This is a genomic window from Arthrobacter sp. Ha26 (assembly GCF_059091705.1).
Genome location: NZ_JBNHGX010000008.1, coordinates 111,333 through 168,437, shown reverse-complemented (window position 1 = coordinate 168,437; position 57,105 = coordinate 111,333). Strand labels below are relative to the sequence as shown.

55 protein-coding genes (2 of these 55 running past the window's edge) are annotated in these 57,105 nt (G+C 64.9%); 11 read left to right on the top strand and 44 right to left on the bottom strand.

The features are described from left to right. From AC5RVY_RS17655 to AC5RVY_RS17545, 23 genes are all read right to left on the bottom strand, one after another. Positions 1-83: the beginning of a triose-phosphate isomerase family protein gene (locus AC5RVY_RS17655; RefSeq protein ID WP_493955991.1), read on the bottom strand. The gene continues 775 nt to the left of window position 1, outside the view; only the first 83 of its 858 coding nucleotides appear in the window; the start codon lies at positions 81-83; its stop codon lies beyond the left edge, outside the window. Then, positions 76-1,437 (bottom strand): MFS transporter, encoded by a 1,362-nt coding sequence (locus AC5RVY_RS17650; RefSeq protein WP_493955990.1) that lies wholly within the window; start codon positions 1,435-1,437, stop codon positions 76-78. Before AC5RVY_RS17650 ends, AC5RVY_RS17655 begins: the two co-directional genes overlap by 8 nt. A 40-nt stretch (positions 1,438-1,477) precedes the next feature. Next, entirely contained in the window at positions 1,478-1,633 is a 156-nt protein-coding gene (locus AC5RVY_RS17645; RefSeq protein ID WP_493955989.1) for a hypothetical protein, read from the bottom strand. 11 nt (positions 1,634-1,644) lie between these two features. Beyond that, positions 1,645-2,412, bottom strand: a complete 768-nt coding sequence (locus AC5RVY_RS17640; RefSeq protein WP_493955988.1) for an SDR family NAD(P)-dependent oxidoreductase — start codon at positions 2,410-2,412, stop codon at positions 1,645-1,647. A gap of 27 nt (positions 2,413-2,439) precedes the next feature. After that, complete coding sequence (locus AC5RVY_RS17635) at positions 2,440-3,444, bottom strand: 3-hydroxyacyl-CoA dehydrogenase family protein (protein ID WP_493955987.1); 1,005 nt, start codon at positions 3,442-3,444, stop codon at positions 2,440-2,442. 2 nt (positions 3,445-3,446) lie between these two features. After that, complete coding sequence (locus AC5RVY_RS17630; RefSeq protein WP_493955986.1) at positions 3,447-3,941, bottom strand: ribose-5-phosphate isomerase; 495 nt, start codon at positions 3,939-3,941, stop codon at positions 3,447-3,449. Then, positions 3,938-5,704 (bottom strand): dihydroxyacetone kinase family protein, encoded by a 1,767-nt coding sequence (locus tag AC5RVY_RS17625; RefSeq protein ID WP_493955985.1) that lies wholly within the window; start codon positions 5,702-5,704, stop codon positions 3,938-3,940. The genes AC5RVY_RS17630 and AC5RVY_RS17625 overlap by 4 nt, the downstream gene beginning before the upstream one ends. A 58-nt stretch (positions 5,705-5,762) precedes the next feature. Continuing rightward, entirely contained in the window at positions 5,763-6,773 is a 1,011-nt protein-coding gene (locus AC5RVY_RS17620; RefSeq protein ID WP_493955984.1) for a sugar phosphate isomerase/epimerase family protein, read from the bottom strand. 137 nt (positions 6,774-6,910) lie between these two features. Continuing rightward, a complete protein-coding gene (locus AC5RVY_RS17615) occupies positions 6,911-7,648 on the bottom strand; it encodes a GntR family transcriptional regulator (RefSeq protein ID WP_493955983.1) in 738 nt (245 codons plus the stop codon). Between the two features lie 96 nt (positions 7,649-7,744). Next, complete coding sequence (gene nusB, locus AC5RVY_RS17610; RefSeq protein ID WP_142059321.1) at positions 7,745-8,155, bottom strand: transcription antitermination factor NusB; 411 nt, start codon at positions 8,153-8,155, stop codon at positions 7,745-7,747. Beyond that, positions 8,155-8,718, bottom strand: coding sequence for an elongation factor P (gene efp / locus AC5RVY_RS17605; protein ID WP_050054941.1), 564 nt, complete (start codon positions 8,716-8,718; stop codon positions 8,155-8,157). The genes nusB and efp overlap by 1 nt, the downstream gene beginning before the upstream one ends. A 169-nt stretch (positions 8,719-8,887) precedes the next feature. Next, positions 8,888-9,406: a tetratricopeptide repeat protein gene (locus AC5RVY_RS17600; protein WP_493955982.1), complete on the bottom strand. Its 519-nt coding sequence runs from the start codon at positions 9,404-9,406 to the stop codon at positions 8,888-8,890. After that, positions 9,406-10,497 carry a 3-dehydroquinate synthase gene (aroB, locus tag AC5RVY_RS17595; protein ID WP_493955981.1) on the bottom strand — a complete coding sequence of 364 codons (1,092 nt, stop codon included), beginning with the start codon at positions 10,495-10,497 and terminating at the stop codon, positions 9,406-9,408. Before aroB ends, AC5RVY_RS17600 begins: the two co-directional genes overlap by 1 nt. Beyond that, positions 10,494-11,033, bottom strand: a complete 540-nt coding sequence (locus AC5RVY_RS17590; protein ID WP_493955980.1) for a shikimate kinase — start codon at positions 11,031-11,033, stop codon at positions 10,494-10,496. Before AC5RVY_RS17590 ends, aroB begins: the two co-directional genes overlap by 4 nt. Positions 11,034-11,060: 27 nt before the next feature. Then, positions 11,061-12,260 (bottom strand): chorismate synthase, encoded by a 1,200-nt coding sequence (aroC, locus tag AC5RVY_RS17585; RefSeq protein WP_493955979.1) that lies wholly within the window; start codon positions 12,258-12,260, stop codon positions 11,061-11,063. Between the two features lie 26 nt (positions 12,261-12,286). After that, positions 12,287-13,147, bottom strand: a complete 861-nt coding sequence (locus AC5RVY_RS17580) for a shikimate dehydrogenase (protein WP_493955978.1) — start codon at positions 13,145-13,147, stop codon at positions 12,287-12,289. Next, entirely contained in the window at positions 13,144-14,802 is a 1,659-nt protein-coding gene (mltG, locus tag AC5RVY_RS17575) for an endolytic transglycosylase MltG (RefSeq protein WP_493955977.1), read from the bottom strand. Before mltG ends, AC5RVY_RS17580 begins: the two co-directional genes overlap by 4 nt. After that, on the bottom strand, positions 14,799-15,398 hold the full coding sequence (gene ruvX / locus AC5RVY_RS17570) for a Holliday junction resolvase RuvX (protein WP_493955976.1): 600 nt from the start codon (positions 15,396-15,398) through the stop codon (positions 14,799-14,801). Before ruvX ends, mltG begins: the two co-directional genes overlap by 4 nt. Before the next feature lie 7 nt (positions 15,399-15,405). Continuing rightward, a complete protein-coding gene (gene alaS / locus AC5RVY_RS17565; RefSeq protein ID WP_493955975.1) occupies positions 15,406-18,084 on the bottom strand; it encodes an alanine--tRNA ligase in 2,679 nt (892 codons plus the stop codon). A gap of 132 nt (positions 18,085-18,216) precedes the next feature. Further along, positions 18,217-18,459 (bottom strand): hypothetical protein, encoded by a 243-nt coding sequence (locus AC5RVY_RS17560; protein WP_493955974.1) that lies wholly within the window; start codon positions 18,457-18,459, stop codon positions 18,217-18,219. A gap of 17 nt (positions 18,460-18,476) precedes the next feature. Beyond that, positions 18,477-18,851, bottom strand: a complete 375-nt coding sequence (locus AC5RVY_RS17555; RefSeq protein WP_050054932.1) for a DUF948 domain-containing protein — start codon at positions 18,849-18,851, stop codon at positions 18,477-18,479. Between the two features lie 146 nt (positions 18,852-18,997). Next, the gene (rpsD, locus tag AC5RVY_RS17550) at positions 18,998-19,624 is read right to left on the bottom strand and encodes a 30S ribosomal protein S4 (RefSeq protein WP_493955973.1); all 627 of its coding nucleotides are present in this window, start codon (positions 19,622-19,624) and stop codon (positions 18,998-19,000) included. A 170-nt stretch (positions 19,625-19,794) separates the two neighbouring features. Beyond that, positions 19,795-21,210 carry a replication-associated recombination protein A gene (locus AC5RVY_RS17545; RefSeq protein ID WP_493955972.1) on the bottom strand — a complete coding sequence of 472 codons (1,416 nt, stop codon included), beginning with the start codon at positions 21,208-21,210 and terminating at the stop codon, positions 19,795-19,797. Between the two features lie 72 nt (positions 21,211-21,282). Between AC5RVY_RS17545 and AC5RVY_RS17540 the strand changes: the two genes are divergently transcribed. Then, positions 21,283-21,963 (top strand): acVLRF1 family peptidyl-tRNA hydrolase, encoded by a 681-nt coding sequence (locus AC5RVY_RS17540; protein ID WP_493955971.1) that lies wholly within the window; start codon positions 21,283-21,285, stop codon positions 21,961-21,963. Between the two features lie 7 nt (positions 21,964-21,970). On the opposite strand, the gene AC5RVY_RS17535 is transcribed toward AC5RVY_RS17540, so the two are convergent. Next, on the bottom strand, positions 21,971-22,756 hold the full coding sequence (locus tag AC5RVY_RS17535; protein WP_493955970.1) for a GNAT family N-acetyltransferase: 786 nt from the start codon (positions 22,754-22,756) through the stop codon (positions 21,971-21,973). A gap of 72 nt (positions 22,757-22,828) precedes the next feature. Beyond that, positions 22,829-24,607: an aspartate--tRNA ligase gene (gene aspS / locus AC5RVY_RS17530; RefSeq protein ID WP_493955969.1), complete on the bottom strand. Its 1,779-nt coding sequence runs from the start codon at positions 24,605-24,607 to the stop codon at positions 22,829-22,831. 109 nt (positions 24,608-24,716) lie between these two features. Here aspS and AC5RVY_RS17525 point away from each other — a divergent pair, with 109 nt between their 5' ends. Then, on the top strand, positions 24,717-25,955 hold the full coding sequence (locus AC5RVY_RS17525) for an APC family permease (RefSeq protein WP_493955968.1): 1,239 nt from the start codon (positions 24,717-24,719) through the stop codon (positions 25,953-25,955). A gap of 27 nt (positions 25,956-25,982) precedes the next feature. Here AC5RVY_RS17525 and hisS read toward each other — a convergent pair whose 3' ends face one another. Beyond that, a complete protein-coding gene (gene hisS, locus AC5RVY_RS17520) occupies positions 25,983-27,353 on the bottom strand; it encodes a histidine--tRNA ligase (protein WP_493955967.1) in 1,371 nt (456 codons plus the stop codon). Positions 27,354-27,580: 227 nt separating this feature from the next. Between hisS and AC5RVY_RS17515 the strand changes: the two genes are divergently transcribed. From AC5RVY_RS17515 to AC5RVY_RS17505, 3 genes are all read left to right on the top strand, one after another. Further along, positions 27,581-28,387 carry a peptidylprolyl isomerase gene (locus AC5RVY_RS17515; protein ID WP_493955966.1) on the top strand — a complete coding sequence of 269 codons (807 nt, stop codon included), beginning with the start codon at positions 27,581-27,583 and terminating at the stop codon, positions 28,385-28,387. 67 nt (positions 28,388-28,454) lie between these two features. Further along, positions 28,455-30,056 carry a DUF349 domain-containing protein gene (locus AC5RVY_RS17510; protein WP_493955965.1) on the top strand — a complete coding sequence of 534 codons (1,602 nt, stop codon included), beginning with the start codon at positions 28,455-28,457 and terminating at the stop codon, positions 30,054-30,056. 99 nt (positions 30,057-30,155) lie between these two features. After that, entirely contained in the window at positions 30,156-30,893 is a 738-nt protein-coding gene (locus AC5RVY_RS17505) for a type IV toxin-antitoxin system AbiEi family antitoxin (protein WP_493955964.1), read from the top strand. On the opposite strand, the gene AC5RVY_RS17500 is transcribed toward AC5RVY_RS17505, so the two are convergent. From AC5RVY_RS17500 to pdxT, 9 genes are all read right to left on the bottom strand, one after another. Continuing rightward, entirely contained in the window at positions 30,774-33,164 is a 2,391-nt protein-coding gene (locus AC5RVY_RS17500) for a RelA/SpoT family protein (RefSeq protein WP_493955963.1), read from the bottom strand. The genes AC5RVY_RS17505 and AC5RVY_RS17500 overlap by 120 nt on opposite strands. A 145-nt stretch (positions 33,165-33,309) precedes the next feature. Beyond that, positions 33,310-34,326: a protein translocase subunit SecF gene (gene secF, locus AC5RVY_RS17495; RefSeq protein ID WP_493955962.1), complete on the bottom strand. Its 1,017-nt coding sequence runs from the start codon at positions 34,324-34,326 to the stop codon at positions 33,310-33,312. Then, complete coding sequence (gene secD / locus AC5RVY_RS17490; RefSeq protein ID WP_493955961.1) at positions 34,326-36,086, bottom strand: protein translocase subunit SecD; 1,761 nt, start codon at positions 36,084-36,086, stop codon at positions 34,326-34,328. Before secD ends, secF begins: the two co-directional genes overlap by 1 nt. Positions 36,087-36,188: 102 nt before the next feature. Continuing rightward, positions 36,189-36,599, bottom strand: coding sequence for a preprotein translocase subunit YajC (gene yajC, locus AC5RVY_RS17485; protein WP_493955960.1), 411 nt, complete (start codon positions 36,597-36,599; stop codon positions 36,189-36,191). Between the two features lie 211 nt (positions 36,600-36,810). After that, entirely contained in the window at positions 36,811-37,899 is a 1,089-nt protein-coding gene (ruvB, locus tag AC5RVY_RS17480) for a Holliday junction branch migration DNA helicase RuvB (RefSeq protein WP_493955959.1), read from the bottom strand. Then, on the bottom strand, positions 37,892-38,536 hold the full coding sequence (ruvA, locus tag AC5RVY_RS17475; RefSeq protein WP_493955958.1) for a Holliday junction branch migration protein RuvA: 645 nt from the start codon (positions 38,534-38,536) through the stop codon (positions 37,892-37,894). Before ruvA ends, ruvB begins: the two co-directional genes overlap by 8 nt. A 99-nt stretch (positions 38,537-38,635) precedes the next feature. Further along, positions 38,636-39,214 (bottom strand): crossover junction endodeoxyribonuclease RuvC, encoded by a 579-nt coding sequence (ruvC, locus tag AC5RVY_RS17470; protein ID WP_493955957.1) that lies wholly within the window; start codon positions 39,212-39,214, stop codon positions 38,636-38,638. A gap of 9 nt (positions 39,215-39,223) precedes the next feature. Next, the gene (locus tag AC5RVY_RS17465) at positions 39,224-39,979 is read right to left on the bottom strand and encodes a YebC/PmpR family DNA-binding transcriptional regulator (protein ID WP_493955956.1); all 756 of its coding nucleotides are present in this window, start codon (positions 39,977-39,979) and stop codon (positions 39,224-39,226) included. A 3-nt stretch (positions 39,980-39,982) separates the two neighbouring features. Continuing rightward, complete coding sequence (pdxT, locus tag AC5RVY_RS17460) at positions 39,983-40,693, bottom strand: pyridoxal 5'-phosphate synthase glutaminase subunit PdxT (RefSeq protein ID WP_493955955.1); 711 nt, start codon at positions 40,691-40,693, stop codon at positions 39,983-39,985. A 90-nt stretch (positions 40,694-40,783) separates the two neighbouring features. Between pdxT and AC5RVY_RS17455 the strand changes: the two genes are divergently transcribed. Both AC5RVY_RS17455 and AC5RVY_RS17450 read left to right on the top strand, forming a co-directional pair. Continuing rightward, the gene (locus AC5RVY_RS17455) at positions 40,784-42,076 is read left to right on the top strand and encodes a MurT ligase domain-containing protein (protein WP_493955954.1); all 1,293 of its coding nucleotides are present in this window, start codon (positions 40,784-40,786) and stop codon (positions 42,074-42,076) included. After that, complete coding sequence (locus AC5RVY_RS17450; RefSeq protein ID WP_493955953.1) at positions 42,073-42,825, top strand: type 1 glutamine amidotransferase; 753 nt, start codon at positions 42,073-42,075, stop codon at positions 42,823-42,825. Before AC5RVY_RS17455 ends, AC5RVY_RS17450 begins: the two co-directional genes overlap by 4 nt. A gap of 52 nt (positions 42,826-42,877) precedes the next feature. Here AC5RVY_RS17450 and AC5RVY_RS17445 read toward each other — a convergent pair whose 3' ends face one another. Beyond that, positions 42,878-44,161 (bottom strand): CapA family protein, encoded by a 1,284-nt coding sequence (locus tag AC5RVY_RS17445; RefSeq protein ID WP_493955952.1) that lies wholly within the window; start codon positions 44,159-44,161, stop codon positions 42,878-42,880. Positions 44,162-44,246: 85 nt separating this feature from the next. On the opposite strand from AC5RVY_RS17445, the gene AC5RVY_RS17440 reads away from it, so the two are divergent. Next, entirely contained in the window at positions 44,247-46,259 is a 2,013-nt protein-coding gene (locus AC5RVY_RS17440) for a M3 family metallopeptidase (RefSeq protein ID WP_493955951.1), read from the top strand. A gap of 304 nt (positions 46,260-46,563) precedes the next feature. On the opposite strand, the gene pdxS is transcribed toward AC5RVY_RS17440, so the two are convergent. The 6 genes from pdxS to AC5RVY_RS17410 form a co-directional block, all read right to left on the bottom strand. Continuing rightward, the gene (gene pdxS / locus AC5RVY_RS17435; RefSeq protein WP_493955950.1) at positions 46,564-47,490 is read right to left on the bottom strand and encodes a pyridoxal 5'-phosphate synthase lyase subunit PdxS; all 927 of its coding nucleotides are present in this window, start codon (positions 47,488-47,490) and stop codon (positions 46,564-46,566) included. Positions 47,491-47,635: 145 nt separating this feature from the next. Continuing rightward, a complete protein-coding gene (gene pgsA, locus AC5RVY_RS17430) occupies positions 47,636-48,259 on the bottom strand; it encodes a phosphatidylinositol phosphate synthase (RefSeq protein WP_493955949.1) in 624 nt (207 codons plus the stop codon). After that, positions 48,249-48,836, bottom strand: a complete 588-nt coding sequence (locus AC5RVY_RS17425; protein ID WP_493955948.1) for an HIT family protein — start codon at positions 48,834-48,836, stop codon at positions 48,249-48,251. Before AC5RVY_RS17425 ends, pgsA begins: the two co-directional genes overlap by 11 nt. Positions 48,837-48,854: 18 nt before the next feature. After that, positions 48,855-50,864 carry a threonine--tRNA ligase gene (gene thrS, locus AC5RVY_RS17420; RefSeq protein WP_493955947.1) on the bottom strand — a complete coding sequence of 670 codons (2,010 nt, stop codon included), beginning with the start codon at positions 50,862-50,864 and terminating at the stop codon, positions 48,855-48,857. A gap of 116 nt (positions 50,865-50,980) precedes the next feature. Beyond that, positions 50,981-54,469, bottom strand: coding sequence for a DNA polymerase III subunit alpha (locus tag AC5RVY_RS17415; RefSeq protein WP_493955946.1), 3,489 nt, complete (start codon positions 54,467-54,469; stop codon positions 50,981-50,983). Next, positions 54,466-54,804 (bottom strand): DUF6504 family protein, encoded by a 339-nt coding sequence (locus AC5RVY_RS17410; protein WP_493955945.1) that lies wholly within the window; start codon positions 54,802-54,804, stop codon positions 54,466-54,468. Before AC5RVY_RS17410 ends, AC5RVY_RS17415 begins: the two co-directional genes overlap by 4 nt. 192 nt (positions 54,805-54,996) lie before the next feature. Between AC5RVY_RS17410 and AC5RVY_RS17405 the strand changes: the two genes are divergently transcribed. After that, on the top strand, positions 54,997-55,386 hold the full coding sequence (locus AC5RVY_RS17405; protein ID WP_493955944.1) for a hypothetical protein: 390 nt from the start codon (positions 54,997-54,999) through the stop codon (positions 55,384-55,386). An 18-nt stretch (positions 55,387-55,404) separates the two neighbouring features. On the opposite strand, the gene AC5RVY_RS17400 is transcribed toward AC5RVY_RS17405, so the two are convergent. Further along, positions 55,405-55,725: a chorismate mutase gene (locus tag AC5RVY_RS17400; protein ID WP_142037219.1), complete on the bottom strand. Its 321-nt coding sequence runs from the start codon at positions 55,723-55,725 to the stop codon at positions 55,405-55,407. 19 nt (positions 55,726-55,744) lie between these two features. On the opposite strand from AC5RVY_RS17400, the gene AC5RVY_RS17395 reads away from it, so the two are divergent. Beyond that, positions 55,745-56,167: a VOC family protein gene (locus AC5RVY_RS17395; protein ID WP_493955943.1), complete on the top strand. Its 423-nt coding sequence runs from the start codon at positions 55,745-55,747 to the stop codon at positions 56,165-56,167. A gap of 26 nt (positions 56,168-56,193) precedes the next feature. On the opposite strand, the gene AC5RVY_RS17390 is transcribed toward AC5RVY_RS17395, so the two are convergent. Continuing rightward, on the bottom strand, positions 56,194-56,955 hold the full coding sequence (locus tag AC5RVY_RS17390) for an SOS response-associated peptidase (protein WP_493955942.1): 762 nt from the start codon (positions 56,953-56,955) through the stop codon (positions 56,194-56,196). 119 nt (positions 56,956-57,074) lie between these two features. Here AC5RVY_RS17390 and AC5RVY_RS17385 point away from each other — a divergent pair, with 119 nt between their 5' ends. Continuing rightward, positions 57,075-57,105 carry the 5' end (the start) of a mycoredoxin gene (locus tag AC5RVY_RS17385; protein ID WP_493955941.1) on the top strand. It continues 227 nt past the right edge of the window, so only the first 31 of its 258 coding nucleotides appear in the window; it begins with the start codon at positions 57,075-57,077; the stop codon falls past the right edge of the window.

Sequence of the window (57,105 nt, the reverse complement as noted above, 5' to 3'; positions counted from 1 at the left end):
AACCCCAGATACATCTTGGTGCTTACCCCGATATATAGGGGGCCCGTGATCCCTGCTTGGTTTTCGGCGATGATGTCAGGCACGCTCACCGGTCTCGAGCAGGTCATCTGCCTTGTTGCGGAACCGCTTGGTGGCGTACATCATGACGGCGGCCGCGAACGGGAGCACGCCCAGGGCAAAGACCCCCGCGGAGCCAGTGGAGTCGGCCGCGATCCCGTTGACGCTGGTCCGCAGGATCGGCGCAACGAAGCCGCCGAGGTTTCCGAGGGAGTTGATCAGGCCGATGCCCGCGGCAGCCGCTGTCCCCGTCAGGAACGCCGTGGGGTAGGACCATGCGATGGGGCCGATGGAGAGGAAGCTGCAAACGGCCAAGGTAATGAAGATGATGCCCACAGCCGGGAGGTGGTTTGTGCCTGCCCAGGCGGAACCGAAGATGCACAGCCCGGTGGAGATAAACAGCCCGGTGCCCCAGACCCGGCGGCGGACCAGGGTGTTCGCGGCCTTGCCGATGAGGTAGCAGGCGAAGATGCCGAAGAACCACGGGATCGCTGCCATCAGGCCGACGGCGAGGCCCACCTTTTGGCCGGTCAGCTGGGATACCTGCTGCGGCAGGTAGAAGGTGACACCGTAAACGGCAATCTGCAGGCAGAAGTAGATGACAGTGAAGTACCAGACCTTGCCGTTCTTCATGGCCGCCAGTACGCCCCGCGGGCCGGTTTCTTCCTTGACGTTGTCCTCGAGGGCCATGACGTCCAGCAGCGCCTTCTTTTCGCCGGTGTCCAGGAACTTGGCATCCTGGGGGCTGTTGATCAGGAAGAAGTATGCGGCGATGCCTGCCAGGACCGCGAGCATGCCCTCGACGAAGAACATGACCTGCCAGCCCTGGACCCCGGGCACCTGGTCACCGATGTTGATCAGCCAGCCGGAAAGCGGCGCGCCCATCATCTGCGAGAACGGCTGTGCCAGGTAGAAGATGGCGAACATTTTCACCCGCACCTTGTTCGGGAACCAGGCAGCCAGGAACATGATGACGCCCGGGAACAGGCCGGCTTCGGTCACACCGAGGAGGAAGCGCAGGATGATGAAGGAGGCCTCGCCCTGCACGAATGCGAAGCACGCGGACACGATGCCCCAGGTGATGGTGATCCGCGCGAGCCATACTTTCGCCCCGAACCTGGTCAGGAGCAGGTTGCTGGGAATTTCGAACAGGGCGTAGCCGATGAAGAAGATCCCGGCCCCGAGGGCGAATGCTCCGGCGCTGATGCCCTTGTCCACGCCGAGCGCCGCTTCGGAAAAGCCCACGTTGGTGCGGTCAAGGAACGCCACGATATACAGGATGACCAGCATCGGCATGAGCCGGCGGGAGGCCTTGGAAATCGCCGACTTCAGGACTGGTGATTCCAGGAGCTCCCTGGTTGATGTTGCTGCTACGGACATCAAAACTCCTCTTTGAGTAAATGCGGGGGTGCTGGGGGTCCTAGCGGGAGACTGCAATCATCACGGCCCCTGCGATGCAGGCGAGAATGCCCACGGCAAGGTAGATGGTGCGCGCCCGGGTCCAGGCGCCAAGCCCGGTGGTTCGAACCGTTGATGTTGATGAAGGCCGTGCCGCGGCCTTGCCCTTCTGTGCCATTGCCGGCCTTCCTAGTGCATGTAGAGGCCGCCATCCACATTCAACGTCTGGCCGGAGATGTATCCGGCGTCTTCGCTGATGAGGAAGGCGATGGCTGCGGCGATGTCCCGCGTGGACCCGACGCGGTTGACCACCAGGTCCTTCGTCAGTTCGTCCTTTCGTTCCTGGCTGAGGGTGCCGCCCATGATGTCCGTGTCTATGGGGCCCGGGGAAATGGCGTTGACGGTGATGTCGTACTCCCCCAGTTCCCGGGCTGTCGAGCGGGTCAGTCCGATCACGCCGGCCTTTGCCACGGAGTAGGGCGTCTTGGAGTACGTTCCGCCGCCACGCTGGGCGGAAACGGAGGAGATGTTGACGATCCGGCCGATCCGGTTCTTCACCATCGATTCGGCCACGCGGCGGGTGGCGTAGTGGACACCGTTGAGGTTGATGTTCAGCACGCGGTCCCACTCAGCCGCGTCCAGGTCCAGATAGGGAACGGGGGAACTGACACCTGCAACGTTTGCCAGGGCCACGATCTGGGGCAGTTCCACCTCGATGGAGTCAATGGCGGAGCGGACGGATGCTTCGTCCGCCACGTTGGCGCCCACCCCATGGGCGCGGATGCCGTACTGGGAGGACAGTTCCTTGGCGGCCGCCTGGCACAGGGCGTCATCGAGGTCGATGACGCCGATGTTCCAGCCTTGGGCGGCGAGGTAATTGGCGGTTGCCCGGCCGATGCCACGCTCGGAGACCGCTCCGGTGATGACCACTGTTCGTTGTTCGGGAAAGCTGCTCATGGGTGCTCCTGGGAAAGACGGATGGGGTTAGCTGATGGGTGCGGGGCCGAGCTCATCGAGCAGCTTCTGCATCGCGACGTAGGCCTTGTTGCGGTAGGCGATCAGTTCGGGTGTGCGCTCAGCCGGGACATTGAGGAACCCGGCGCCGGTCTTGGTCCCGAGCTTCCCGGCCTCCACCAGGTCGCTGAGGATCTTGGGGGTGGCGAACCGCTCCGGGAAGTCGGTCTGCAAGGACTTGTAGCAGAAGTTGTATACGTCCAGCCCGGCCATGTCGGCGATCGCGAACGGTCCGAAGAACGGCAGCCGGAAGCCGAAGGTGGTCCGGACCAGGGTGTCAACGTCGTCCGCCGTCGCGATGCCCTGCTCCACCAGTTGGGCGGCTTCGTGGAACAGGGCGTACTGCAGCCGGTTGAGCACAAATCCGGTGACGTCCTTGACCACGGCGGTCTGCTTGCCGGCGGCGTGGACGAGTTCCCGGACAGCGCCCACGGTGCCGGCAGATGTACCGGCGTGGGGGATGATTTCGACGCCGGGGATGAAGGGGGACGGGTTGGAGAAGTGCACGCCCAGGAACCGCTCCGGGTTTGCCACCGGCCCGGACAGTTCGGCAATGGAGATGGTGGAGGTGTTGGAGCCGATGATGGCCTCCGGCCGGGCTGCGGTGCTGATCCGGGCCAGGGTCTGGTGCTTGATGGCGATGACTTCCGGGACGGCCTCCTCGATGAAGTCCGCGTCCGCCACGGCTTCCTCGATGTCCTTGGCGGCCCAGAGGTTCTGCTTAAGGATTTCGGTGGAACCTTCGGGGAACAGGCCGTCGGCCACGAACTGGTCCGATTCGGCCAGGAGGCGTTCGTAGTTGTTCTCCGCCACCTCGGCGGAGACGTCCGCGAGTGCAACACGTGCCCCGCCAAGGGCCAGGACCTGCGCGATTCCGCCGCCCATGTAGCCGGAGCCGACGACGGCGATCTTCCGGGTGCCGTCCGCAGGCGCCGTGTTGTCCGCGTTCGATGTGGTGCTTGCTTTTTCGGTCATGATCAGACTGCCTTTGTGTAATCGGGTTCGTAGGAGCAGATGGCATCCACCTTGGCGGCGGAGGCTGAGGACTCGTCGAAGCGGTAGTCGAGCCATTCGCCCACCAGCTTCTTGGCCAGTTCGAGGCCGATGACGCGCTGGCCCAGGGTGAGGACCTGGGCGTTGTTGCTGAGGACGGACCGCTCCACCGAATAGCCGTCATGTGCCGTTACCGCCCTGATACCGGGCACCTTGTTGGCTGCGATCGCAACGCCCAGGCCGGTGCCGCAGATCAGCAGGGCACGGTCCGCGCCGCCGTCGGCCACTTTGCGGGCGGCGTCCACAGCAACATGCGGGTACGCCGTGGTGTCGTTGGCAGCGACGCCCACGTCCACCACGGAAGCGACACGGGGGTCTGCCTCCAGCTGCGCCTTCAGCGCCTCCTTGTATTCGACGCCGGCTTCATCGTTTCCGATGACGATCCGCCATCCCGGTGATGCGCCTTGATGTGCGCTCATGCTTCTGCTCCGTTCCGGGCCGCCGAAGCGGCCAGCAGTGAATCGTCAGTCAGTTCGGAAGAGAAGTAATCGGAGATGCGGGCGGCAATCAGCCCGAAGGAAACCGCACCGGGGTCCGGATGGCCCAGGCTCTTTTCGGCCAGGGGCCGCGCCCTCCCCTTCAGCGGCCGCAGGCTTGCCGTGCGGGCGGCTGCCTCCTGCGCGGAAGCGGCCCCGACGGCCAGCGCGGCGGCGGCCGCGGCGCCATCAGCGGACGCGGCCAGGAATGCATCCCGGAAGGGAAGCAGGGCATCCACCATGGTCTTATCACCCGGTTCGGCCTTCCCAAGGCTGGTAACGGCGTCGGCGAAGGCTTTGACGGCGTCGGCTGCATCGTCATTGCCATAGGTTTCGTTGTTGCCGAGGGCGAGTCCGGCGGCGAGCACCGCTGATCCCCAGAGGGCTCCGGATGTTCCGCCGGCGCGTTCGCTCCACGCCTCGCCTGCCGCCATCAGCACGCGCTGCACGGATGCTCCCGCGGCCGCGGCTTCCCGGCCTGCTGACGCTGCCGCCTCCACACCGCGGCGCATGCCGATGCCGTGGTCGCCGTCGCCCGCGATCGCGTCCAGCCTGCCCAGCTCCTTCTCGTGTTCGACGACGGCGTCCCGGACCTCGGCGAGCACGTCGGCTGCCAGCCGGCCCAGGGCCGCTGCTGCCGCCGTCGTCTGTTCCCCGTCGCCGCCCGCGGCCTCTTCCTGTATGGCCAGCTCGCGCGGTGCCCGGGGAACCACGTTTCCCTTGCGGAAGGCGGGGGTGTCGGCGGGGGCTGCCCAGTAGCGCTCGAGTTCATCGTCCAGCCACAGCAGGGTCAGGGAGAGACCGGACATGTCGAGGCTGGTGACGAGCTCGCCGCATTCAGGTTCCACGACCGTCAGTCCGGCGTTGGCAAGCAGCTTTTCGATCTTTCCGAAGAGCAGGAACAGTTCGTCGTATTTGACTGTCCCCAGACCGTTGACGATTGCCACCACACGGTCCGCGGCGTCTTCGGGCTTGTCCTCGAGGAGCCTGGAGACCAGGAGTTGGGCAAGCTCGGAGGCCGTCGGCATGGGGTGTTCGGAGATGCCCGGTTCGCCGTGGATGCCCAATCCCAACGACATCTGGCCGGAAGGGACGTGGAACAGCGGTTCGCCGGCTCCCGGCAGCGTGCATCCGTCAAACGCCACGCCCAGGGAGCGGGTGCGGTGGTTCGTCCGGCGGGCGAGCTGCTCCACGGCGTCGAGATCCAGTCCCGCCTCGGCAGCGGCACCGGCAATTTTGAAGACCGTTAGGTCACCGGCAATGCCGCGGCGCTTTTCCAGCTGGTCCAGGGGCGCACTGGCGATGTCGTCCGTGACCAGGACGGTCCGTGTCTCGATGCCTTCAGCGTTGAGGCGGAGCTGCGCCTGGCCGAAGTGGAGTACGTCTCCGGCGTAGTTGCCGTAACTCAGCAGCACGCCGCCGCCCGCGTGCGCTGCCTTGGCCACCCGGTAGACCTGGCCCGCAGCCGGGGAGGCGAACATGTTGCCGCAGGCCGCTCCTGTGGCAAGACCGGGGCCCACCAGGCCGGCGAAGGCGGGGTAATGGCCGGACCCGCCACCCACCACCAGGGCCACCTGCCCCTTGGGCACTTCGGTGGAGCGGACAACGCCGCCGGCCACCCTGGCTACGTATCCGCGGTTCGCTGCTGCAAACCCGTCCAATGCCTCGTCGGCAAAGTCAGCGGGGTTGTCAAAAATTTGGGTCATGGTTTCCTCATTGAATCCTTGGTGTTTTCGCCGTGAGCAGGCCGTGGCGCCCGGCGGCTTAGGGTCGGACGCCGGCTAGTTCAGTGGCAGACGGCTGCTGCCGCCCCTGGGCCACCTGGCTCCTGCCGAGTGCGTATCCGCCTGTCTTGGGAAGAACGTGCCGCCGCAGGTATTCCTGGTTGCTGGCCGTCACACTGAGGCCGTCTCCGCCGTAGTGTTCCGTGCACAGGATGCCTTGGAAGCCGGCGGACAGGGCCAGTTTGAAGGCCTCGCGGTAGTTGATCAGGCCGCTTTCCATCGGAGCGGGCATGGTGACGTACATGTCCCGGGCCACGTCCTCGTCGCGGATGTAGTTCTTCATGTGCCAGTAGTTGGCGTAGGGCAGCGTCTTGGCCACCATCTCCCGCCAGTCCTCGATGGGCCGGTGGAGCCGGATCAGGTTGCCAAGATCGGGGTTTAGTCCAACGTTTGCCAGCCCGATGTCCTGCACCAGCCGCACTGAGGAATCCGCGGTGCCAAGGTACGTGTCCTCGTACATCTCCAGCGAGAGCAGGACGCCCGCTTCCGCCGCATGCCGGCCAAGCTCGCGAAGGCGGGAAACGGCGTTGTTCCATGCTTCCTTGTCCCCCGCGGGATCCTTGTGGCCTTCGACCGTCCAGAACCACAGCTGCTTCTGCTGCTCCGGCGTAATGGCTTGGTGCAACCCGAAGGACACAACCTCACAGCCCAGTTCCGCAGCGGCGTCGATGGTGCGGTGGCTGTACGCGAGATTGGCTTCCCAGTTGCCTTCCTCGATGATGCTGCGGCGGATTGCGGAGATCACGGGGATGCCGATTCCCACCTCTTCGGCGGCCTGCTTGAACTCGGCCAGCCGGTCCGTGGGCAAGTCGCCGGGACGTACCCAGCTGTCGGTGAGATCCGCGTTCGCAAAGCCCGCGTCCTTCACCTCAGCGAAGACGTCAGCCCAAACGGAGGGGTCCGCATCGTTGACGTGGGTTCCGGTGGCGTCGACTGACGGGAATTGCAGCAAGGCTGCGGTGATGGGCCAGGTATCTGCTGTGTAAGCCAAGAAAGGTGCTCATTTCCTAGATCGTCTTTCCTATAGGATTTACTATCGTGGAAATGTTGTCAAGATCACGCTTTCAAGCCTGAGAGGAACGGCGTGTGCGCGTCGGAACCCGGTCAGGAGTTCAGCCGGAGTTTGAGCTAACTCTCGGGAGCGGCGGCAATCGCCCTCGACCGGACCTGCTGGATATGCGCGGCCATGGCGGCCTCCGCTTTCCCGGGGTCCCCCGCGGAAACCGCGTCCAGGACAGCCTGGTGCTCGGCGATGGCGCAGTCTGCGTCGGTGATGCCCACTCCCCCGAACAGGCGGAACCGCTGGATCTGTCCCCCCAGGGCAGAGTAGGCGGCCTCCATGAACTGGTTTCCGGTCTGGCGCGCGATCAGCTGATGAAACCGTTCGTCGGCCTCAAGATAGTCCTTGAACTGCGCAAACGCCGGTCCCCGGGGAGCGGCTTTCAGGTCCTCGACGGCCTGTTTCAACTCCGCGAGGCCCTTCTGGTCCATGCGTTCACAGGCAAGCCGGGCATTGACGGGCTCGATGGCCAGGCGCGCTTCCATCAGCTCGGCAAAGTCCTCACGGGTGAAGACCGGGGCCACGCGGTACCCCTTCAGCGCTACCCTGCGGACCATTCCGGTGTGCTCCAGCCGTGCAAGCGCTTCGCGGACAGGCGTGGGGGAAACGTCAAGGTCCCGGGCAGTTCCATCGATGCTCACCACGGAACCGGGTGCCAGCCGGCCGTCCATGAGGGACGCCAGGAGTTCGGTGTAGACGTGGTCCGCAAGGACCTGGCGGTTGATTGCCCGGCCGGAGCGGCGGGCACCGGCCTGGTCCACCGAAATGGCGGCGATGGCGTCGGTGCTGTCGGAGGCGTTCTGCATCCTTAAATCCTATAGGGTTGCCGCCTGTCCGTACCCGCAAAAGAGCCCCGGCCAGGCGGACCTGGTCGGGGCTCTAAGAGTGCGGCATCCTTGCGGTTATGCCAGCAGCGAAGGCTTGAGCTGCTGCAGGCGGCCGAGGAGGCCGTTGATGAACTGCGGGGATTCGTCGGTGGAGAGCGTCTTGGCCAGCGCCACCGCTTCGCTTACCGCCACGCCGTCCGGGACGTCGTCGTTGTAGAGGAGTTCCCAGGTGCCGATACGGAGAATGATGCGGTCAACCGAGGGCATGCGTTCAAGGCTCCAGCCCTGCGAGTACGTTTCGAGGAATTCGTCGATGGCAACCTGTTGGGACAGGACACCTTCAACGATTTCCAGGGTGTACGGGTTGATGATCTGGTCGGTCTTCTCCCGGCGTGCCCGGAGAACGTCGAAGGCCGAAACGGAGCGCTGCTCGGCTTCGAAAAGAACATCCAGGGCCCTGTTACGGGCTTTACCGCGGGCGCTCACTACTCAGTGACCCGGCCGAGGTAGCTGCCGTCGCGGGTGTCGACCTTGACCTTGGTGTTGTTCTCGATGAACAGCGGGACCTGGATCTCGTAGCCGGTTTCCAGGGTTGCGGGCTTGGTGCCGGCGGACGAGCGGTCGCCCTGCAGGCCCGGCTCGGTGTAGGTGATTTCCAGGACGACGCTCGGCGGCAGTTCGATGTAGAGCGGGGTGCCCTCGTGGATGGCGATGTTGACCATCTGGTTCTCGAGCATGAAGTTGGTGGCGTCGCCGACGGTGGCACCGGACACGGTGATCTGGTCGTAGTCCGAAGTATCCATGAATACGAAATCCGCACCGTCCTGGTACAGGTACTGGTAGTCGCGGCGGTCCACGGTGGCGGTTTCGATCTTGAGCCCGGCGTTGAACGTCTTGTCCACGACCTTGCCGGACATCACATTGCGCATCTTGGTACGCACAAAGGCGCCGCCCTTGCCCGGCTTGACGTGCTGGAATTCGATGATGTTCCAGAGCTGGCCCTCAAGCTTCAGGACCGTTCCGTTCTTGATGTCATTAGTGGTTGCCACTGGTAATCCTCTGGTTTCTCTGTCTGGTCGCGTTCATGGACGCCGTATGCCGGGCAGGCAGGCCCGGAGGCGTGCCAGCGCGTATTTGTCAAAAATCGGGGTTCGAAAAAATCCAAATACCATTCTACCGGTAAATCGGGGGTACCCCTGTTTGGGCTCCTGTGTGCCGTCAGCAGGCGAGGTCCAGCACATCCCGGGCGCGCTGCAGCGCCACGGTGGAGGAGTAGATCAAGGCGGCGTCGGCAGAGTCGGCAACGCGCAGGTCCAGGGCGCGGGCGAAGGATTCAACAGCTGCCGACGTCTGGCCGGCGGTGTATTGGGTTTTGCCCAGGAACTGCAGGACCAGGGCCTCGCGGGGCGTTCCCTGGACTTCGGCGAGCAGTTGGCGGAACAGCTCCACGGCCCGGTCCAGCCGGTTGGTCACCCGGAGCACTTCGGCTTCGAAGGCCCGCAGCCTGAAGGATTCGGGGTCCTTGAACCGGGCCTCGGCCAGGAGTTCCGCGGCTTCGGCGGCATGCCCTTCCACCAGCAGGACAAAGATTTGGTCCGCCGGATCGGTGGAGACCGCCAGGGATTCCCGGACGGTGTCTTCGTTCACTATTTGCGGCAGCAGGGATTCGGGGTTGATGCGGATGCCCGGGAACCCGGCTTCCGGCCAGTCTGTGGTGCCTTCCATGTCGCCCTGCATCAGGAAGCAATTTCCTGGTAGGCGGCAAACAGCAGCGACGTGTCCGGGACGTCGAGGATCCCCGGCTTGGCCACGCCGTCGAGGACCACAAAGCGCAACAGGTCGCCGCGGGACTTCTTGTCCCGCCGCATGCCATCCAGCAGGCCCTGCCAGCGGTCCTTCCGGTAGGTGACCGGGAGCCCCAGTCCGTCCAGGATGCTGCGGTGCCGGTCGGCGTCGGTATCGCTGAGCCTCCCCACGCTCCGGGCGAGCTCGGCGGCGAACATCATGCCCACGGAGACGGCGGCCCCGTGGCGCCAGGAATAGCGCTCCACCAGTTCGATGGCGTGGCCCAGCGTGTGGCCGTAGTTCAGGATCTCGCGCAGGCCGGACTCCTTGAGGTCCTCGGAGACGACCTTGGCCTTCACGGCGATGGCACGTTCGATGAGCTCCCGGAGGGCGTCGGACTGCGGGTCCACTACAGCTTCCGGGTCCTTCTCGACAAGGTCGAGGATGGCGGGGTCGGCGATGAACCCGCACTTGATGACTTCCGCCATTCCGGAGATGATCTCGTTGCGGGGCAGGGTATTCAGCGTGTCCAGGTCCGCCAGGACGGCGGCCGGCGGGTGGAAGGCCCCCACGAGGTTTTTGCCTTCGGCGGTGTTGATGCCGGTCTTTCCGCCCACGGAGGCGTCCACCATGCCGAGCAGGCTGGTGGGCATGTGGATGACCTTGACCCCGCGGAGCCACGTCGCGGCCACGAACCCTGCGAGGTCTGTGACGGCCCCTCCCCCGACGGCCACAATCGCATCCGACCGCGTGAAGTCGTTCTGCCCCAGGACCTGCCAGCAGAAGGCGGCCACCTGGATGTGCTTGCCTTCTTCGGCGTCGGGAATCTCCGCCGTCAGCGAGGTGAAACCGGCCGCCGCAAGCTCGTCCCTGACGGTGTCACCCGTGAGGCGGAGGGCGCGGGGGTGGATGACCAGGACCCGGCGGACCCGCTCACCGAGCAGGCCGGGAAGGTCTCCGAGCAGTCCCCGGCCCACCACCACGTCGTAGTTGTTGCCGGCGGACTCGCCGGTGACTTTGATGACTGTTGATTCGGCGCTCACTTTTCAACTTCCTGTTTGGCAGCTGCGTAGTCGCGCAGTGCTGCTTCCAGCCGGCGCCCCAGCTCGGAAACCGAGCCGTGGCGCACGTCCAGGGTGATATCTGCCAGCCGCTCGTAAACCGGCTTGCGGGTGGCGAACATGGCCGTCCAGCGGCCCATCGCGTCCCCGGCGAGCAGGGGCCGCCCTGAGTTCCGGGCGATGCGGCCGGCAACGGTATCCGCGTCGCACTCGAGGTACACCACGGTGCACTGGCCGATGAGTTGTTGTGTACCGGAGTCAAGCACCGCTCCGCCGCCCAGGGAGATGACAGTGGTGGTGCCCCGTGCCGCTTCGAGGACGTCGGCCACCGTCCGGGCCTCGATCTCGCGGAATGCGTGCTCACCCCGTCCGGCGAAGATGTCTGCGATGGATCCGTGGGCGGCCACGATGACGGCGTCGGTGTCCACGAACGGGGCATCCAGTTGCTGGGCCAACTGATGTCCGATGGCGGATTTGCCGACCGCCATGGGCCCGATGAGGACCACAGGGCGGCCCATGGACGCGGTTTTGTTGCGGTGGGGCACTTACTGGCCGATCGAGTCCAGGGACGCCGGAATGTTGTCCAGGTAACCCTTGATGTTGCGGGCGGTTTCCGCCACGGAGTCGCCGCCGAACTTTTCGGTCACGGCTTCTGCCAGGACCAGCGCCACCATGGCTTCGGCGACAACGCCTGCGGCCGGTACGGCACAGACGTCGGAGCGCTGGTGGTGGGCCTTCGCTGCCTCGCCAGTGCTGACATCGATGGTCTTCAGGGCTCGGGGCACCGTGGCGATGGGCTTCATCGCGGCGCGGACGCGCAGCACGTCACCGATGCTCATGCCGCCTTCGATGCCGCCGGCGCGGTTGCTGGTGCGGGTGATCCGGCCGTCGGCGTCCTTGACGATTTCGTCATGGGCGGCGGAGCCGCGGCGCGCGGCGGTGAGGAATCCGTCACCCACTTCCACGCCCTTGATCGCCTGGATGCCCATCAGGGCGGCGGCGAGCCTGCCGTCAAGCCGGCGGTCCCAGTGCACGTAGCTGCCCAGTCCCGGCGGCAGGCCGTAGGCGAGGACTTCAACCACGCCGCCCAGGGTTTCGCCTTCCTTGTGGGCGGCGTCCACCTCGGCCACCATCGCATCGGACGTTTCCCGGTCGAAGCAGCGCAGCGGATCAGCGTCAAGGGCCAGCACATCGGCGGGCACCGGCAGCGGGCGCCCTTCCGGGACCGTCACACTGGCGATGGACACGGTGTGGCTGACCAGTTCGATCCCGAGGTGCTTAAGGAACTGCGCGGCAACGGTGCCCAGGGCAACGCGGGTGGCGGTTTCACGGGCACTGGCACGTTCCAGGACGGGACGGGCCTCGTCGAAACCGTATTTCTGCATCCCGGTGAAGTCGGCGTGGCCGGGGCGGGGGCGGGTCAGGGGGGCGTTGCGGGCCTGGTCCGCGAGCAGTTCCGCGTCGACGGGGTCGGAAGCCATGATCTGCTCCCACTTGGGCCATTCGGTGTTGCCCACCTGGATGGCTACGGGGCCGCCCTGCGTGATGCCGTGGCGCACGCCGCCCAGGATGGTTACGGCGTCCTGTTCGAACTTCATGCGGGCGCCGCGTCCGTAGCCGAGGCGCCGGCGGGCCAGTGAATCGGCGATGTGCCCGCTGGTGATCTCCACACCGGCGGGGACGCCTTCAATAATTCCCATCAGAGCCGGACCATGGGATTCACCGGCAGTCAACCAACGCAACATATTTTCCATCCTGCCACGTATGGCGGTTACAACGCCCGTCGGGGAAGGCCGACTGCGTCACACATCACATCTATGACGGATGCGTTAACTTCCTCTTCCAGCCGGCTGAACAGACGCACCTGTTCCACGGCCTGGTACAACAACATTTCAAGGCCTGGTACCACGGCACCGCCGCCCGATTTCCAGACCGATGCCATCAGGCTGGGCCAGGGGTCGTAGGCGACGTCGAGCAAAACGCCGGACGTCGGGGTCTTCAGGGCGGCGATTTCGGCCGCCAGCCCGTCCGCAGCCCGGGGCGGCAGGGTGGAGATCACGACGTCGGCAGCGGCCGTGGGTGCCGCGGCCTCCGTCATGGGCCGCACGTCCAGCGTGAAGCCAAGGCCTTCCGCTGCGGAGCGGACGTCGGCGGTGCGGGCAGGATCCCGGACGAAGATGCGGGCCGAGCCTGCCCCGAGTTCCTTCAGGGCCGCGACGGCGGCCGCCGCAGTTCCGCCCCCGCCGAGGACAACCGGCGCCGACGGCGTCCGGGCGCCTGCATGGCGGACAGCGTTCACGATTCCAGCCACGTCCGTATTGGACCCGACTGTCCGGAAGCCGCTTCCGTCCTGCTCGAAGGACACAGTGTTCACCACGCCCAACGTCCGGGCCACACCGCGGACCTCGTCCACTTCACCCACCATGGCCGTTTTCAGGGGCATGGTGACGGACAGTCCGCGCCAGCCCGGCTGGTCCCGGACCTGGCGCATCAACGAGGGCAAGAGCTCCTCGGTGACGTCGATGGCAGTGTAGCTGATACCGATGCCCAGCCTGCTGTACGCGGCGTGATGCAGCGCGGGTGATTTGGAGTGGCTGATCGGGTGGCCCAGGACGGCTGCCCTGAGGCTCATGTGCAGCGGCCCACGTTTGCGGTACACCAGGCGTTGTACTGCTCAACGTAGCCGTTGTGTTCAGCCAGGGTGCGGGAGAACTTGGTCTCCTTGGTGTCGAGGTTGATGGTCACCCAGTAAAGGTAATCGTTGGACTTCGGCTTGGCAGCAGCGTCAATGGCCGTCTTGCCCGGGGAACCGATGGGGCCGGGAGGCAGGCCCGGGTTCGCATAGGTGTTGTAGGGGTTCGACTTGTCCTGGCGCTGTTCGTCCGTGAAGTTAAAGCTCCGGGTGCCCAGGCCATAGGTCACGGCCGAGTCCACCTGCAGGAACCCGCCGGTCTGGTCATTGGGCTTGAGCCGGTTGTAGATGGCACCGGCCACATCACCGTAATCCGCCTGGCCGCCCTCGGCCTGGACAATGCTGGCGACGATAACTGCCTGGTACTGCTTGGCCGGGTCGGTGATCCCCTGTGAGACAAGCTCATCCACCGTTGTTTTCACCAGCGACTGAAGGATGTCCTTCGCGGAGGTGCCGAGCGGGTAGCGGTGCTCCCCCGGGGCCAGGAAGCCTTCCAGGTTCTTGGCGTTCGCGGGCAGTCCGAACTGTGCGGGCTGGTCGCTGAGGGCTTTGAGGTCCTGGATGGAGATACCGGATCCTTCGGAGATGGCCTGCAGCGACTCGCCAATGCGCAGCCCGGCACTGAGGGCAAAGTAGATGACCTTGGTTTTGTCCTTGCCGAGCAGGACGTTCACGGCGTCGCTGTTTTTCATCTCGGACTTGAACGTGTAATCGCCGGGGGCCAGAGTCCCGCCGGATGCCGCAAAGGCCTGCAGGAAGGTATCGGCGTTCGCCACCACCCTTTGGTTTTCCAGCGTGCTGGCCACGGACCGCGTGCCTTCGCCGTTCTCGACCGTCACCGTCACCTCGCCCGTTCCCGGGCCCGGGAAGTCGCTGGGCTTGTCATCGCCCAGCAGGGGCTTGAGGAACTGCGCGCCCACCGCCACTGCGGTGATGAAAACGGCAAGGGTCAGGAACAGCGCCAGCAGCCGGCGCCGGCGGCGGACCTTCTTGGACGGCTTGGCCACTACGGCCGCAGCCGCAGGGCCCGGCAGGAACACATGTGAATCTTCGTGGTGCCCGTCGCGATGCTCATCGCCATAGTGCGCATCGTCGTAATGCCCCTGGTCGTAGTGCCCCTCATCAGGGAGGGTCCCGTTATGGTGCACGCCGTCGTGGTAGTCGTGCCCCTCCGCATAGTGGACGTCGCCGTCGTAATGCACGTCCGCGGTGTGATGGTGCTGGTGGCCGGCGAGGGCCGGTTCATAGTGCGCATGGACGTCCTCATGGATGTCCTCGTGCTGGACCACGTGGTGTATTTCCGTGGCAGGCGCAGCATCAGGCTGCTGTACATCGTGGATGGATGGCGGCGCCTCCGGAGCAGCCGGAACGGGCTGCTCTTCCCGAACCGTAGGAGCAGGATGCGCGGCTACCGTGGGCGGCTCAACCGGCACGGGCGGCACGTCATCTCCCGTTTCGTACGCCTGCTCGGGTACGGCGCCCTGGAGCCCGGTGTCAGAGGTCTTTTGGCGCGCCCGGAGTTCCTTGCGGGTCAGCGGCCGCGCGGCCCCGGCGTCCAACGGGCCGGATGCGTCGTCAATATTGGCAGGGCTCACTGTTGCCTTCCATTATCTGAAGATCGGTCCGGGACCTGCGGGGCGGCGCGGACAGACTCATCCACCCCGTTGGTCCCCGGGTCCACGGAAGGGGAGGGCGCGGTGACGCGTCGGCCCACATCCGCTCCCCTGGCTTTCTGCATGTCGAGGGCGTGCTGAAGGATGCCTGCCGCCGCGACCTGATCAACTACTTTACGGTGATTCCGGCTGCTCATGCCAGCTTCATGCAGGTTCCGGTGGGCCGTGACGCTGCTCAGGCGCTCATCCACCAGGTTCACCGGCACCGCCAGGGCACGCGCTGCCAGCTCTGCTGCCAGCAGCCCGGCGTACTCCGTGGCCATCCTGGCGGAGGCATGCTCTTCGCCCTTCATGGTGCGGGGCAACCCAACGATGACCTGCACAGCGCCCAGTTCCTGCACCAGGTTGGCGATGACCCGGACATCGGAGTTTTTCTTGGGGTTCCGGTCCAGCGTCTTGTACGGCGTAGCCAGGATGGAGTCACGGTCGCAAATTGCCACACCCACCCGGACCGTGCCGACGTCGACCCCCAGTTTCACGCCCTGGGGGCTGCCGCCGGCCACTGTTGGATTGGTCATTGGTGCCTTATCGCCGCGCGATCGCGTCCACAACGGCTGCCAGGGCAGGGGCGACCTTCGAAGCGTCCGTTCCGCCGCCCTGGGCAACATCGTCCTTGCCGCCGCCGCCACCGCCGAGAATGCCAGCGGCGAGCCGGACCAGGGCTCCGGCCTTGACTCCGGCGTCGCGCGCGGCCTCGTTCGTGGCCACGAGAATCATGGGGCGGTCGTTGGCAACCCCGGCCACAGCAACGGCAGAGGCAGCTGAGCCCAGCCGGTTACGGAGGTCCAGCGCGAGCCCGCGCAGATCGTCGGCGCCGCTGACCTGGCCGGCGTCGTGTGCAATGACACTGACTCCCCCGGCATCCTTGGCGCTGTTGACCAGTTGGGCAGCGGAAGCTGCCAGCTGTTCCTTGCGGAGGCGGTCCAACTCCTTCTCCGTGGCCTTCAACTTGGCCAGGGTGGCGGCGATCCTGTCTGCCAGCTGACCGGACGGAACCTTCAGCATGTCCGTCAGTTCCGTCACAAGGGCCCGCTCGGCGGCGAGGTGGCGGAACGCATCCATGCCGACGAAGGCCTCCACGCGGCGGTTTCCGGAGCCAACGGACTGTTCACCCAGCAGCGAAAGGCTGCCGATCAGGGAAGTGTTGGAAACGTGTGTACCGCCGCAGAGCTCACGGGACCACGCGCCGTCGATCTCCACAACGCGGACTTCACTGCCGTAGTTCTCACCGAAGAGGGCCATGGCGCCCAGGGCCTTGGCCTCGGCCAGTCCCATCACCTTGGTTTCCACGGCGTAGTTGTTCCTGATTGCGAGGTTCGAGACTTCTTCGATTTCCGAACGGGTGGCGGTGCTCAGGCCCTCGCCCCACGCGAAGTCGAAGCGCAGGTAGCCGGCCTTGTTGAAGGACCCGCGCTGGGTGGCTTCCGGGCCGAGGATCTGGTGCAGCGCCGCGTGCACGATGTGCGTGCCCGTGTGTGCCTGCTCGGCGGCGTGGCGGCGTTCGCGGTCGACGGCGGCCCGGACCAGTGAGTCAGACCCGATCTCGCCTTCGCGGACAATCGCCTTGTGCACGCTCAGGCCCTTCAGTGGGCGCTGGACGTCGAGGACCTCGACGACGAAACCGTCGCCGGTGATCAGGCCGGTATCGGCGGCCTGGCCGCCTGCCTCGGCGTAGAACGGGGTCTCGGCGAGCACGAGTTCGATCTCGTCGCCCGTGGAGGCCTGCTGTACCGGCCGTCCTCCGGTGAGGATGCCGCGGACGCGGGATTCGCCGTCGAGCTCGGTGTAGCCGGTGAAGACCGTCTCGCCCTGGCCCAGCAGCTCCTGGAACACGCTGAGGTCGGCGTGGCCGCCCTTCTTGCCCTTGGCGTCTGCCTGGGCGCGCTGGCGCTGTTCCTGCATGAGGCTGCGGAAGGCCGCCTCATCCACCTTAAGCCCGGCTTCCTCAGCCATTTCCAGGGTGAGGTCGATCGGGAACCCATAGGTGTCGTGCAGGGTAAAGGCGTCGGCGCCGGACAGCGGCTTGTTGGCTGCCTTGGATTCCCTGACGGCATCCTCAAGGCGTGCAGTGCCGGAGGCGATGGTGCGCAGGAAGGCCTTCTCCTCGGCGTAGGCGATCCGGCTGACCCGGGCGAAGTCGGTGTCCACCACGGGGTAGACACCCTTCATGGCGTCCCGGGAGGCAGGCAGCAGGTCAGGCAGGCAGGCCTGCTCGACGCCGAGGAGCCGCATGGAACGCACGGCACGGCGGATGAGCCGGCGCAGGACATAGCCGCGGCCTTCGTTGGAGGGGGTGACGCCGTCGGAAATCAGCATCAGGGCCGAGCGGATGTGGTCGGCCACCACGCGCATGCGGACGTCATCGGTGTGGTGGGGATCGTCCGCGGTCTCGGCGGAGGTGTATTCCTTGCCCGAGAGCGCGGCAGCCTTGTCGATGACCGGACGGACCTGGTCCGTCTCGTACATGTTCTCGACGCCCTGCAGGATCATGGCCAGGCGCTCCATGCCCAGGCCGGTATCAATGTTGCGCTTGGGCAGCTCGCCCACTACATCGAAGTCCTCCTTCGAGCGGACGTTCTCGATCTGGTACTGCATGAACACGAGGTTCCAGATTTCGATGTACCGGGTCTCGTCCGCCAGCGGGCCTCCTTCCACGCCGTAAGCGGGGCCGCGGTCGTAGTAGATCTCGGAGCAGGGGCCGGCGGGGCCGGGCTGGCCGGTGTGCCAGTAGTTGTCCGACTTGCCCATCTTCTGGATGCGCTCGGCAGGGACACCGGTGTGCTTCAGCCACAGGTCCTTTGCTTCGTCGTCCTCTTCGTAGACGGTCACCCACAGCAGTTCCGGGGCAAGGCCGTAGCCGCCGTCGTCCACACTCTTGGTGAGCAGCTCCCAAGCGAACTTGATGGCGTCTTCCTTGAAGTAGTCGCCGAACGAGAAGTTGCCGCACATCTGGAAGAAGGTGCCGTGCCGCGCCGTTTTGCCAACTTCCTCAATGTCGCCGGTGCGGATGCATTTCTGCACGCTGGTGGCGCGGGAGTAGGGCGCTTCCTCGCGGGCGGTGAGGTAGGGAATGAACGGGACCATGCCGGCAACCGTGAACAGCAGCGAGGGGTCGCTGGAGACCAGCGATGCGGAGGGAACCGCGGTGTGGCCCTTGCTGACAAAAAAGTCCACCCAGCGCTTTGTGATCTCCTGCGACTTCATGAGCTGTTTACTTACCCTTCTTGGTCCACGCAGGTGCGCGGAAGTTCGTTCACTTGGCAGTGCCGTTGACACGGTTGCTGCCGGTTAGTTCTGACGTGCTGCGGCAGGGCCGCTGCCCGGGTGGTTGCCGGATCAGCGGCGGACCAGTTCTCCCGAATCCACCCCAAGGGCGGCACGCAGGTCGGTTTCCCGTTCGCGCATCCCGTCGCGGAGGGCATCAGCGAAGTCGTAGATTCCGTCGGTGAGCCGCCCCACCGCCCGGTTGAGGCCCTGCGGTCCCAGCGTGGACTGCATGCTGGCCTGCGCCTCGGTCACCTTGCGGAACGCGATGACACCAATGGCCACGCCAATTCCCATCCAGACAAGTCGTTTCATTTTAGGTTCTCCGGGGTTCAGCGGCTGCGGCGGCCGGCAGCGGGTTTCTTGCGGTTGGCCAGCGCGGTGCGGACGCCGTAGCTGAACGCTGCCACCTTGATCAGCGGCGAGCCGACGGTAGCGGCAACCAGGGAAGACAAAGCGGACAAGTTCGCCGAGGCGTCCGAGACGTTGGACGAGATGCCGTCCACCTTCTTCAGCTGCTGGTTGGTGGTGGACACAGTGGCCGTGACCTCGTCCATCAAGGGCGTGGCTCCATCGCTCAGTGACCTGATCGAGGTACGCACCTCATCCAGGACTTTGCCCAGCTTCAGGATGGGCACTGCCAGGAGCAGCACCAGGAGCGCAAACACTCCGGCAGCGATCAGGCCGGCAATATCGCCACCAGACATAGACGTTTCATCTCCTCGAAATTCTGTGGTTCATGCCATCGGCGGATGGTTGGTGCAGCGCACTTCCGCAGATGTCCCCCAAGTACCTTACATACAAAGAAGCCCGCGGCGCTTGCCACGGGCTTCTTTGGATACGCTGCTGGGATTTAGCGTGCGTAGAATTCGACGACGAGCTGCTCTTCGCAGGTCACCGGGATTTCGGAACGCTTGGGGCGGCGGACCAGGCGTGCCTGGAGGGCCTCCAGCTTGACGTCCAGGTAGCCCGGAACGGCAGGCAGGACGTCGCGGTGGGCGCCTGCTGCTGCAACCTGGAGCGGAACCATGGTTTCGCTGCGGCTGTGGACGTGGACCAGCTGGCCTTCGCCGACGCGGAAGGACGGGCGGTCAACGCGGATGCCGTCAACCAGGATGTGGCGGTGCACAACCAGCTGGCGGGCCTGGGCGATGGTGCGGGCGAAGCCGGCACGCAGGACCAGGGCGTCAAGGCGCATTTCGAGCAGTTCGATGAGGTTTTCACCGGTCAGGCCCTTGGTGCGGCGGGCCTCTTCGAAGGCACGGGTCATCTGTGCTTCGCGGATGCCGTACTGGGCGCGCAGACGCTGCTTTTCGCGCAGACGTACGGCGTAGTCGGAGTCCTGCTTCTTGCGGGCACGGCCATGCTCACCGGGGCCGTACGGGCGGCGCTCCATGTACTTGGCGGCCTTGGGGGTCAGAGCGATGCCGAGGGACCGCGAGAGGCGGGCCTGACGGCGAGCACGAGTGTTGTTAGCCACTTGTGTCCTTCCAATATCTGCGGTGTGTCAGTGTTACTGGCCTCCACGATGGAGAGCATCGGCCAACCGCTGCCTTTTGCTACTGGGCGCAGGCATAACCTTCTCAACGTAAAATTGGGGAGGTTGTGTGTCCGCGCCTTGCCAGACAAACATCCATCCTACCATGGCGGTCACTTGCCCCGGACAATCTTCCGCAGGCGCTCCAGCCGCACGGCGATGTCCCGTTCGGCGCCGTTGGCGGTGGGCTGGTAGTAGTCCTTCCCCACCAGGTCGTCCGGCGGGTACTGCTGGGTGACCACTCCGTGCGGAGCGTCGTGGGCGTATTTGTACCCCACCCCGTGACCCAATTGCTTCGAGCCCGGATAATGCGCGTCCCTCAGGTGCGCGGGAATGCCAATCCCCAGGCCAGCCCGGACATCGGCGACGGCCTTGTTGATGCCCATGTACGCCGCATTGGATTTCGGCGCCGTGGCCAGGTGCACCACCGCTTCGGCGAGAATGATCCGCCCTTCCGGCATGCCGATCAGCTGCACCGCCTGCGCTGCCGCCACCGCCGTCTGCAGGGCCGTGGGATCAGCCATCCCCACATCCTCGGCCGCCGAGATCACGATCCTGCGGGCCACGAAGCGCGGGTCCTCCCCCGCTTCGAGCATCCGGGCAAGATAGTGCAGCGCGGCGTCCACGTCCGAACCCCGGATGGACTTGATGAAGGCGCTGATGACGTCATAGTGCTGGTCACCGGCACGGTCGTACCGCACGGCGGCAACATCCAGCGCACGTTCGGTGTGCTTCAGGTCCACCCTGACAGGTCCGTCCGCGGCATCGTCCGCGTCACCGAAGGCCACGCCGGCGGCCGCCTCCAAGGCGGTCAGGGCACGCCGGGCATCACCGCCCGAGAGCCTCACCAGATGGTCGAGTGCTTCCTCGGTAAGCTGCACCTCCCCGTTCAGGCCGCGGGGATCTTCCACGGCGCGCTGCAGCAGTCCCTCGATATCCGCGTCTGTCAGCGGCCGGAGCGTCAGCAGCAGTGAGCGGGACAGCAGCGGTGAAACCACGGAAAATGAAGGGTTCTCCGTGGTGGCCGCAACCAGCACCACCCAGCGGTTTTCCACCCCCGGCAACAGGGCATCCTGCTGGGCTTTGTTAAAACGGTGGATCTCGTCCAGGAACAGCACGGTGGTGGTTTTGTACAGGTCACGGGCGGTGAGTGCCTCGTCCATGACGCGCCGCACATCCTTGACGCCGGCGGTGATCGCCGAGAGTTCCACGAACTTCCTGCCCGGTCCGCGCGCAATCACGTGCGCGAGGGTGGTTTTACCGGTTCCCGGCGGGCCCCAGAGGATCAGCGAAGTGGGTCCCGCCGGGCCGGAGGTATCCGCTCCGGCACCGGCAGCCAGCTGGCGCAAGGGTGAGCCCTGGCCGAGGAGATGCTGCTGCCCCACTACCTCGTCAAGGGTGCGGGGACGCATGCGGACGGCAAGCGGACCGCGCGGGGAGGCGCTGCCTCCTCCCCCGACGGTCCGGGCGGGGGCGGGCGTACCGTCGTCGTCATCATTGCCGGGCCCGTGCCCGAAGAGATCATCCACATAGATAGGCTACTTCCAGTTCACCCACGGGCTTCCGCACTGCAGCTGCCCCCATTCATGGAAGGATGCCGCATGTCCGCACGTACTGCCGCCGGGCAGCGCGGGCCCTCCGTCCGCACCACCTTTGTCCCGGGAAGCCGCCTTGCCGGCTGGGCGGAGAGGTTCGGGGCCGCGCATGGCGGCTTCCAGCTGAATGATGACGACGACGGGCTGCACCTTCTGGCGTCCGACGGCGCCGAAGCGATTCTCCAGGCTCCGTGGCCGGACGACGGCCGCCCGGGCCGCGGCAGGGACCAACTCGAAAGGCTTGCCTCCCTGGCGTCCCAGCCTCGCCGTCTTGGACTGTTGCTGGTGCGCCGCGGTGGATATGGCGTGGCGGTGGTGACCGAGGGGACACTCCTGGCGTCGAAGGTGGGCTCCACCTACGTGCAGTCCCGGACGGCCGCAGGCGGACAGTCGCAGCAGCGGTTCGCGCGGCGACGGTCAAACCAGGCGGACGGGCTGGTTGAAACAGTTGCGGAGCAGGCGCTGCGGGTTCTGGGCAGCGAAACCTTCGAATATGTGGTCCCCGGCGGTGACAGGACCCTCGCGGGCCTCGTCCTCCAGCACCCGTCCCTCAAGGACTACGCCGCCTTGACCCGGCTGGCCTACCTTGACGTACCGGATCCGAAGGCGGCAGTGCTGCGGAAAGCGGCCGCCGATGCCTGCTCGGTGCGGATCCAGGTCACGGATCCTGCATCACACGCTGGCTGAAGCGCGCTTAGCAGCCCGTCAGCGCCCGCCGGGGCCGCTGCTGGCGGTAAAGGTAACGTCCGGACTCGCTAAAGCCCGCCTGCCTGTACAACTGCTGCGCAGCCTGGTTCGCGGCGGTCACCAGCAACCAAAAGTGATGGAGCCCGCGTGCATTACCTCCGGACAGAAGCGCGTGCAGCACCATGGAAGCGTACCCGCGCCGGCGGTGGGACGGAGACGCGGCCATGCAGTACATCCCGCCCGTACCATCCACCATGGCGAGGCGCCCGACGGCGGCGGGCCGGCCGTCGTCGTCCCTCACGAGGGCGTACAGCGACGGACAGCCGGCCAGAATGGCGCGCGCGGTCTCCAGCTCGGCCGCGCCGCCCCGGCCGTCCACGCTCCACCACAGGGCCAGCCATTCGTCGTCGGGCTGGTCACTAATCTCCACGGGAGCTGCGGATGCTGAAGGCCTGCGTTCTGCAGAGGCGTGCCGGGCCATAATGAGGGTCTCCGACTGGCGCGTGAAGCCTTGCCGGTCGAGGACGTCATCCAGCGCGGCATTGGCCGGCGTGTCCGTGACTTGGAAGATCAGGGGAAGACGCCGTTCCCGGTACCACTGCGTCGCCTCCCGCAGCGCATCCATGGGCGCTGTGGCAGTGTTCCGCGGCCAGACGGAGTTGGCGCGTTGGGTCACGCCGGCCGCAGCGCGGAGGACCCACTCCCCTGTGTCATGGCGCTCCACCGAAGGCCACGCCGCATCCAGCAGGGGCTCGAAGGCGGAGATCTGCTGATCGGAAAACTCGTATGCCACGGGGTACTCCCTGAGTAAAGCCTGAAGGCCCTCCTTCACGGGAGAGCCTTCAGGTCATTCGGGTTGAAGCTTTTACTTGCCGTCGGCCGGTTTGGCTTCCGGCTTGAAGTCAACGCCTGCTTCCTTGCGCTGCTGCGGCGTGATCGGGGCCGGGGCAGCCGTCAGCGGGTCGTAGCCGTTGCCGGTCTTGGGGAAGGCGATGACGTCGCGGATCGAGTCCACGCCGGACAGGAGCGCCACCACGCGGTCCCAGCCGAAGGCGATGCCGCCGTGCGGGGGTGCGCCGTACTTGAAGCCCTCCAGCAGGAAGCCGAACTTTTCCTGAGCGTCCTCGTGCGAAAGGCCCATCACTTCGAACACCCGTTCCTGGATGTCGCTTTGGTGGATACGGATGGAGCCGCCGCCGATTTCGTTGCCGTTGCAGACGATGTCGTAGGCGTAGGCCAGCGCTGACTCCGGGTCCGTGTCGAAGCTGTCCATGAACTCCGGCTTGGGTGAGGTGAAGGCGTGGTGGACGGCGGTCCACTGACCGGCGCCTACGGCCACATCGCCCGAGGCAACGGCCGCTGCTGCAGGCTCGAACATCGGTGCGTCGACAACCCAGCAGAAGGCCCAGTCGTTGGGGTCGATCAGGCCGGTTCGGTGGCCGATCTCCACGCGTGCCGCACCCAGCAAAGCGCGGGCGGAGGACTTCTCGCCGGCGGCGAAGAAGATGCAGTCGCCGGGCTTGGCGCCTACGGCGTCTGCCAGTCCCGCACGCTCGGTGTCCGTCAGGTTCTTGGCGACGGGTCCCGCCAGCTCGCCGTCTTCCTTGAAGAGGACATAGGCCAGGCCCTTGTGGCCGCGCTGCTTGGCGAATTCCTGCCAACCGTCCAGGGTGCGGCGCGGCTGCGAAGCACCGCCCGGCATCACCACGGCGCCTACGTAGGGCGCCTTGAAGACACCGAAGTTGGTGTCCTTGAAGAATTCGGTCAGTTCGGTAAGCTCCACGCCGAAGCGGAGGTCCGGCTTGTCCGAACCGAAGCGCGCCATGGCGTCGTGGTAGGTGATCCGCTGGATCGGCGTCGGAATGTCGACGTCGATGAGCTTCCACAGTGCCTTGACGATGTTCTCGCCCAGGGCAATGATGTCGTCCTGCTCCACAAAACTGGCCTCGATGTCGAGCTGGGTGAACTCGGGCTGCCGGTCGGCACGGAAGTCCTCGTCGCGGTAGCAGCGCGCAATCTGGTAGTACTTTTCGAAGCCGCCCACCTGCAGGAGTTGCTTGAACAGCTGGGGCGACTGCGGGAGGGCGTACCAGGAGCCCGGAGCCAGGCGTGCGGGCACCACGAAGTCGCGGGCGCCTTCGGGCGTGGACCTGGTGAGGGTGGGGGTTTCCACCTCAACGAAACCGTCCTGGTGCAGCAGCTCACGGGCCACCCGGTTGGCTTCGGAGCGCAGCCGCAGGTTGCGGGCGGGGCCAGGGCGGCGCAGGTCCAGGTAGCGGTGCTTCAGGCGTGCTTCCTCGCCCACTTCAACGTGCTCGTCGATCTGGAACGGGAGCGGATCGGAGGTGTTGAGGATGACCACCTTCTCGGCCATCACCTCAATCTCGCCGGTGGCCAGGGCAGGATTTTCGTTGCCCTCGGGCCGCTTGGACACCGTGCCAATGATCTGCAGGACATACTCGTTGCGCAGGCCGTGGAACACTTCTTCCTCGCGGACCACAACCTGGGCCACGCCGGAAGCATCGCGCAGGTCAACGAAGGCCACACCACCATGATCACGACGGCGGCCCACCCAGCCAGCGAGGGTTACGGTCTGTCCAATGTGCTCGGAACGAAGGGATCCGAGGTCATGTGTGCGCAGCACAGCACGCCTTTCTGCGGGGTAACAACGGGAAGATAACAGCGAAGATAAATAGGATCGATCCGGGATCAATCCCGTTCGAGTTTACCCGCTACCCAAGGACAGTCACCGCATGAGCCCACACCAGCAGCTGCAGCGCAGGCTTGGCACCTTCGACGCCGCCACCATCGGCCTCGGGTCCATGCTGGGCGCGGGCGTCTTCGTGGTTTTCGCGCCGGCCGCCGCTCTGGCCGGAAACCTGCTGGTGGCCTCTGTGGTCCTTGCAGGAGCTGTGGCGTATTGCAACGCGGTGGCATCTGCGGCCCTTGCAGCAAAATATCCCACCAGCGGGGGCACCTATATCTACGGCAGGGAACAGCTGGGTGAATGGCCGGGCTTCCTCGCCGGCTGGGGGTTCGTGACGGGAAAAACGGCCTCCTGCGCCGCGATGGCGCTGACGTTCGGCAGCTATGCCGCCGCGGGTTATGCGGTGCCCGTGGCAGTAGCTGCCGTGGTGGTGCTGACCGTGGTGAACCTGCTCGGAATCACCCGTACCGCCCTGCTGACCAGGATCCTTTTGTGCGTTGTGCTGGCCACCTTGGTATTCGTTGCCGTGGCCGCGCTTGTGGGCCCGCACCCTTCCGCTGCCGACACAGGTTCACAGGGCGGGCCAGGAGGCGTGCTGCCAGCGGCCGGGCTGCTGTTTTTCGCGTTCGCCGGCTACGCCCGCATCGCCACCTTGGGTGAAGAAGTGAAGAACCCTACCCGCTCCATCCCCCGGGCAATCCTCGCTGCGCTTGCTTCGGCGTTTGCAATCTACCTGGCGCTGGCGTTGCTGCTCCTCAACCACCTTCCTGGTGGACAGCTTGCGGCCACGCAGACTCCACTGCTGGAGGCCGTGCTGCAGTCACAGTTCGCGGCGGCCGCGCCGGCGGTGCAGGCAGGCGCGGCAGCGGCGTGCCTGGGTGCGCTCCTCGCCCTGATCACCGGCGTGGGCCGCACCACCCTGGCGATGGCGCGGGAGCGCGACCTTCCCCGCCCACTGGCCAGGATCGGGGGCAAGCACACTGTGCCTTACGTTGCGGAACTGGCGGTGGCCGCCGTCGTCATCCTGCTCCTGCTGACCACCGATGTGATGACCGTTGTGGGCTTTTCCAGCTTCGGGGTGCTGCTGTACTACGCCGTGGCGAACGCCTCTGCTTATAAGTTGCAGGTGCACCCGGGGTACGCACCCAAGTGGATGAACGTCGCGGGCTTCCTGGGCTGCCTGCTGCTGGCCTTCACTCTTCCGGCTGCGTCGGTGCTGACCATGTCGGCTGTCCTGGCTGCAGGGGTAGCGGGCCGCTGGCTGGTGTTGCGCTTCCGCCAATAACTGAGCCGTGATTTGGCTGGGCAGCCCTTAGACTGCGGAGGCCACCTGGGCTGTCGAGGCTACCTGCACGGCCAGATCCTCGGACGGCGGGGTCCAGGTTTCGGGGAACGCCACTACCTGGTCGCCGGTGCGGATGTCTTTGACCTGATGCGTGCCGTCATCGTCGGTGAACCAGACGAAGGGGATGCCGCGGCGGTCAGCGAACTTGATCTGTTTGCCGAACTTGTCCGCCTTGGCCGCAACTTCCGTGGGAATCCCGCGGCTGCGGAGCAGGGCGGCGACGTCCTGTGCCGCACTCCAACTCTCGTCATGCGTGAGGGCAACAAGTACAGCGGTGGGAACGGAACGCGAAGCCTTGGCCAGGTCCTGGCTGAGGATGCGGGAAACGAGCCGTGTGACGCCGATGGAAAGGCCCACACCGGGGAACTTCCGGTTGCCCTTGGACGCCAGTGCGTCGTAGCGGCCGCCGGAGCAGATGGAGCCGAGTTGCTCGTGGCCCACCAGGACGGTCTCCACCACAGTGCCGGTGTAGTAGTCCAGGCCGCGGGCGATACTGAGATCGGCGAGCACCTTGCCGGGGGCACGCTGGACAGCGGCTTCGATGACCTGTTCCAACTCGCTCAGGCCTTCGTCGAGAAGCTCGTGGCTGACGCCCAGCGCACGCACCTGTTCAACGAACGACGTGTCCTCCGTACGGATTCCAGCGAGCTCCAGGGCCTTCTGAGCCTGCTCGTCGGTTGCTCCCAGTTCGTCTTTCAACAGCCCGGCGACCTTCGCGGGACCGATCTTTTCAAGTTTGTCGATGCTGCGCAGCACACCGGCGGTATCGTCGAGCCCGATCCCGCGGTAGAAGCCCTCAGCGAGTTTGCGGTTGTTGACGCGGAGGCGGAAGTCAGGGATGGGGAGGGCGCTGAGCGCCTCCGCGATGACGAGGGCAATTTCGACGTCGTAGCGGAAGGGCAGTTCCCCGTCCCCCACCACATCGATGTCCGCCTGGGTGAACTCGCGGGCACGGCCCTCCTGTGGACGCTCGCCGCGCCAGACCTTCTGGATCTGGTAGCGGCGGAACGGGAAGGCGAGGTAGCCGGCGTTCTCCACCACGTAACGGGCAAACGGAACCGTCAGGTCGAAGTGGAGGGCAAGCGCGTGTGGATCGGCTTTGCCGCCCTTCACCGGGTTCTCGCTTTCGTCCTCCTGGAGGCGGCTGAGACCGTACACTTCCTTGTCGATGTCGCCCTTGCGCAGCAGTTGGCCTACGGTTTCGACCGCCCGCGTCTCGATGGACGCGAACCCGTGCAGCTCGAACACCCGGCGCAGCGTGTCCAGCACGTGCAGCTCCACCAACCGCTCCTCGGGAAGCCACTCGGGGAATCCTGACAGGGAGGCGGTGCGTGCCATGGTGGATTTTCTCCTTTTGATAAGGGTGCCTGTGACTTACCCGCAGCCCGAAACGGGCGTTCAACGGCGGCAGTCCAGCCAGTCATGCATAAACTATGTGCGGCAGTCAGTTTATGCGTCATCCGCCTGCATCTCTAATGCAGCGGAGCGGCAGGGCTCGGCCGTCAGACACCTGCGGCCGGGGCCCCGCGCCACGCACCGCAGCAGCCCGACAATAAGGAGGACCCTTGGCGGCCAGTTCACGCAGCGCCCGCGAAACGAAGCGGCGGATCCAGCAGATGGAAGCCAAGCGCGAGCTGCGGCGGGACCAGGAGAAACGGCGCAGGCGCGACAACCTGATAGCCGCCGGTGCCGGAGGTGCCGCGGTGGTGCTCGCCGTCGTCCTCCAGTTCACCGCCTTCGCAGGAAATCCCACTGAGGACGAGTTCGCTGCCCTCGAAGCCGGCCTGTCCAGCCCCTCCGCATCTGCAAGCCCATCAGGCCAGCCGACAAACGGCGCCAACATCCCTGCTGCCGATACTGCCGCCGGCAAGACCTTCTCCGGCGACTTGGTCCTGAACGGCAGCCCGGTTGCAGTGGAGCTGGACGGGACAAAAGCGCCGCAGGCAACCGCCGTTTTCAAGTCCCTTAGCGACGAGGGCTACTTCAATGCCAAGACCTGCCACCGCCTGACGACTGGTGAGATGTTCGGCCTGCTCCAGTGCGGCGCGTCCGGCCCTGACGGGCAGGGCGATCCAAGCTATACGTGGGGGCCCCTCGAGAACACCCCTGCCGACAACACGTATCCTGCCGGCACTATCGCGGTGGCCCGGACGGGAGACAACGCGTTCGGAAACGGAAAACAGTTCTTCATTGTGTACAAGGACACTGTCATCCCTTCAGACAGCGCCGGTGGCTACACGGTGGTGGGAAGGGTGACATCCGGCCTCGATGTGGTGACGAATATTGCTGCAGCCGGGATCACTCCGGGCAGTAGCGACACAGACGGCGCACCTGTGGAACCAGTCACGATAGACTCGTTTTCTCTGAAGTAGGAAGCCCGGCCCCGGAGGCTGCGGTGCAGGACCTGAGTATTTCCCTCCAAGCGAAAGACTTTTAGCGGTGACAGACAGTCAGAAATCCGACGAACAAGCAACAGACCTGACCGAAACGGCGGCACCAGCCGCCGAGGAAGTATCAGTTGCAGCCAGCACCCCGGCAGCGGAAGCGCCCGTGGAGAACGTCCCCGAAGGCGCTGCCAACGAGAGCACGGAGCAGGAAAGCCCGGCGCAGGAGAACGCAGTGCAGGAAACCCCTGCCCAGGACTCAGAGGCCCCGCAGGCCAGTGCTCCGGCAAGCGGCACTCCGGCACCGGCGCCCCGTCCCGCTCCGTCCCCCGCAGCCTTCGCTTCCCGCCCTAAGCCGGCCGCTGCACCCGCCGCCGCATCGGTCCCCGCAGCGCCCGCAACGTCGCTGGCCGAAGCATCAAAGTGGGGCCGCGTTGAGGGCGACGGACACGTCTTTTTGACCATCGACGGCGCAGAGCACCCAGTCGGCCAGTACCCGGGCGTCAGTGACGACGAGGCCTTGGCGTACTTCGCCCGGAAGTATGACGACATTGTGGCCCAGATTGTGCTGCTCGAGCAGCGGGTCAGCTCCAAGGCTCCCAGCACGGATATGCAAAAGACCGTCACGCACCTGCGCGAACAGCTCGCCGAACGCAACATGGTGGGAGACCTTCGGTCCGCCGAGGCGCGCCTCGATAAGTTGTCAGAGCAAATCACGGAACTTGAAAAGGCGGAGAAGGCGGACCATGACGCCATCCGCGCATCCGAACTCGCTGCCCGCGAGGCGATCGTGGCGGAAGCCGAGCAGATCTCCGGCCAGGATCCCGCCCAGACGCAATGGAAAACCTCCAGCGCCCGGATGAACGAGCTTTTCGAGAGCTGGAAGACCGCCCAGAAGAGCGGAGTCCGACTGGGCAGGAGCAACGAAGACTCCCTGTGGAAGCGGTTCCGTGCCGCCCGCACTGTTTTCGACCGCCACCGCCGCGCCTACTTCTCCCAGCTGGACAGCAACAACTCCGCTGCGAAATCCGCCAAGGAAAAGCTGATCGCTGAAGCAGAAGCCCTGTCCACCTCCACCGACTGGGGTTTCGCCGCCGCCGAGTACCGCCGCCTGATGGACCAGTGGAAGGCCTCCCCGCGCGCCAGCCGCAAGGACGATGACGCACTCTGGGCCCGGTTCCGCGCCGCCCAGGATGCCTTCTTCACGGCACGTCAGGCAGCAAATGATGAGATCGACCAGGAGTACGCGTCGAACCTCACTGTCAAGGAAGCCCTCCTGACCGAGGCCAACGCTATTCTCCCGGTGAAGGACCTGGCAGCTGCCAAAAAGGCCCTGCAGTCCATCCGGGACCGCTGGGAAGAGGCAGGCAAGGTTCCACGCGCGGACATGGGCCGCGTCGAGGCCGGTCTGCGCAAGGTGGAAGACGCCGTCCGCCATGCTGAGGAAGAGCAGTGGCAGCGGTCCAACCCTGAGCGGAAGGCCCGCACCAACAGCGCCCTTTCGCAGCTGGAATCGGCCATCGCCGGTCTCCAGGACGACCTGGCCAAAGCCGAGAAGACCGGCGACCAGCGCAGGATCAAGGCAGCCCAGGAAGCCCTGGAAGCGCGGCAGGCGTGGCTGGACCAGATCCAGCGCTCGGCCAGCGAACTGTCCTAGGATTTCTGCCGCGAGTTTTCCGTGCAGGCCCGGGTCCGGTTATCCACATAACCGGAACCGGGCCTGTGCCAGTTAAGGGCGGCGGGGCAGGATGGGTGGATGGCGATACCAACGGCCCCTCCGGCCGCCACCCACGGCCCGGATCACTCCTCCACGGCGGAGCCAGCACCCCGTTTCCCGGAGCTGTATGCCCCGGGAATGCCGTTTGCCTTCCCGGAGCTTCAGTCCTTGGCCGCGGACGGCCTCCTCACACGATTCCATCAGCACGGCTATGCGCTGCCCGGAACAACCACCACGCCGCAACTTCGGGCGCGGGCTGCGGCAGGGGCCGTTCCAGCAGCGGTCCGCCAGCGGGTAGTGGCTGGCCGCATGACGGCGGCGTGGATCTATGGCTGCGCCGGTGAACCGGACCGTTTGGCACTGTTGGTGGACGCCAAACGCCGGGTTTCCGGTCTCCGCAACACGCGGGGTTGCACTTTGCACGAGGTGAAGCTCGGGCCCCTGGACGTGGTCAGCTTGGGCGGCCTTATGGTGTCCAGTCCCCTGCGGACGGCACTTGATGTCGCCCTGCATGTCGAGGCAGAACGGGCCATCCCCACCCTGGAAAGTTTGCTGGCACGTCCGCAAAACGATGTGCGCCTGAGGTTGCTGGTTCTAGCGATAGAAGCGAGCCCGCGGGTGCCCCATAAAAGAGCAGCACTCGAAAAGCTCGCCCAGTTAGTTCCGGCGCTTGTTCCCGGTGGTGCGGTAGACGTCAAAGACGCCGTCGATCCGGCGGACAGCACTGAGGACGTGGTGGAGGTACTTGGGGTCCCCCATCTCAAAGGCGAACTTTGAGATGGCAACGCGGTCACTGGACGTATGGACGCTGGCAGCCAGGATGTTGACATGGTTTTCGGACAGGACACGTGTGACGTCGGACAGCAGCGACTTCCGGTCCAGCGCCTCAACCTGGATTTCCACGAGGAATACGCTGGACTGGGTGGGCGCCCAGTCCACGTCAACGATCCGGTCCGGCTGGTCCTTCAGGTCTGAGATGTTGGTGCAGTCGGTGCGGTGCACGGATACGCCAGAGCCCCTGGTGACAAAGCCGAGAATCGGGTCCGGTGGAACAGGAGTACAGCAGCGGGCCAGCTTCACCCAGACGTCGCCGACACCGCGGACAACAACCCCCGAATCGGAGAACCGTGCCTTCGTAACCTGCGTAGGAATGCTGACTTCGCTGATGTCGTCGTCGGCACTTTCGTTGCCGCCCAGACTCTCCACGAGCTTTTCCATGACCGCCTGCGCGGAGGTGTGCCCATCCCCCACCCCGGCGTAGAGGCCGGAGATGTCCACGTACTTGAAATCTTCCGCCACGGCGGCCAGCGCCTCATGCGTCATCAGGCGCTGCAGGGGAAGGTTCTGCTTCCGCATCGCACGGGTCAGGAGTTCCTTGCCGCGGTCGATCGCTTCTTCGCGGCGTTCCTTGCTGAACCACTGGCGGATCTTGTTCCGGGCCCGGGCGCTCTTAACAAAATGCTGCCAGTCCTGGCTGGGCCCTGCTCCTTCGGCCTTCGATGTGAAGATTTCCACCCAGTCGCCGTGGTTCAACTCGCTGTTGAGCGGAACGAGCTTTCCGTTGACCCGCGCGCCGATGGTGCGGTGTCCCACTTCGGTATGGACGGCGTACGCGAAGTCCACCGGCGTGGACCCTGCCGGCAGTGCCATGACCTCACCCTTGGGGGTGAAGACGAACACCTCGCGGGCATTGATCTCGAAGCGCAGGGAATCGAGGAATTCGCCCGGGTCCGAGGTTTCCTGCTGCCAGTCCACCAGGGACCGCAGCCAGCCCATATCACCGTCGCGGGGGCTCCCGGGGCCCACTGCGGTCCGGTTGGGCTGGTCCTTGTACTTCCAGTGCGCGGCCACGCCGTACTCGGCCCGGCGGTGCATCTCGTGGGTCCGGATCTGGATTTCCACGGGCTTGCCCCCGGGGCCGATCACTGTGGTGTGCAGCGACTGGTACATATTGAACTTGGGCATCGCGATGTAGTCCTTGAACCTGCCCGGCAGCGGGTTCCAGCGCGAGTGCATGGTGCCCAGGGCTGCATAACAGTCACGGACTGAGTCCACCAGGACACGGACACCCATGAGGTCGTTGATGTCGTCGAAGTCCTTGTCGCGGACAATCATTTTTTGGTAAATCGAGTAGTAGTGCTTGGGGCGGCCCGTAATGGTTGCCTTGATCTTGGCCGTCCGGAGGTCTTCGGTGATCTGGTCGCGGATGACGCTCAGGCTCTTCTCGCGCTCCGGGGTCCGGTCCCCCACCATGCGGACGATCTCCTCGTACACCTTGGGGTACAGTGCCGCGAAGGACAGGTCCTCGAGTTCCCACTTGATGGTGTTCATGCCCAGCCGGTGCGCCAGCGGAGCAAAGATTTCCAAGGTTTCCCGGGCCTTGCGCGCGGAGGATTCGGGGGAGACAAACCGCCAGGTGCGGGCGTTATGGAGCCGGTCGGCAAGTTTGATCATCAGCACCCGGATGTCCTTGGCCATGGCCACGACCATCTTGCGGACTGTCTCTGACTGGGCGGCTTCGCCGAAGCTGACCTTGTCCAGCTTGGTGACCCCGTCCACCAGCATCGCGACTTCCGGGCCGAAGTCCCGCTTCAGGTCGGCAAGCGTGTACGGAGTGTCCTCGACGGTGTCATGCAGGAGGGCTGCTGCCAGCGTGGTCCCGCTTAAGCCCAGTTCGGCGAGGATGGTGGCCACCGCCACCGGGTGCGTGATGTAGGGATCACCGCTCTTGCGTTTCTGTCCGCGGTGGCTCTGTTCTGCGACGTCGAACGCACGCTGGATGAGGTCAAAATCCTCTTTGGGATTGTTGGCCCTGACGGTCCTCAGCAACGGCTCCAGGATGGGCGAGTAGTTGGCTGCACTGCGGCCCGTCAGCCGGGCGAGCCGGGACCTGGTGCGTTCCCGCCGGCCGGGGAAGGTGGGACGGGAACCGGAGTTGTCCACGGGGACCAACGAACCTGCGCGCGCGGAAGCAGCCGTGCCGGTCTGCACACCGGCCGGACCCTGATCTCCTTGTGCCGTCGGCGCCGACGCAGAACGTTCTTCCAATGAAGCACCCCTCATGACCGTTTAATTACCCCAGTCTATTCCTCAGCGCGGTGAGTTTTATAACCGGTGCTTAAAACAGCATGGGCCGGACGGCATCAGGGTTCTGACGCCGCCCGGCCCATACAAACGGCCGGTACAAAAAGGACTAGGCCTTTGCCGGCTCCACGGGAGCAGCGGAGCGCTCCGCCGTTGCCCGGCGCTGCTCAACACGCTTGGCCTGCTTGACGAGGTCCGGCTCGTTCTGGCGCAGCCAGGCGTACATCGGAGCGGCGACGAAAATGGTGGCCGCTGTGCCGATCAGGATGCCAACGAACAGCGCAAGCGAGAGGTCCCGCAGTGTTCCCGCACCCAGGAGGCCGGCACCGATGAACAGGATGGCGCCAACCGGGAGGATGGCCACCATCATGGTGTTGATCGAGCGGACCAGGGTCTGGTTCACTGCCAGGTTGACTTCCTCCCCGAAGGTGCGCCGCGTTGACGCGTCGATCTCGGCCGTGTTCTCACGGATCTTGTCGAACACCACCACGGTGTCGTAGAGGGAGTAGCTCAGGACGGTCAGGAATCCGATAATGGCTGACGGCGTCACTTCGAAATCGCTCAGGGCGTAAACCCCGGCAGTCACGAACATGGTCACCACCATGCCTGCGATAGCGGAGAGCGACATTTTCCACGTGCGGAAGTAGAGCGCCATCAGCACGGCGGCAAGGAGCACAAAGACCACCAGGCCGATCAGTGCCTGCTTGGTGACGTCAGCGCCCCACGTGGGTCCCACAAACGTCGAGGTCACTTCGTTGTCAGTGACTCCATAGGCTGTGGTCAGTCCCTCCTTGATGCGAAGGGTTTCATCGTCGGAAAGTTTGTCGGTCTGGATCCGCATGGTGGTCCCGGCCACGTTGGCGACGCGCGGGACGCTGCCCGCCACCACGTCGGTGACGGCCTTCTCGCCCACGGTGGCATCCGTGGTCTTGACGTTGGAGACCGTGAACTCGGACCCGCCGCGGAATTCGATGCCGAGGTTGAAGCCGCCCTTTGCCACCGGGATGAGGATGGACAGGGCAACGGCTACGGCCGCGATGATGAACCAGATCTTTTTGGCCCCTACGAAGTTGTAGGAGCGCTTGCCGGTGTAGAGCTCATTACCGAAATTCGCGAAGCTTGGCATTACTTGTTCTCCTTCGCTGCAGACTTCGAGGAGCCTGCCAGCTGCTCCTGCTTCTGCGCCAGGCGGCGTTCGGCGATGGTCATCCTGCGTTCCGCCTCGGCCGTGGCGCCTGCATTCTTGGCACGGACAGCGACGGCGGGCCGGTCCTCGGGGGTCCGGACGCGGCCTGCGCCACGGTACAGCGGAATGGCGCCCAGCCGCTTGGGATCGAGGCCGGAGAACCGGTGCCCCTCACCAAAGAACCGGGTGCGTGCCAGCAGCTGCAGCGTGGGGTGCGTGAACATAAAGACCACGATGAGGTCGGCGATGGCGGTCAGGCCCAGGGTGAAGGCGAAGCCGCGCACGTTGCCGACGGCCACAAAGTAGAGGACCAACGCGGCGAGGAGGTTGACGGCCTTGGAGGCAAGAACAGTACGCTTGGCGCGCTTCCAGCCGTTTTCGACGGCGGACACCAGTCCGCGGCCCTCACGCAGCTCGTCACGGATGCGTTCGAAGTAGACGATGAACGAGTCCGCCGTCTGGCCGATCGCCACGATGATGCCGGCCACGCCTGCCAGCGAGAGCCGGTAGTTTTCGGTCCAGCCCAGGATGGCGATTGCCAGATAGGTGAGGATGCCGGCCACCACCAGCGAGGCAATGGTCACAAAGCCCAGGGCCCGATACTGGAACAGCGAGTAGACCACCACCAGCAGCAGGCCGATCAGGCCGGCGAGCAGACCCATGCGCAGCTGCTCGCCGCCGAGGGTGGCGGAAATCTGCTGCTCGCTCTGGATTTCGAAGCTGATGGGCAGTGCGCCGAACCGCAGCTGGTCAGACAAGGCCTTCGCTGTCTGTTCCGTAAAGCCGCCGGTGATCTGCGGCCGGCCATCGGTGATGACGGCAAGTGACCGGGGGGCAGAGATGACCTGGTCATCCAACACAATGGCGAACTGTGCCTTGGGGTCGTTGCCCGATTCCCCGCCGGCAGCAACGTAGAACTGGTTCAGGCGTTCGGTGACCTCTTTGAACTTGGCCGTGCCTTCGCCGTCGAACTGGATGTTGACGGCCCATTCGTTGGTGACGGCACCCTGTGCGCCCTGCTGGAGCTGGAAGGAGGAAGTGACGATGTTGCTGCCCTTGACCTCCACCGGTCCAAGGATGTACTTGATTGCGGGGTTGGTGCCGGACGCGGGCTCGCAGGTCACCAGCGGCTTGGCCGGGTCTGAGCGTTCCTGCTCGTCCTGGGACGGGTTGTCGCAGTCCAGGGCTTCGAACTGGCGGTAAATTTCCGGCGTGATCCAGTTGGTGTCACTGCTGTTGGCGGGTTCCGCCGTCGGCTTGGGCAGCTGGTCCTCAGGGGCCCGCGACTCTTCCGGGACGGGCGCGCCCGCTCCGTTGAGCAGGACGGGGCGGAAGTTCATGTCAGCGGATGCCTGGATCAGGTCGCGGGTCTGGCTTGAGGGGGTACCTGGAAGGCTCACCACCACGTTGCGCCCGGACTGGGTGCTGATTTCGGCTTCGGCGACGCCGGAGCCGTCCACACGCTGGCGGATGATCGCCACAGCCTGGTTGAGCTGTTCTTCATTGATGTCCGAGCCGCCCTCAACCTTGGGCGCCAGGATCATCTGGGTGCCGCCTTCGAGGTCCAGGGCCAGCTTGGGCGCCCAGCTTGCCTTCCCGGCCATGGTGCCGCCGGCAAGGACAGCTGTCAGCGCGACGATGATGACGCCGAGCCAGACCAGTACCCTGAGGCCTGGTTTCTTGGGGCCAGTTCGTGCCATTGTTGATCTTTCTCTTATTCACGGACGAACCGCCGGGGCCGGGTGATGCCGGCACCGGCGGCGTTCCACAGCCGTCGAAGTGTTGAAAAGCGCTGACGCGGACTAGCTGTCCTTCTTGCCCTCATCATTGAGGCGCTTCAGGGTCTCTTCCGGAGTCTCGGCCGGCTGCACCGGAGCAGTGGTCTCCTGTGGGCTGATTTCCTGCCCGGTGATGGACGATGCATCATCCGGGACAGCGGGCGAAGCCGCCTCCGGTACCGTGGCGGGCTCAACGATCTTGGTGACAGCCTGGCGGTGAACCGTGGCGGTGTTGCCCGGGGAAAGCTCAAGGGTGACCTTGTTCTCGGCCTCATCGATGTCCAGGATCCGGCCGTAGAGCCCGAAGCTGGTCATGACTTCCACGCCCGGGCCGAACTTCGACTGGAGCTCCGCCTGCTGCTGCTGCGTCTTCTTGTTGCGGCGGAACATCATGAAGATGAACACGCCGAGCATGACGAACAGGAGAATTGACATTGGATCCAAGGGGAATTCCGTCCTTATTATTTGCCTAGCTGATTTTTCCAGCAACATCGGCTTCGCTCCGGCCGGGGCAGAACTGACCGGCAGGCAGAGGCCTGACGGGTTCCTTCCCCAGCGACGCAGGCAACTGATGCAGCCCACGAAACAAAGACCCGAACGTGCCGAGCGTCATACCAGTCTAAAGGGAAAAGCTGAAGGGAGCCTGTTATTGGCTTTGCGGGGCCCAGTTGTCGGTGCCGTCGCCGTCGTCTCCCTCAACATCGAACAGGTCCAGCGGCTCCTGACCGAACACTCCTGACGGGACGGCATAGCCAAGGTGGGTCCAGGCCGGAGCCATCGCGATCCTGCCCCGCGGAGTTCGTCCCAGCAGCCCCTCGCGCACCAGGAAGGGTTCGGCCACCGTTTCCACGGTCTCCGTCTCCTCGCCCACGGCGATAGCCAGGGTGGACAAGCCCACAGGGCCGCCGCCGAATTTGGTGATCAGTGCTTCCAGGACTGACCGGTCGAGCCGGTCCAGGCCCTTCTTATCCACTTCGTACATGTCCAGGGCTGCGGACGCAGCCCGCGCGTCAATCTGTTCAATGCCGTGCACCAGCGCCCAGTCACGTACACGCCGCAGCAGCCTGTTGGCGATACGGGGCGTGCCCCGGGACCGGCCCGCGATCTCACTGAAGCCCGCGGAGTTGACCTTCAGGTCCAGCAGCCCGGCGGAGCGCCGCAGGACAAGCTCAAGCTCGGCAACCGAGTAGAACTCCAGGTGCCCGGTGAAGCCGAACCGGTCCCGCAGGGGTCCCGGCAACAGGCCGGCCCGGGTGGTGGCGCCGACGAGGGTGAAGGGAGGCAGTTCGAGGGGAATAGCCGTGGCACCGGCTCCTTTACCCACCACGATGTCCACCCGGAAGTCCTCCATGGCCATGTAGAGCATCTCTTCGGCCGGCCGGGACATGCGGTGGATTTCGTCCAGGAACAAGACTTCGCCCTCGGACAAGGAGGAAAGAATGGCGGCGAGGTCCCCGGCGTGCTGGATGGCAGGGCCACTGCTGATCCGCAGCGGCGCGTTCATCTCCGACGCCACAATCATGGCCAGTGTTGTCTTGCCGAGTCCGGGAGGGCCGGAGAACAGCACGTGGTCAGCACTGCGGCCGCGCATGCGGGAGGCCTGCAGCACCAGCGACAGCTGTTTCCGCACGCGGTGCTGGCCAACAAAGTCGTCCAGGTTCTTGGGCCGGAGGGCGGCCTCGATGGCCCGCTCTTCCGGCTCTTCCCCTGCGGCCACCAGGGATGGTTCAGCCACGGCTGCCTACGCGGTTTCCGGCACGCGCTCCGTCCTGGCCGAGCCACCGGAGGGTAGTCCGCAGGATTTCGGGCACGTTGCCGCGGAAGGAAACTTCGGGATCGTCAGCCAATGCTTTGTCGATGCTGGCGGAGGCGTCCTTCTCGGACCAGCCGAGGCTTGCCAGCGCGGCCACCACCTGCGGCTTCCACGCGGCTTCGGCTGCAGTTGGTGCACCGGGCGTACCGGCAGTACCGTGCGGCACCAGTTTCCCGGCGAGCTCCAGGACAATCCGGCCGGCCACTTTGGGACCAATGCCGGGCACTTTGGTGAAGGTTTTACTGTCGCCCGTGTGCGCGGCCACCCGGATGGCCTCGGGATCATGCACGGCAAGAACAGCCAGCGCCAGCCGGGGGCCAACCCCGCTGACACTGAGCAGGATGTCGAAAACCTCACGCTCGTCGTCGGACGCGAAGCCGAAAAGCGTGAGTGAGTCCTCCCGCACAATCAGCGACGTGAAGAGCTGCCCCTCCTCCCCCGTACGGAGCCTGCTGAGGGTCTGTGGCGTAGCGTTAACACTCATTCCCGCACCGTTGAGGTCGATCACGGCCGTGGACAGGCCTACGTGGGCTACGGTTCCGCGAAGGAAACTGATCAAGGCCTGGCTCCTGGTGTACTGCCGGGCTGCCACCTGGAAAGAGGGCAGGACCGGTTATCCGAACATATCTACGAATACCCTAGCAAGCAGCCAGGACAATCAGCGGGCGCGCCGCACCTTGGCTTCAGCGTCGGCCCATGCTTTTTGCGCCGGGGTCAGCGAAGAGCTGCCGGGCCCTGTGGTGGCAATTGCTGCGCCGCTGCCTGCCCGCCAGGCGTGGGTGATGGCGAGGGCCAGGGCGTCGGCGGCGTCGGCCGGGCGCGGCGGGGCGTCCAGCCGGAGGATCTTGGTGACCAGCTTGGTCACCGCGTCCTTATTGGATGAGCCGCTGCCGGTGACGGCTGCCTTGACTTCCGACGGCGTGTGCAGCGCCACCGGGATTCCGCGGCGCGCTGCGGCGGCAATCACCACTCCGGACGCCTGGGCGACCCCCATCACGGTGCTCACGTTGAGCTGGGAAAAGACGCGTTCGACGGCGAGCACCTGGGGCTCGTAGCGGTCCAGCCATTCGTCAATGGCCAGGGCAATCACCAGGAGGCGCTGGTCCAGGGTTTCCTCCGGCGAGGTGCCCACCACACCGACAGCCACCATGGTGGCCCGCCGGTTCCTTTCAACGTCCACCACGCCGATTCCGCATCGGGTCAGCCCCGGGTCAACGCCGAGTACGCGCAGCGTCACCGCCGGACGTCAGTCGGATTCCAGGGCGGCCTGGACTTCGTCGCTGAGGTCGGCGTTGCTGTAGACGTTCTGGACGTCGTCGAGGTCTTCGAGGGCATCGGCGAGCTTGAGGAACTTGCGGGCACCGTCCACGTCGAGCTCCACCTGCATGGAGGGGACAAACTCCACCTCGTCAGTGTCGTACTCGATGCCGGCTTCCTTGAGTGCGTCACGGATGGCCTGCAGGTCACCAGGTTCCGAGTGGATTTCGAAGGTCTCGCCGTTGTCCTTGACTTCCTCCGCGCCGGCGTCCAGGACTGCCATCAGGACGTCGTCCTCGCTGAGGCCGTTCTTGGGCAGGGTGACAACGCCCTTGCGCGCGAACAGGTAGCTGACGGAGCCGGGATCGGCGATGGTGCCGCCGTTGCGTGAAATGGCCAGGCGCACCTCGGAGGCAGCACGGTTTTTGTTGTCCGTGAGGCACTCGACCAGCAGCGCGGAGCCCTGCGGGCCACGGGCTTCGTACATGATCTCGGTGTAGTCCACCACTTCGCCGGTGAGGCCGGCGCCGCGCTTGATGGCGCGGTCGATGTTGTCGTTGGGAACGGAGGTCTTCTTCGCCTTGGTCACGGCCAGTTCCAGGCCGGGGTTGCCGGCGAGGTCCGGCCCACCCATGCGGGCGGCAACTTCGATGTTCTTGATCAGCTTGGCGAACGACTTTGCGCGGCGGCTGTCAATGATCGCCTTTTTGTGCTTGGTCGTCGCCCATTTGGAGTGGCCTGACATGCTTTACGCTTCTCCTCTGATCATGCGGATAAAAAGTTCGTGTACGCGTTTCTCCCCCGTCACTTCGGGGTGGAAGGAGGTGGCCAGCAGGTGGCCTGAACGCACTGCAACAATTCTAGCCGTCCCCGGCAGCGGGGCCGCGTGGGATGCATGCTCAGGATCGGCCGGTTCAACTTGCGCCAGGATTTCCACGTCCGGTCCTGTCCGCTCCACCCAGGGCCCGCGGATGAAGACGGCGTGGACGGGAGGAACGCCGGATTCCGTGGCACTGAAATCCAGTCCCTTAAAGTCCAGGTCCGTCTCGAATGACTCGCGCTGCCGGCCGAACGCGTTGCGGCGCACGGTGATGTCCAGCCCGCCGAACGTCTGCTGGGGTGCGCCGGACAGGTCCGTTGCAGGATCGGCGATATCGGAGGCCAGCAGTATCATTCCCGCGCAGGAACCGTACACCGGAAGCCCTTCGCCGATGCGTTCCTTGAGCGGCCCGGCCAGCTCGAAGGCGCGTGCCAGCTTATCGATGGCCGTGGATTCACCGCCCGGAATTATCAGGCCATCCAACCCGTCCAGTTCCTTTGGACGGCGGATTGCCACACCTTCCGCGCCTGTTTCTTCGATGGCGCGGAGGTGTTCGCGGAAGTCACCCTGGAGCGCCAGCACGCCCACCCGCAGTCCGGAACCCACGCGCGCAGAAGCCGCTGGAAGGGAATTTGTCATCCATCCAGCATAAGGGGCCATCGCTTTCCGGCCGCCCGCACGGCGCTCCCACGCAGCAGCTGTATGCCTTTGCTGGGATATATTCGAAGCATGTTCTCCTTCAGTGTTCCGCTCGGCAAACTGGTCCGCCGGGCCTCCCGGCTCCGCGGCGGCGGGTCTGCCTTTCCCGGGCTGGTGGTCGAAAAAATCGATCCCGGCTTCATGCGACGGACACTCAGCACCCTCCCCCACGGCGTTGCCGTGGTCAGCGGAACCAACGGGAAAACGACCACCACCAAGATGGTGGTGGAACTGCTGGAAAGCCAGGGGCTGAAGGTTTTCACCAACCGCACTGGCAGCAATTTCACCCGCGGCGTGGCCGCGGCCCTCCTCGGCGAGGTGGACTGGCGCGGCCGGCTCGACGCCGACGTCGCGGTCCTGGAACTGGACGAGGCCCACGCCGTCCATTTCGTCAACAGTGTGCCCCCGCGGTACTGCCTGCTCCTTAACGTCCTCCGCGACCAGCTGGACCGTTTCGGCGAGATCGACAAGACAGCGCAGCTGCTCCAGCACATCGCGGCCAAAACCACCGGGACCGTGGTGCTCAACCGTGAGGATCCGCGCGTTGCCCGGATTGCTGCCACGCTGACGGGGCAGGACGTCAAATACTTCGGCCTGGACGATTCCCTGCTGGGCACTTTCCCCAACGACGACGACATGCGCGCCGCTCCCGGAAGCCCCGCACCGGCGGGACTGCCGGAGAAGCCCGCAGCCGACGTCGTGCTCCGCAAGGTGGGTGCCGACAGCGCCGAGTTTGAATACGACGGCGGCACAGTCACCACCGGCATGAAGCTGCGGGGCGTCTACAACATCTTCAACGCGGCGGCCGCACTGACGCTTGCGCGCAGCATTTGCGGCGGCGGCGCGGCCACCGCGGACCACGCCACCCTGCTCGAGGCACTCTCCCGGGTTGAGCCGGCCTTTGGCCGCGGGGAGAGCCTGACAGTGGACGGTCAGCCGCTGGACCTCGTTCTCGTGAAGAACCCGAGCGGCTTCCGGCTGGGGCTGAAGTCTTTTCCGGCGGCCGGCTACGCCACGATGATCGCCATCAACGACAATTACGCCGACGGTCGGGACATGTCCTGGCTGTGGGACGTGGAATTCGACTCGCTGCGTGAAGGCGGAGTGGACCAGGTGAGCGGATCGCGGGCCTATGACATGGCGCTGCGCCTGCAGTACGACGACGTTCCGATCGGCTCGGTGGAGACCGATATTGCGCCCGCCCTCGCAGCGTTCATCAGGGAAGCCCCTGACAAGCCCAAACGCATATTCTGCACCTATACCGCCATGTTGGCGATCCGCCGCGAGCTGTCCAAAATCACCACCGTGGAGGTTGTCTCTTGAGCCAGGCAGGCGCTGATTCCGCAACCGGGAGCAAGGGCACCATCCGAGTGGTGCAGCTGTATCCGCGGGACATGAACATTTACGGCGACTGGGGCAACGCCCTGGTCCTGCAGCAGCGGCTCCGCTGGCACGGCTACACCCCGGAGCTGCTCGAATACAACGTGGGCGATCCATTCCCCGCTGACGTGGACATCATCCTGGGCGGCGGCGGCCAGGACAGCGGACAGCTGGTCATCCAGGACGACCTGCAGGCGCGGGCCGCCACCCTGAAGGACCTCGCAGAGGACGGCGCCCCGATGCTGGTCATCTGCGGGCTGTACCAACTGTTCGGCCACTTCTTCAAGACGCGTACCGGCGCCGTCATCCCCGGCATCAGCGTCCTGGACGTGGAAACGCACGGTACGGACGAACGGCTCATCGGCAACGTCAAGGTGGCCACGAGCGAGTTCGGCGAAGTGCTTGGCTATGAAAACCACAGCGGCCAGACCAAGCTCGGCAATGGAGTGCGTCCCCTCGGCACCGTTCCCAAGGGCACGGGAAACAACAGCAGCGACGGCCATGAAGGCGCCCGGTACCGCAACGTCGTGGCGAGCTACCTGCACGGATCACTGCTGCCGAAGAACCCGGCGATTGCGGACTTCCTGATCCGGACGGCCGCCGGACGGAAGTTCGGGACGTTCGAACCGGGACAGCCGGATGACCGTTTTGCGGAGCTCGCCAGGGAACATGCCGCCCGCCGTCCGCGCTGATCCGGCTTAGGTCCAAACGGCCGACGCCGGCACTTCCCTTGCCGCCGAAGGCTCAGGGTTCGCGGGTGATCAGGAGCTCGTGGGCACCGGCCGCCGCCGCTCCGCGCGACTCCACCACGCCTATGGTGCGCTGCCTGGTGGCAGTGTCCGCTTCCGCGCCCGCGCAGGGGCCCTGCGGCGCATCGGCAGCTACTGAACACCAGCGGTAGGGATCGCGGACAATGACCGACGGCGCCCAGGCGAGGTCGGTGGCCCTCCACTTCCCGGCGTCGTCCTGGCCGAACTGGACCCGGACCAGCAGGCCCTCGTTGTTGACCACGTACCACGGCGACAGTTCGGTGATGCCGTTGCCCAGGCCGTACACGATCCAGGTGTCTTTGTAGTTTTCGATGGGCAACACCGAGTGGGTGTGGTGCCCGTAGATCAGGTTGAACTGGCCGCTGTCCACCAGGGCGTGCGCAACCTCCTGCTGTTGGGCGTTCGGTTCGCTGGCGTACTCCTCACCGGCGTGCATGGCACCCAGGACGATGTCCGCGCCGAGTTCCCGGGCCTTCACTGCCTTGGCGATCATGGCCGGGGCGTCCAGCATGTCCACCTGCCACGGGTAGTCCGGGGCCAGTCCGTTCAGCCCGTAGGCAGCTTCAATGATGGCCACTTTCGCGGCTGGCGTCTGCATGATGAGGATGCCATGGGACTCATTTTCGGTCCGGTAGGAACCCGTGTGCTTGAGGCCTGCCGCGTCCAGCGTATCGAGGGTGCGCAGCAGTCCGTCGGTGCCGCGGTCGATGGTGTGGTTGCTTGCGGTGGTGCATGCCTGGTAGCCCACATTCTTCGACGCTTGGATGATCTGCGGCGGAACGTTGAAGGACGGATATCCCGAGAACGGGCCGTCCGGACCTGCAACGGGTGTTTCCTGGTGGCAGATGGCGAGGTCGCTTTGGTTGATATACCGGCGTTGTCCTTCCAGCAGCGGCACAAAGTCGAACCCGGGTTTGCCCGCTGCGGCGGCATCCTGCTGCGCCTGCTGCCACAGCTGGTTGTGGACCAGCATGTCCCCCGTGACCAGAACGGATGTGCACCGCACTACCGGGCAGGCCGGGCCGTTTCCAGGAGTAGGCATCGGCGTGGGGGTGGCCGGCGGCGCCGTGGCCTGGCCTGGCGCTGTGGTCTGAACTGGCGCGCCGGAACCCGCAAGGCTGGAACCGGAAACGGCTGGCTTGGGAGTCTGTCCGTTCTGTTCGGCCACCAAGCCGCAGCCTGCCAGCGCAACAGCGGCGAACAGTGCGCAGAGGGTGGCGCCGGCGCGCGCGGCGACCCCGCCCCAACTTATCCCCATAGCCGTCATTGTAGGGACCGCCGTCCGGCTACGCAGGCATTTGCGGGTCGTTGAGAAGGCGTGGCCCCTGTGGAAGATTTACGTCATGACCAACCCCCTGCTCCATCCCAGTCAGCTTCCGTTCGGCCTGCCCCCGTTCGCGGAAATCCACGCGTCCCACTATGCCGAAGCCGCAGAGGCCGGATTCGCCGGGCACCTGGCTGAGGTTCGGGCGATTACCGGGAATCCTGATCCCGCTACCTTCGAGAACACGGCCGTGGCGATGGAGCGCTCCGGCTTGTTGCTGCAGAGGGCCTCTGCAGCTTTTTTCACCCTCGTATCCGCAGATGCAACGGAAGAGATCCGGGATCTGGAAACGGAATTGTCGCCGCGCTTTTCGGCCCATCAGGACGAGGTGTTCCTGAACCGGGCCCTGTACGAACGCTTCGCCGCCATCGATACATCCGGCCTTGACGCGGAGTCGGAGCGTCTGGTGGAAGAGTATCTGAAGGAATTCCGGCAGTCCGGAATCCAATTGGACGAGGGCGGACAGGAACGGCTTAGGGAGCTTAATGCGGAGCTCTCCCGGTTGGGCACCGAGTTCGGGCAGCGGGTCAAGGAGGGGATGAAGTCGGCGGCCCTCCTGCTGGATGACGTCGGGGACCTGGCGGGGATGCCCGCCGAGGACGTGGCCCGGGCCGCTGAAGCTGCCCGCGCCGCCGGGCATGACGGGAAGTTCCTGCTGACGCTGATCCAGCCAACCAACCAGCCCGCCCTCGCCGTCCTCGAGGACCGGAGCGTCCGCCGTCGGCTTTTTGAAGCCTCGGTGGCCCGCGGCAGCAGCGGCGGCGCCCTCGACGTCCTTGACCTTGCCCGGTCCATGGCGGGCCTGCGCGCCGAAAAGGCCGCCCTGCTGGGCTTCGCCAATTACGCCGAACTGGTGGTTGACCGGCAAACCGCGCCCGATTTCGGGTCTGTCCAGTCCATGCTGAACCGGATGGCACCGGCCGCTGTCCGCAACGCCGACCGCGAGGCTACGGCCCTTGCGGAGGCGGCCGGCCACCCCCTGGAAGCCTGGGACTGGGCCTTTTATTCGGCGAAGGTCCGGCGGGAAAAATACAACGTGGATGACCAGGCACTCCGCCCCTATTTCGAGCTTGAGCGTGTCCTGGCCGATGGCGTCTTCTTCGCCGCCACGTCCCTCTACGGAATTACGTTCCACGAGCGGACGGACCTGGCGGGCTACCATCCCGATGTCCGCGTCTGGGAGGTGAGGAACCAGGACGGCAGTGCATTGGGCCTGTTCCTGGGCGACTACTACTCCCGGGAATCCAAGCGCGGCGGCGCCTGGATGAATGCGCTGGTGGAACAATCAGCGCTGCTGGGAACCGCGCCAGTGGTCATCAACAACCTGAACATCTCCAAGCCGCCGGCGGGCGAGCCCACGCTGCTGACCCTCGATGAGCTGCGGACCACGTTCCACGAGTTCGGCCATGCCTTGCATGGGCTGTTCTCCAGGGTGACGTATCCAAGGTTTTCCGGCACGGCCGTCCCACGCGATTTCGTGGAGTACCCGTCCCAGGTCAATGAGATGTGGATTACCTGGCCGGAGGTGCTTGCCAACTACGCGAAGCATTACAAAACCGGCGAGCCGCTCCCCCAGGCCACCGTGGACAGGCTCAACGAATCGCGGCTCTGGGGTGAGGGCTTCGCCACTACCGAATACCTGGGAGCTGCCCTCCTGGACTTGGCTTGGCATGTCCTGGGAGCCGACGATGTCCCGGATGACGCCGTGGCATTCGAGGAGAAGGCCCTCGCGGCCGCGGGGATTGCGCACGCCCTGATTCCGCCGCGCTACCGCACCGGGTACTTCCAGCACATCTTCGCCGGTGCAGGGTACGCGGCCGGTTATTACTCCTACATCTGGAGCGAGGTGCTGGACGCCGAAACGGTGGACTGGTTCACCGAGAACGGCGGCCTGACCCGGGCAAGCGGCGAACGCTTCAGGCAGGAGCTGCTCTCGCGTGGAAACAGCCGGGATCCGCTGGAGTCGTTCCGCATCCTCCGTGGCCGCGAAGCAAAACTCGAACCCCTCCTAAAGCGCCGCGGCCTCGAGTAGCCCCCGCCTTCCGCCAACCCGAGTTTTTGTCCAGATATGCAGGCTTCGAGGGGGTTATGTCTGCATATCTGGACAAAAACTCCAGAGAAAAGGACGACGGCGGCGGGTCACCCACAGAGGTGACCCGCCGCCGTCGCGGATTGTTGCTAAGAGGCAGGGCGACCACTTAGCGACGGACGGCGTTATCCGGCAGCGTGCGTAAAAGGGCCCCCGCGCCCCAGCCAGCTGCAAAAGCTGCCAGGAGAGCGCGGGGAATAGCACGCAGAGGATGACGCCGCCCGGCGCCCCAAGGGCGCCAGAGAGACTACCAGCCGCGCTCGGCCAGGCGGTGCGGCTGGGGGATCTCGTCGACGTTGATGCCCACCATGGCTTCACCCAGGCCACGGGAGGCCTTGGCGATGACGTCCGGATCGTCGAAGAAGGTGGTGGCCTTCACGACAGCGGCTGCGCGCTGGGCGGGGTTGCCGGACTTGAAGATGCCGGAGCCGACAAACACGCCGTCGGCGCCGAGCTGCATCATCATGGCGGCATCGGACGGTGTGGCGATGCCACCGGCGGTGAACAGCACCACCGGAAGCTTGCCGGCAGCGGCCACTTCCTTGACCAGTTCGTACGGAGCCTGCAGTTCCTTCGCGGCGACGTACAGCTCGTCCTCGGGCAGGGCGGCGAGCTTGGCGATCTCCGAGCGGATCTGGCGCATGTGGCCGGTGGCGTTGGACACGTCGCCGGTGCCGGCCTCACCCTTGGAGCGGATCATCGCCGCACCCTCGTTGATGCGGCGCAGTGCCTCACCGAGGTTAGTGGCGCCACAGACGAAGGGAACCTTGAAGTTCCACTTATCAATGTGGTTGACGTAGTCGGCCGGGGTCAGGACCTCGGACTCGTCAATGTAGTCCACGCCCAGTGACTGCAGGACCTGGGCCTCAACGAAGTGGCCAATCCGGGCCTTGGCCATGACAGGAATGGACACGGCATCGATGATCTGGTCGATCATGTCCGGATCGGACATGCGGGACACGCCGCCCTGGGCGCGGATATCGGCCGGAACGCGTTCCAGCGCCATGACAGCGACAGCACCGGCATCCTCGGCGATGCGGGCCTGTTCGACATTGACGACGTCCATGATGACGCCGCCCTTGAGCATCTCAGCCATGCCGCGCTTCACGCGGCTGCTGCCCGTGACGCTGTTCGCGGACGAACCGGCCTCGTTGCTTACATCAGGTGTAGACACAAAAACCCCTATGGGTAGATAGATGACCTTCGCCGGGCGTGCAGGGCGGCACGTCAGATGCCTGTTTACACACACCGGGTTGCCGGATCCATTGACCGGGCAGTCCTAATACTAGTCTCACCGCGGCCAGCCGACTCAATTCGTGCTAATCAGCCGTCGATGGTTCCGCAAGGGCCTGGCGGCGTACTGACAGCACGCGCTGGACCACGGTGATGAAGCTGGCCAGGGCGAGCAGCGCCAGCGTCACCAGCAGCACCACGCTCGGAAGCCCCAGGCCGGTGAATCCGGTGACCACCAGAACCGAAACCAGCCGTTCTGCCCGTTCGGCAATCCCGATGTTGGCGGTGAAGCCCAAGGACTCGGCTTTGGCCCTGGCATAGGAAACCACCATGCCCAGGACGAGGCACACGGTGGCCGCCATCGCAATGGGAACGTTGGCCCCGCCCGTAAAGAACCAGACCGCGAGCCCGGCGAACAGGGCGCCGTCGGCGATCCGGTCCAGGGTGGAGTCCAGGAAGTTGCCCCACCGGCTGCCCACGGCCTGCATCCTGGCCATAATGCCGTCCAGGACATCGGAAAAGATGAAGGCGGTGATGAACAGTGTTCCCCACCAGAGCTGCCCCAGCGGGTAGAAGACCAGGGCTCCCACCACAACGCCGGCCGTGCCGATGATCGTGACAGCGTCCGGCGAAACGCCGATCCGCAGGAGCCAGCGGGCAACCGGGGTGAACAGCGCTGTGAAGAACCTGCGCGCGTGCCTATTCAGCATCCGTCTCCCCGGGCCAGGCGTCGGCGACCTGCTGGCGGACCTCATCAAGGGTCTGCGTGATCGCCTTGGTCTGGGCGATGATGGGGAAGAAGTTCCCGTCACCGCCCCACCGGGGAACAATGTGCTGGTGCAGGTGCGCCGCAATACCGGCTCCGCCCACTACGCCCTGGTTCATTCCGAGGTTGAAACCGCCCGGATTGGAGACTTTCCGCAGGACCCTCATGGCCGTTTGGGTCAGCTCGGCGAACTCCGCGGTCTCCTCGACCGTCAGGTCCGTGTAGTCGGGGATGTGGCGGTACGGGCAGACCAGCAGGTGCCCCGGGTTGTAAGGAAACAGGTTCAGCACCACATAGCAGGTCTTTCCCCGGTGGACGATGAGTGCTTCCTCATCGCTGCGCGCTGGCCCGACGCAGAACGGGCAGTCATTTTCGTTCTTGAACTGGTGTTGGCCGCCCTTGATGTAGGCCATGCGGTGCGGAGTCCACAGGCGCTGGAAAGCGTCCGGGACACCGGCGAGGTCGAAGTCGTCGGTAACGCCGGCATCGCCCGGATATCCTGCGTCTGTGTTCTCCTGCACCGTACTGTTCCGTTTCCGCTAGCTGGTCCGGTTACGGACGGCTTCCGTGATCCGCTTGACTGCCTCTTCAACGGGTACGCCGTTGTCCTGGCTGCCGTCGCGGAAGCGGAACGACACGGCGCCTGCCTCGGCGTCGTCGCCGCCGGCGATCAGCACGAACGGGATCTTATCCTTGCTGGCTGTGCGGATCTTCTTCGGGAACCGGTCCGAGGAGGTGTCCACCTCGGCCCGGATGCCTGCCGCCTTAAGCTGGTCGACGACGTCGAACATGTACTCGTTGAACGTTTCCGCCACAGGGATGCCCACCACCTGGACCGGTGCGAGCCAGGCAGGAAAGGCGCCGGCGTAGTGTTCGGTAAGCACACCCATGAACCGCTCCACCGAACCGAAGAGGGCACGGTGGATCATCACGGGACGCTGCCGGCTGCCGTCCGCGGCCTGGAATTCCAGTTCAAAGCGTTCCGGCAGGTTGAAGTCCAACTGGATGGTGGACATCTGCCAGGTTCGGCCCAGCGCATCCTTGGCCTGTACGGAGATCTTGGGACCGTAGAAGGCCGCTCCACCCGGATCCGGCACGAGTTCGAGACCGGATTCCTGGGCGACTTCCGCGAGGGTCCTGGTGGCTTCCTCCCAGGTTGCGTCGTCACCAACGTACTTTTCCGGGTCCTTGGTGGAGAGTTCCAGGTAGAAGTCGTTGAGCCCGTAGTCCTTGAGCAGGTCCAGGACGAAGTTCAGGGTCTTGGTGAGTTCATCCTTCATCTGCTCGCGGGTGCAGTAGATGTGGGCGTCGTCCTGTGTCATGCCGCGTACCCGGGTGAGGCCGTGCACCACGCCGGACTTCTCGTACCGGTAGACCGCTCCGAATTCGAACAGCCGCAGGGGCAGTTCGCGGTAGGACCGGCCGCGGGAACGGAAAATGAGGTTGTGCATGGGGCAGTTCATCGGCTTCAGGTAGTAGTCCTGCGCCGGCTTACGGATGGTGCCGTCGGCGTTGAGTTCCTCGTCAACGCGCATCGCGGGGAACATGCCGTCCTTGTACCAGTCAAGGTGGCCCGACACTTCGTAGAGGTGGCCCTTGGTGATGTGCGGCGTGTACACGAACTCGTAGCCCGCCTCGACGTGGCGCTGCCTCGAGTAGTCCTCCATCTCCTTGCGGATAATGCCGCCCTTGGGGTGGAAGACAGGAAGGCCTGAGCCGAGTTCATCAGGGAAGGAGAACAGGTCCAGTTCAGAGCCGAGCTTGCGGTGGTCGCGGCGCTCGGCCTCGGCGATCCGTTCCTGGTAAGCCTTCAGTGCGTCCTTGGCGGGCCACGCCGTGCCGTAGATCCGCTGCAGCTGCTGGTTCTTCTGGTTTCCCAGCCAGTAGGCGGAGGATGAGCGGGTGAGGGCGAAAGCGTTGGAGATCATCTTGGTATTGGGCAGGTGCGGGCCGCGGCAGAGATCGCACCAGACGGTGGTCCCTTCCTTGCGCTCAACGTTGTCGTAGATGGTGATGTCGCCGGCACCGACCTCAACGTTGACGCCTTCGCCGGCTTCGGCGGCGTCGTTCTTCTTGCCCAGGAGTTCAAGCTTGTAGGGCTCGTTCTTCATCGCCTCGCGGGCCTCGTCTTCGGAGACGACGCGGCGGACGAACTTCTGGTTCTGGTTGACGATCTTGAGCATCATCTTTTCGAGGGTTTTCAGGTCCTCGGGGGTGAAAGGCTCGGCGACGTCGAAGTCGAAGTAGAAGCCGTCGGTGATGTACGGGCCGATGCCCAGCTTGGCGTCGGGACGCAACTGCTGCACAGCCTGAGCCATCACGTGGGCCGTGGAGTGGCGGAGCACGTTCAATCCGTCCGGGGAATCGATGGTGACGCCCTGAACCTCGGCGCCTTCAGGCAGTTCCTGGTCCAGGTCCTTCAGCTCGCCGTTAACGCGGGCCACAACAACATCACGGCGCTCAAAGAAGAGTTCCGCACCGGTTGTCCCGGTAGTCACCTTGGTCTCTTCGCCATCGACGAGAAGGGTGATCTGCTGGGCATCTGACACGGGTGTCTCCTATTCAAAGTTAAGGCTTCATAGCTTGTGGCATACGGGGACCACAGCCAGCCACCGTCAATGCTATCGGTTCCGCGAAGGGCCGACCAAAGCGGCACACGGCAGGGTCAACCGCTAAAACCAGTAATCGCAAGGGTCCTGCTGATCCCGTCAAGGGGATGCGGACCGTCGGGAGCCTGGCCACCGGGAGAGGGAAAGGGCAGGGTTTCGGTACGGCTGAGGTCCCAGGCCATGCTTGCGCTGATGCTGATGCCCCGCGGCCCTGTGCGCCTGGTGGTGCCCCGGATGAGCAGCAGCCTGGTACCAAACAGGAGCAATCCGGCGTTCTCCTGGGCTTCATGGAAGAAGACGGAATCGACGCAGCCGGTGCCGTCGTCAATGCTGATGAAAACCACCCTCCTGCCGCCCCGCATGGGCGGCGTCTGGGTGGCTACCCGTACTCCGGCCACCAAGACTTCAGTCCCGTTGCGCAGGCCCAGGAGCTTGTCCGCCGTAGTGACACCCAGCCTGTCCAGTATGGGGCGGTGGCTTTCCATCAGGTGGCTGCTGACGTCAATGGCCATCAGATCCAGCTCAGCCCGGACATTCTCCACCAGGGTGGGTTCGGGCAGCCCCGGTTTGATGTTGCGCAACTCCACATCGCCGAGGGGAAGGGACAGCTGGCCCTCGAGCACTTCGAGGCCCTTGCGCGTGTTGCCTGTGCTTTGCAGCTGCTGAAGGTGCTGCACCAGGTCTGCCCGGTTGGCCATCCCGCCCGCTTCACGGTGGAGTGAATCAAAAGCACCCAGCTGGGCCAGGCGTTTGATGCTTGGCTTGCTCAACCGCGAGCGCGCGCGGAGGTCTGCCAGGGAATCGTACGGCTGGCCGGCAACAATCCTTTTCAGCTCCGTGGCAGACAATCCATAGATCCCGTTCAGGCTTAGCCTGATTCCGAGCTTCCCGGCATCAGTGCCCTGACGGATCCGTTCCACCCGGTACTCGCCTTTGCTGCGGTTGATGTCCAGGGGAAGGATGGGGATGCCAAGCCTTCTGGCTTCCGCCACGAGCAGCCGCTTGGGGTACATTCCGGGGTCATGCTCCCAGAGGCCTGCCAGGAACGCTTCAGGGTGGTGCGCCTTCAGCCAGGCTGACTGGTACGTGGGCACGGCGAAGGCAGCACCATGGGCTTTGCAGAAACCGAAGCTGGCAAAGGACTTCAACGTTTGCCAGACCTTGTCAACGACCTCCGGGTCAAAGTTCCTGGCCTTTGCCTGCTTGCGGAAATACTCCTCCACGTGGGATTCCCCCGCCTCGCTGCTGAGGGCACGGCGGAATTCATCGGCCTTGGCAAGTCCGCACCCGGTCATCACGTCCAGGGTCCTCAGGATTTGCTCGTGGAACACCGTCACTCCGTGGGTTTCCTGAAGCACCGGTTTCAGGAGCGGGTGCGGGTAGACCTCCGGGGCGAACCCGTGGCGGTGCTCCAGGAAGGGCCGCACCATATCCGATTTCATGGGGCCGGGGCGGAAAAGCGAAATGTCGATGATGAGGTCATTGAACTCCCTGGGCGCCATTTTGCCGATCAGTTCGCGCTGCCCGGGAGATTCAATCTGGAAACAGCCCAGGGTGTGGGTGCTCCGGATGAGTTCAAACGTGGGCTCATCATCCAGGGGAATGGCATTGAGGTCGATATGCCCGTTGTCAGCAATGAAGTCAGGCCCGGACCCGTCCGGGCCAGCGGCATGGCCGCCTGCTGCCACCACTTCCTTCTTGGAGGAATGGATGCGGATGATCTCCCTGACGGCAAAAGCCATGGCGCTTTGCATCCTGACGCCCAGGACATCGAGCTTGAGCATGCCCATGGGGTCCATGTCGTGCTTATCGAACTGGCTCATGGGCAACCCCAGTCCACTGGGCTGCACCGGAGTGCGGTCCAGCAGGGTGGCGTCCCCCAGGATTACGCCGCATGGATGCATGGAGATATGCCGGGGCAACCGGTCCAGGCGTTCGGTGAGGTCCACCAGCAGGTCCAGCTGCTGGTTTCCGTGGGAATCGCGCTTTTCCACCCGGCCGGCAAAATCCCTTAACTCGGGCTTTTCCTGCAACGCCTCACGGAATTTCGAGGCCGAGAACCTCCACAGTTGCTTGGCAATGTCCCCCACGTCGCCGTCATCCATTCCCAACGCGAGGCCGGCGTCGCGCACAGCACCCCGCGCCCGGTAGCCGTTCTGCATGCTCATGAGCGTGACGCGTTCCGGGCCGAAGCGCTCGAATATCCGGTGGTACACGTTGTGCCGCTCGGCGCTTTCGACGTCGATGTCGATATCCGGGAGGGTGGCCCGGTCCTGGGAGAGGAAGCGTTCGAAAATCAGGTCATGCTGCAGCGGATTTACCTGGCTGACGTCAATGAGGTAATTGACCAGGCTGGAGGCCCCCGAGCCGCGGGCAGCTGCCCGCACCCCCATCTCCTGGATCATCCGGGAAACCTCGGCGACGGTAAGGAAGTAGGAGGAGAATCCCAGGTTCTGGATGATGCCCAGCTCATGGTCAAGCCGTTTGAGCATTTCCTTTTCGTTGTTGCCCGAGATCCCCGGGAACCTCCTGCCGATTCCGGCCTGGCAGCGCTGCAACAGTTCCACGTGCGGATCCTGGCTGATCCCGATGACCGCGGCTTCCGGCACTACGGGCTGCTTCCATCCCATGTCTGAAACGGGATCAATCCTGCATACATCGGCGAGCGCCTCGGTTTGTGCCATGAGCTGCTTAAGGTCTTCGGCACCATAGCCGGCTGCGGAGATGATTTCCTTCCCCAGCTGCAACATCTGCCGGGTGGACTTCAGCCAGCCCTGGCCGTTCGGTTGCAACAGCGGCTCCTGGGCCAGTTCGGGAAGTGATTTGAGGGTCCGTGCTGAATCCAGCACGTCCGCAGTCGCAGCCCCATCCTCCGCACAGTAACGAACCGCATTGGTGAGGATTGCCGGGATGCTGTGCTCCTCTGCCAGTTTGAGCATCCGGACGGCGTGCGCCGTGCTCAGAGGTGTCCCCGGTGCGCTGAGCTGGGAAACAATTTCCGCCACCACGGTGCCTGCAGGCATGGCATCCAGCCACTGCTTGAAAAGGGTGCGCGGCCGGAGGTAACGCCGCCCGCCCATGGCACGGCCGACGTCGGAATCCGGCCCGATCAGCACCATCAGCACGGGTTTCAGGGTGCGAGGATCGAGGGTGCGGGAGGCAAGCTGCGCCCTGGTTACGGCTACCGGCACAACTCCCCCGGATTTTCCCGAGGTGCGGGCGTGGGCATCGGACACCAGCCTGCACAGGGCCCGATATCCCGCGCCGTTGTTGTTCCCGCGGGCGAGCACCACCACCCGGCCGGCCAGCTGGGTGCGGTGATCGCCGTCGTCGTCATACACCGCAAGGTCCACCCCGACGATGGGGTCTATACGGGCATCCATGCATGCCTTCAGGTGCTTGATGGTCCCGTACAGCCCGTCCCTGTCAGTGCATGCGAGCGCGTCTGCACCGTCAGCGGCTGCTGCCTGGGCCAGTTCCGCTGGCCAGGACACTCCGTAGTGGGCGCTGAATGCGGTGGAGACGTGAAGGTGTGTGAAGCTCATGCTGTTCTGGGGCGCAGGGCGTCATGGATCCGAAGGAGGCGCCAGCGGCCGCTGCGGATATGGCGGGTGAGGTCAAGAGTGAGCGCCTCTTCCTGTTCCTTGGGACGGCCGGGACCTGGGCCGGAGGGGAGCACTTGGACCCGCCAGATCTCGTGGTCCACCAACCCGGGACCGCTTCCCAGCGGCGCACGGGTTTCTTCAACCCACCATTGACGGCGCTCGTACCAGCGCACGGTGTCGGCACACACTGAATAGGAACGTCCGTCCCAGGTCAGGGCTACGGGCTGGCCGTCTGGAGCGCAGGAGACGTCCACGGATTGGCTGAAAATGCCCATCGCTGCCTCCCTGATGCAAACTGAAAAGTGTTCGAATATATGTTCGAACTGCAACCAGTCTACGCCTCCCGGGAACTGGCGCATAGCCAAAGAGGGATGGCCCCAGTGGCACACTGCGGGAGGGGCTGCGGCTTCCTTTTCTGTCACCCCTCAGGGGTGGACGGAGCGAACGGCAGGGAGCAGGATTGTGCCATGAGCACCCATGACGCACTCCTCAAACAGGTCAGCATCAAAGCCCAGGACTCCACGCTCGTGGCAACCTTCGATTTAGATGGCAGTATTCCCGGTTCCGGTGCCTATGTGGTGGGGCTTGTGGCCGCCACACCGGACTACTCGTCCCAGCGGCGGCTGGGCATTGAGTTCATGAACGGGAAGCCCATTTCCTTCTTCTCGTTCAACCATGACCAGAGCTGGGAAGAAAACTACGATCTGTCGGGTGTCAGCCATTCAGGCAGCACCATCACCGGCAACTTCCCGATGGCAGCCATCAACGGGCTCGGTGAGGGGCACGTGATGACCGGCTTCAGCGAGGCTGACGGCAGGGAATTCCAGTCAGGTGTCCCCGTGGAGGAGAACCTGTAGCGGCTGGGCCGGTGCGGCTCAGCTGTTTTCTTTGTGGACCCGGAGTTCGAGTTCGATGAAGCCGGAGATCATGGCCCGGTAGGTGGACTCGACGATGTCCGGGTCAATGTCCTTCTTCTCGGCTGCGGAGCGGACGTGTTCGATGATCCGCTCAACACGGCCCGGGGCGCGGACCTCGGCGTCGTCGCCCTTGAGCGTTCCGGCGATCCGGATCAGCCGTTCCCGGCGGGCGATCAGGGTGACAATCTGGTCATCCACCTCATCCACGGCGATCCGGACGGCAGCGAGCTGTTCCTTGTCGGCCAAAGCGTCCCGATCGTTCCCTTGAATTGTCGCCATCCTCTGACAGTATCGAACCATGCAGCCCAGAGTCGACTTCATTTCATTAGGCGTCCGCAGCGTTCCGGCATCCCGCGCGTTTTACGTCGACGGCCTCGGCTGGCCGGTCCACCGCGAGGTTCCGGGGGACGTCGTGTTCATCCAGGTGAACCACGGCCTGGTGCTGTCCCTGTGGGATGTGCGCCAGATGCAGGCCGATGCAGGCGTGGGTCCTCCCGGCCCCGTCCCCTGCATCACGTTCAGCCACAACCTCCCCGGCACCGAGGACGTCGACAGGGTCATGGCAGAAGCGGCCGCGGCCGGCGCGGAGATCATTGCCGAACCCATCACCCAGCCCTGGGGCGGATACACCGGCTACTTCGCCGACCCGGACGGCTTCCGCTGGGAGGTGGCCTACAACCCCACGTGGACAGTGAACGACGACGGCATGGTCACCGTGTAGGCGGCACCCGCCTGTTGGCTCGGCTGCTAGAAAAGGGCCTCCACCGGGCGGATCAGTTCCGGCCCGTTGTTGCGCACGTTCCCCACGTCCTTGCCCACCGAATCAACGTGCCAGTCTGCTGCCACGTCCTTGACGCCGGCCCGCACCAGGTCCACCAGCCCAGCCGCGTCATCGGCCTGCGGGTCCAGCCAGGCTTCCATGATGGCTTTGTCCATCGGCAGCGGAACCCTGTCGTGCAACGCGGTCAGCTTGCCGAACACGGTGTCTTCGCTCCCGGGCGGCGGCGTGTCGGTTGTCAGGATGGAGGTGGACAGCATCCAGCCGCCCGGCTCGCCGGCGGGCCAGGCGGGGTCCTTCCACCATTCATAGAGCCCGGCGAAAACCAGGCCGTGGCCCTCCCCCGGGTGCACATAGTAGGGCTGCTTGGACTTCCCCGGCCCCTGCTTCCATTCGTAGTAGCCGTCAGCCGGCACTGCGCACCGGCGTGACTGGACTGCCTTGCGGAAGGCCGGCTTCTCGAGTACTGATTCGCTCCGGGCGTTGATCATCCGCGAACCGATGCCGGGGTCTTTGGCCCAGGAGGGGACCAGTCCCCACCGCGCCACGTGGAGCTGGCGTACTTGTTTCGGTGCCGGGCCGTCGTCGAGCAGCCGCTCCAGGACGATGGGCACATCATCGGTCGGCGCCACGTTCCAGGACGGCGGGATGTCCACTTCCTCCTCAAGTTCGGCGTCGAATTCAGCCAGGAGGTCCCCCACGGCACGTGCCATCACATAACGTCCACACATGGCTCCAGCATGCCACCGGCCGCATGGGCTGTCATGTGAAGCGCGCAGAGCCGGGGAATACTGCCTTGCACGCTACCGTTGAAAGGAAGGACCCGCTGAACGACGCATAGGAGAACCTTTTGGACTTCACTCCCGAATCCGGCACTATCA

Coding starts and splice junctions, on each gene's coding strand:
- AC5RVY_RS17650 (WP_493955990.1), bottom strand. CDS start 1,437: ATGTCCGTAGCAGCAACATCAACCAGGGAGCTCCTGGAATCACCAGTC.
- AC5RVY_RS17645 (WP_493955989.1), bottom strand. CDS start 1,633: ATGGCACAGAAGGGCAAGGCCGCGGCACGGCCTTCATCAACATCAACG.
- AC5RVY_RS17640 (WP_493955988.1), bottom strand. CDS start 2,412: ATGAGCAGCTTTCCCGAACAACGAACAGTGGTCATCACCGGAGCGGTC.
- AC5RVY_RS17635 (WP_493955987.1), bottom strand. CDS start 3,444: ATGACCGAAAAAGCAAGCACCACATCGAACGCGGACAACACGGCGCCT.
- AC5RVY_RS17630 (WP_493955986.1), bottom strand. CDS start 3,941: ATGAGCGCACATCAAGGCGCATCACCGGGATGGCGGATCGTCATCGGA.
- AC5RVY_RS17625 (WP_493955985.1), bottom strand. CDS start 5,704: ATGACCCAAATTTTTGACAACCCCGCTGACTTTGCCGACGAGGCATTG.
- AC5RVY_RS17615 (WP_493955983.1), bottom strand. CDS start 7,648: ATGCAGAACGCCTCCGACAGCACCGACGCCATCGCCGCCATTTCGGTG.
- AC5RVY_RS17600 (WP_493955982.1), bottom strand. CDS start 9,406: ATGCAGGGCGACATGGAAGGCACCACAGACTGGCCGGAAGCCGGGTTC.
- AC5RVY_RS17590 (WP_493955980.1), bottom strand. CDS start 11,033: ATGGGCCGCCCTGTGGTCCTCATCGGGCCCATGGCGGTCGGCAAATCC.
- aroC (WP_493955979.1), bottom strand. CDS start 12,260: ATGTTGCGTTGGTTGACTGCCGGTGAATCCCATGGTCCGGCTCTGATG.
- AC5RVY_RS17580 (WP_493955978.1), bottom strand. CDS start 13,147: ATGAGCCTCAGGGCAGCCGTCCTGGGCCACCCGATCAGCCACTCCAAA.
- ruvX (WP_493955976.1), bottom strand. CDS start 15,398: ATGACCAATCCAACAGTGGCCGGCGGCAGCCCCCAGGGCGTGAAACTG.
- alaS (WP_493955975.1), bottom strand. CDS start 18,084: ATGAAGTCGCAGGAGATCACAAAGCGCTGGGTGGACTTTTTTGTCAGC.
- AC5RVY_RS17560 (WP_493955974.1), bottom strand. CDS start 18,459: ATGAAACGACTTGTCTGGATGGGAATTGGCGTGGCCATTGGTGTCATC.
- AC5RVY_RS17555 (WP_050054932.1), bottom strand. CDS start 18,851: ATGTCTGGTGGCGATATTGCCGGCCTGATCGCTGCCGGAGTGTTTGCG.
- AC5RVY_RS17540 (WP_493955971.1), top strand. CDS start 21,283: ATGTCCGCACGTACTGCCGCCGGGCAGCGCGGGCCCTCCGTCCGCACC.
- AC5RVY_RS17525 (WP_493955968.1), top strand. CDS start 24,717: ATGAGCCCACACCAGCAGCTGCAGCGCAGGCTTGGCACCTTCGACGCC.
- hisS (WP_493955967.1), bottom strand. CDS start 27,353: ATGGCACGCACCGCCTCCCTGTCAGGATTCCCCGAGTGGCTTCCCGAG.
- AC5RVY_RS17505 (WP_493955964.1), top strand. CDS start 30,156: ATGGCGATACCAACGGCCCCTCCGGCCGCCACCCACGGCCCGGATCAC.
- secF (WP_493955962.1), bottom strand. CDS start 34,326: ATGCCAAGCTTCGCGAATTTCGGTAATGAGCTCTACACCGGCAAGCGC.
- secD (WP_493955961.1), bottom strand. CDS start 36,086: ATGGCACGAACTGGCCCCAAGAAACCAGGCCTCAGGGTACTGGTCTGG.
- yajC (WP_493955960.1), bottom strand. CDS start 36,599: ATGTCAATTCTCCTGTTCGTCATGCTCGGCGTGTTCATCTTCATGATG.
- AC5RVY_RS17465 (WP_493955956.1), bottom strand. CDS start 39,979: ATGTCAGGCCACTCCAAATGGGCGACGACCAAGCACAAAAAGGCGATC.
- pdxT (WP_493955955.1), bottom strand. CDS start 40,693: ATGACAAATTCCCTTCCAGCGGCTTCTGCGCGCGTGGGTTCCGGACTG.
- AC5RVY_RS17455 (WP_493955954.1), top strand. CDS start 40,784: ATGTTCTCCTTCAGTGTTCCGCTCGGCAAACTGGTCCGCCGGGCCTCC.
- AC5RVY_RS17445 (WP_493955952.1), bottom strand. CDS start 44,161: ATGGGGATAAGTTGGGGCGGGGTCGCCGCGCGCGCCGGCGCCACCCTC.
- AC5RVY_RS17440 (WP_493955951.1), top strand. CDS start 44,247: ATGACCAACCCCCTGCTCCATCCCAGTCAGCTTCCGTTCGGCCTGCCC.
- pgsA (WP_493955949.1), bottom strand. CDS start 48,259: ATGCTGAATAGGCACGCGCGCAGGTTCTTCACAGCGCTGTTCACCCCG.
- AC5RVY_RS17415 (WP_493955946.1), bottom strand. CDS start 54,469: ATGAGCTTCACACACCTTCACGTCTCCACCGCATTCAGCGCCCACTAC.
- AC5RVY_RS17410 (WP_493955945.1), bottom strand. CDS start 54,804: ATGGGCATTTTCAGCCAATCCGTGGACGTCTCCTGCGCTCCAGACGGC.
- AC5RVY_RS17405 (WP_493955944.1), top strand. CDS start 54,997: ATGAGCACCCATGACGCACTCCTCAAACAGGTCAGCATCAAAGCCCAG.
- AC5RVY_RS17400 (WP_142037219.1), bottom strand. CDS start 55,725: ATGGCGACAATTCAAGGGAACGATCGGGACGCTTTGGCCGACAAGGAA.
- AC5RVY_RS17395 (WP_493955943.1), top strand. CDS start 55,745: ATGCAGCCCAGAGTCGACTTCATTTCATTAGGCGTCCGCAGCGTTCCG.
- AC5RVY_RS17390 (WP_493955942.1), bottom strand. CDS start 56,955: ATGTGTGGACGTTATGTGATGGCACGTGCCGTGGGGGACCTCCTGGCT.